Genomic DNA, 57671 nt, shown 5'->3' with positions numbered 1-57671 from the left:
GTAACCGTAACGATTCCGTCAAACCAGCGGGCCCCGATGGCTTCCACCCCTTCGACTGCCTTGGCGACAAACAGGCGGACCCACGGCTTGATCCAGTGTTTGCTCAGGATTTGCCTCGGCACATCCTCATGTACATCGTAGATGACCTTTTTCCCGTGCAGCTTGAGCAGCAGTCCCACGAAAATCAGTTCCGGATCGTGGAAATGATACAGTTCGGCGTCTTCCTTTCTCGCCTGCAGGTAGACATCCCGGACCGTCCGCGTCATCCGTGACAGGCGGCCTGTACGCAAAGGGACAGCTCGAATAGAGATGTCATCGATTTGCTGATCCTGTTCATGCGGGACGACCAGCACCACCTGATACCCATTTTTTGCCAGAGTCTTGCACTGCTTGTGAAAAATTCTCGTGTCATAGGCCCCGTGTACAGACGTCAGATGAACCACTTTTCTGCTCATACTTCCTCCCTTTACCCGATCAGCATGAGAAACGGAAGGCCCTTTTGTAAAAGCAGCTCATCTGCGAACACTTGCAAGGTCAAGCCCCCGGGCAGCAGGGAATACGATGACGTTTTGCGGAGCTGGTAACAAATCTCTTCCCAGAGACGCTTTCCGTCATCCAGCAGATTTCCGGGCACATCTGCCTGCCAGTGCCGGGGATGGGTTAGCACATAAACCACCGGCTCCTCTTTCTGCAAGGCAGCTAACGGATCATCCGGCTTCCAAAAGTGCGGGGCAAGTGTATCAGAGTGGCGGCTGGTTACATACCGCATCATGTTTTCATCGTAAGTCTCCAGTTCAATCCCCAGTTGCTGGCGGACCTCCTCGCAGGCCAAAATTTCGCTGTTTGCGATCCCGACCCGCCGGTTGAAAAAGTCCCCATGGGAAGCGACTGTATGCAGCGGCAAGCCCGTTTGCTCACGCAGGGCCAGGTAATTTTTGATAAACAATTGGCGGATTTGCTCCATCGAAAGATACACCTGCTCTTTGCTGTCGAAGCCTTGCTGCTTGCCGATGGCAGCAATCTCTTCGTAGTGATAGCTGGCCTCTGCCCCTGCCAGGTGGATCTCCTTCATAAAAGCAACGTCGATGGTCGACAGCCGGAAATAGTAAGAGGCTCTCCCTCCCAGCTTGTTTTCAATGGAGAACATCGCCTTGGCCGTCTTCACATCGGTATCTACATCATGACGCAAAATCAGATAGCGGGTATGTTTGGCTGGTCCGCCCGCCTTGATCACCTCCCAGAACGAGGCGACTGAATGCAGCTCATATCCCCGGTCGCGTGCTTCTCTCAGCAATTGTTCGTAGAGACTCAACCGGGAAGGCATGATGAAATCAGAATAGAGACGCCACAGGAACCTACGGCTCACAATCATTGACCTCCCTTTTCACTGCGACAGTGAATTCATGTTCTTTCCTTTCTTTTTCCGCATGCTCCTGTGCCTTTCGCGGCGTAAAAACAAGCGCGACCCCTGCTAACGCGAAAAGCAGCTTGTTGTCGTTGATATCGCCACTCACCATGGCATTCAGGAGGAAATACAGCAGCGCAGCGAAGAGAGCCCTCGCTTCAAAGCTGCGCAAATGGCGGTAGAGCCTGCTGAATCCTGCATAAAACAACGCAAGCAATGCCAATCCAGCCAGCCACCCTCCCTCCAGAGTGATCTCCAGCCAGATGTTGTGCGGATATTGTCTGGTTTCACCCTGCCACAAATTAATCTCGTGAGCGAAGCCTCCCCAGCCGATTCCAAACGGGTGGGCAGCGATTGTCTCCCAGGAACGCTCAAAGGCCGTCAATCTGGACAGCTCTGAAGCGCCCAAATCGCCTTCCAAAAAGCTTTGGATGCGATTCGTGGCAGACTGTGGAAGAATGGAAAGCGCCGTCGTCATCACGAGGCTGAGGATCAGCAGACCGATGCAGAAGATGCCGATCTGTTTCCCTTTTCTCCCGTAGTACAGTGGACCTGCGACCGCTGCCACTGCCAACAGCGACATCAGCGGTCCGCGCGACCCCGACCCGATCAGGACGAGCAAGAAAAAGGCCAGCAGCCCAATCGCCAGAGCGGCATTCATCCGGCTTTCCACGGCAAGCAGGAAAATCCATAGAAAAGCCAGCCCCGTCGTCCGACCCAGAGCGATCGTACTCGAGCCAAACGCCGTCATCCCCGTTGAATTCGCATGGGCTCCCCCTTGGCCTGCCAACAGCCACGATGTGAAGCTGTCGACGCCCATAATAATGGCTAGGCACGTCATTATCTGAAACACGTTGCGGATTTCTGACTCCCCTTTGCAGAGAAACAACGGGGCGATCGCAGCAAGCAGGGTGAAGCTGAACAGCTTCCATACTTTTTCCGTCCCGTACGCAGTCCACTCGATCCAGTACAGCGGCAGGAGAAACAGGAAAAACAATCCCCACATCCAGAAGAGCGGCAGCGGGAGGCGGTATTGATTTTTGTGCAAGGCAATAGCCAGATAAGCGATGGTGAGCAAAGCAAGCAGCAAGGTGAGATCAACGGGCAGCCAGGAGAGACGGGGATCGGCTTTAAAATTGCCTGCGAGTAAGAAGCCTCCAAACACCATTGTTTTTCCATCTAACTCAATCGGTAGCCATCGCGTTTTCATCCCAGTGTCCTCGCTGTTTCTCTTTGACGTGGAAATATTAAGGGGAACCCGTTTCAGTAGCAAGCAGCCTGCGGAGACAGACGGCAACCTCGGACTGTAGCTGGGCTGAGAGGTGAGGCCAGAGCGGCAGGGAAAATACTTCGCGGGCACATGCTTCGGCCACCGGCAAAGTGATCCCCAGATGTTTGTACACGGGCAACTGGTGAACTGGAATCGGGTAATAGATCATCGTGCCGATGCCATGCTGGCGGAGTCCCTTCGTTACAGCATCTCGCCGGTCTTCAGGAAGACGCACCGTGTATTGGTGAAAGACATGCTTGCCGCATTCCCGCTCGCTTGGCACGATGAGCCCGCCGATCGTACTCAGCAGTTCATGATAGCGATGGGCAGCCTCCCGTCTCAGGTCGTTCCACTCATCAATCCGCTTCAGTTTCACCCGCAAAATGGCTGCCTGTATTTCGTCCAGCCGGGAGTTATATCCGACACATTCATTTCTGTATTTCTGCCTGGAGCCGTGTACGCGGAGCATCGCAGCCAGCTCTGCAACCCGATCATCATTGGTCACGAGCATGCCGCCATCCCCGTACCCGCCCAAATTTTTGGTGGGGAAAAAGGAGAAGCAGCCGGCCTCTCCGAACGTTCCCAGCTTGACACCCTGATACTCGCCGCCAAAGGACTGGGCTGCATCCTCGACGAGATACAGGCCGTATCGCTGCGCTACTTGCTGGATCGCATCCAGATCCGCCGCTTGTCCGTAAAGATGTACAGGTAAAATGGCTTTTGTCCGCGGCGTGATCACAGCCTCAATGCTTCCTGCATCTATCGTGTAATACCGGTCTTCGATATCGACAAAAACAGGGATTGCGCCCACCTGCTCGATCGCTTCCGCCGTAGCAAAGAACGTGAACGGACTGGTGATCACTTCATCGCCGGGCCCGATGCCAAGTGCACGAAGCGCAATCACCAAAGCGTCTGTCCCGGAATTGACAGCGATAGCATGCTTGACGCCCAAATACGCAGCCGCCTCCCTTTCAAAAGCTGCAACCTGGGTCCCCATAATGAACAGCCCTGATCGAAGGACGCCCTGAATCGCATCGTTTAGCTCTTCCCACAGCAGATCGATTTCCGGCTGCGGGTCAAAGATGGGTATTGCTGACACAGCCAGCCCCCCTTTCCCCTCAATTTTGCAAAATCACTTGAAACAATTCGGCGTCCAAGGGATGAATCAACACATTATTATGCCAGAGTAAGGTAAAATTGCCGTTGTATTTCCGACAGCGCGCCTTCAGCTTTTCAATCTCCTCTCTCGCCTTCTCCCGCGACAGATTCATGTAAATCTTCTCCAAAACTGTGATTTCCATCACAATCAAAGGCTGCTCGACGAGTTGCAAGGCTTGCCGCGTCTGTAGATGATAAACCGGGTAATCATAGCACACTCCACAGCGAAAGCCTGCATGATCCGCATATCCCAGAGTGCTGTCATAGCTGAGCCCGGCCTCTGCCCAAAGTCCCCAGGTAGTCGGATTCTCCCAGCGCAAATAATGCTGCCGTCCACCGATGCGCTGCTGAACGATCCCTTCATCCTCGAGTGTGGCCAGCAGCCTCTGAAACTCGTGATTCAAGGCAGCGGGATCACGATAGGTATGGTAACTGGGATGAAGCCCGATCTCATGCCCCCGTTCATGAACGCGGCGCAGCAGTTTTCGAATCCACTCGTCTTCGAGATGGTAAAGGCCGTCGATCTGTCCTGCGGTATGACCGGCGATAAAGTAAAAGGCAGTTTGCAGGCCTTGGCGTTCGCAGACATTCATGATCCAGTCAAATGTATTGTAGAGATCTGCATCGAGATCTCCCCGTTTTACTTTTATCAAAGACTGTACCCTCCGCATGGCAAGGCCCAGATTGTGACGTCTCCATACGTCTCCCACCGCTTTCCTCAAAACCGCCGTGATCGGGATGTACGCCATGCCCAGTGGCCAATCTACATCGTGGCTGATCCGCATCTGGAAACGATGCTGCTTTCGTTCCAACCCCGGCCACAAAGCCTTCAGGCACCACCAGAGCAGCTCCAGATACTCATTCACAATCGGTCGATCGAGAAAGCCCTCCTGGTAGGCGAGAGAGGCGATGGCCGGAAACCGGTCGTGGCGGTCCCGATCAGGCTTCACTGCCTCCTCGTAGCGGGTCAGCATGAAAAACGAGCTGCCAAAAATATCAACACCGAGTCGGATGCCGGAATCATTCCTGACCAGATACTCGCCGTTTTCCAGCGGGGCCCCCCAGATAATCGGCAACTCTTCCTCCACCAGCAAATCGCGCAGCGGTGCATCGGAACCGAGCGCAGACAGGTCCCATTTTGCCAACGGCTGCGGCGGCAGAGATTGCGGGGTAAGCCAACAGCCGTCGTCCTGCTGAAAAAAGCAGTCAGAGAGAATAAGTTCGCTCTCCTCCTCCCCACCCACAGCAGAGATTCTGATGTCAGTCCGCAGTTCGACCTCTGCCTCGTAGTCGATACCGAGAAAATGGCTCAGCAGTACATCAAAAATATAGGCGCGTTCTCGTCTCCATCCAGGCGGGTGAGCAATTTTCAACAAAGCCATTAACCCCTTCCCGGCGTTTTCGCAAACAACCACCACTCTCTCAGATAATGCAGGAGCGGTTTTACTCCGTATCTGTTCAGCACATAATAGGGAACCAGCCTGGCTCCCCAGCGAATCTTGGAATCGGCTACCCCAGGGTTATTGGCGCCAACAAAGTCAAAGCCCAAAACCTGTTCTTCCTGCAAATCCTCCAGAAGCGTACGAATCAGCAGTTGGGTCACTCCCGCCTGCAAATGGCTGGTAACCGTGCCGACGAGCCAAAATTTTGCCCGCTCTCCCGGATGAAGCAGGATGATCGACGCGCTGGCCGGCTCTCCATTTGGGGCATAGCAGACATAGACGCGGCAGCCTTCATCTCCGATCAAGCGGACTGCCAATTGAAGATCCGACGCAGTCAGATAACGGGTTAGCCCTTTTCGCTCTTGCGTCTCCGCTAAACACTGAAATGCCGCCTCTGCGTCCAGGGTACGCACGCAGCGATAGCCCAGCTTCTCAGCCTTGCGAATATTTCGCCTGACCGACTCATTCGCTTGCTTGATCGAGTAGGGAAAATCAAGATAAAGAGTATATTTGACATAGGCCCGATAACCGGCCCATTGCCAGGGCCTGACGTCTGTGATTTCTGGGGGAAGACTGATGGCATTGGCCGTCCCCCTGCTGCTCATCTCCTGTGCCAGCAGTCCGGCGCTCTCCAGCCACTGGCCGTTGATGCTGGAGAGCGACTGGGCCGGAGTGTGGACGAAGCGGACGGACATGTAGGGAAGCGTGGGCGGATGCCTGATCGCGCCTCGCTTGTTCAGAAAAAAAGAGGATTCGATCATGGGAAGCTCGCCTTCTCCTGAAAAAAGCTGACACTGCTTGTGCGCAAGTCCCCATTTGATTCGGATAAATTCAGCCAAGCCTTCATTGACAAGCATGCTTTGCAGGTTCCTCCTCCCGCTCATTTTTCTGTGAAAGATGGGGGGCGCGTCGGATCGCATACCAGGACAAGTACCCGTGAATGAGATACCCGACCGCCCCGGCTGTACAGAGTGCGGCAATCGTAAGCGTGGAAGAAAAAGAGAGAGTGACGGATAAAACCACCGCCAGCAGCATTAAGGGCAATCGGATCAGCTCGCGTATCGCGTGCAAATCCTGTCGCTCCAGAACGATGATGGTAAAGCCAATGCTGTTGGCGAGGAAGCTAAGCGCAAGCATAGGGGAGCTGATCTGCAGATACAAGCCGGCATCTCTCCATTCTTCGCCAAACACGACAGCAAACAGCCACGGCGCAAACAGGGCGAGCAGCGCGACGAGTGGAATCACAAAGACCAGGTTGCGCAGTGTTTTCCAGAAAAAGATCTCTGCCTGCTCCGGCATCTCCAGCATCAGCTTGCTCATCTCCGCCATATACACATTGGAAACCGCGTTGCTGACCAAGGTGAGCGGCGCACTGACGAGATTGAGAGAAAAAGAGAAATGACCGACGATCTCCGCATGATAGGCGTAACCGAGAAAAAGAATGGGGATTTGCATGCTGATCGTATTGAGCAGCGCGGACCAACTGCTGAAGAGGGGAAACTTCATATAGCGACGTGCTGCTTTTCGTATATTCCCCCAGGAGATCCCCTGCAAGCTGACCCGATCCTGCTTCCAGGATGTAAGTAGGAGGCTGCCTGTGCCGCTTACCCTGCCAACCATATCCCCCAGCGCAAGACCGAGCGGTCCGGCGTGGATCAGCCCGCTTCCCAGTTGAACGACTGACATGCCGATGCTCTGCTTCCACTTGGTCGACATGATCCGCGGATACGCTTGTTTGCGCAGCGCCCAGTAATGAAGACTTTGATAGACGCCCGCTCCGAGAAAGCTGAAGGGCAAGAGCCACAGAACGGATGAAAGCCCCGGGGTATTCAGCATGCTCGACATCTCGCTTCCCCACAGCCACACCGAAAGACCTATCAAAAGAGCGATTGTCCCGGTAATCAGCAGCGACAGCGCCAGCAAATTGGCCGCGCTCTCTTCCTCCTTTGGCAGCGGAATCGCCCATTCGTAGCGAAGAGAGGCCAAGACGACGAAAATCGAGAGCAGGGAGGTAAACACAGCAAAAACGCCAAACTCCTCAGGAAGGTACAACCGACTGAGAAACGGCGTAACCAGAAACGTCAGACCTTGTGCGAGCGCCGTCCCTCCAGCCAGATACCCGACACCGCGTAAAAACTTGCTTGCTGCCATACTGCCGCCTCCATCTGCCACTTCAAGATATTTCCAGCAGCCGTCTTATCGTGCGATGGTCTCGTCGTTGATACTGGCGGCAGCAGCCCAAGCATTGGGTTTCGTCACTGGAAAAGAACAGCCTCTCACCGCATTCACACATCCAGCCAATTTGCTTCGCGGGTACCCCTGCAAAAGCAGCATAGGCCGGGACGTCCCGGGTCACAACCGCCCCGGCAGCAATGAAGGCCCACTCCTCGATCGTCACTCCGCAAACGATGGTGGCATTCGCTCCGATCGTTGCCCCCCGTTTGACCACGGTCGGTGCAAAATCGGTTGCGGGCTCACGAGGAAAGGCCGAGCGCGGATTTTTTACATTGGTGAAAACCATGCTGGGACCGCAAAACACATCATCCTCCAAAAACACGCCTTCATAGACAGAGACATTATTTTGAATTTTCACACGATTACCGATCTGTACATGCCTCCCGACAAACACATTTTGCCCCAGGCTGCAATGGGCACCGATGCTGGCACTCTCCATCACGTGCGAGAAATGCCAGATTTTTGTTCCTTCCCCAACTTTGGCTCCTGGGTCGACGTAAGCCGATTCATGTACAAAATAGTCCGGTTGATTCATCGTCTGCTACCCTCTTTCATCATCCGCGTGGCTTCCTCCAATACCCGGACGACAGCTACTCCCTGTTCTCCATCCGACCAGGGAACCTGTCTCGTCTCTATACACTCCAGAAAATGCAGGGCCTCGCTTTGCAGCGGCTCGCCCGTTCCGCTAAACACAATCTCGCTGCCGTCGTCCAGACAAGCCAGGTCTTCTGAAAATCCCTTGCGGTGCAGCTTTACAGTCTGAGTCAGCTCTTCAAATTCCAGCATCCCCCGGGAACCGATGATTACCATGCGCCTTTCCTTTTGCGGCCATAGCCAGGTTGTGTGCAAATGAGCTTGTTGCCCGCCGGAAAAGGAGAGATGCAGATGCACGTCATCCTCGATCCCTCGCTGAAAGATGCTTTGACTTTCTGACCGAAGCATCGTGGGGGATTTCCCGATCAGGGACAAAATCACCGCGATGTCATGGACCCCTAGACTCCACATTGCATTTTCTACGCTGCGGATGGTCCCCAATTGGGCTCGTCTCAGATGAAGGCTGTAGAGTTCCCCCAATTCGCCGGAGCTGAGGTATGCCTGAATCCATTGCATAGCTGGTTGATAGAGCAACAGATGGCCGACCATTAGGATTCTCCTGTGCGCCTTCGCCAGTCGTACGAGTTCCTGAGCATGCCGGACGGACAGAGTCAGCGGCTTCTCGACCAAGACGTCTTTTCCCGAGAGAATCGCTGCTTTGGCCATCGCGTAATGGGTATGCGCCGGTGTTGCTATCACCACCGCTTCTGCCTTGCTTCCCCAGATTTCCTCATACGATTCGTAGACGGGCAACTGGGGATACGCGGTGACGACTCGTTCACGGATGGACGAAGAGAGGTCTGCAACGGAATCCAACGCTTCCAGCCTATGCAAGGTTCGTACCCAATGCTGCCCCCATCTGCCCGCTCCCAGGACGGCTGCCTTTTTCATAAGGGGGTAATCCTTTCCCTATATTGCACGTCTTTGGTAGCGTTGCGCGTATCCAGCACATGCCTGGCATCACGGACAAGCGTCTCATAGTCAACCTCGCTATGATCCGTAGTAATGATGACCAAATCGCAGGAGGTGACGTTCTCCTCCATCAAGGGCAAGGACTCATGAACGATGCCCAGGCATTCAAAAGAAGGGACAAAGGGATCATGGTAAAGGACCTCCGCACCATCTTCCAGAAGCAGCTTGATCACATCGACGGCAGGAGACTCCCGGTAATCACCCAAATCCTTCTTGTAGGCGATTCCTACCACGAGAATCCGGCTGCCCCAAACAGCCCGGCCCTGATCATTTAAAAGCCGGATTACCTTTTCCTTCACAAAGGATGGCATTTTCCGATTGATTTCTCCGGCAAGCGAAATGAAGCGGGTTTGGAAGTTGAGCTCCTTCGCTTTCCATTCCAGGTAATGGGGGTCGACCGGGATGCAGTGTCCCCCCACGCCCGGCCCCGGGTAAAAAGGGAGGATGCCGAAGGGCTTGGTAAAAGCAGCCTCCAATACCTCCCACACATTCAAGTCCAGACGATCACAGAGCATGAGAAGTTCGTTGACCAAGGCGATATTGACCGCCCGAAACGTATTTTCATACACCTTTACCAATTCCGCCACTTTGGCATTGGAAACGGCAATCACATGCTCCACTGTCTGTTGGTAAAACGTCTTGGCAACCTGTAGGGAGGCCGGTCCAATACCGCCCACGACTTTATTGGTATTTTTCGTCGTATAGCGCTTGTTTCCCGGATCTACGCGCTCGGGTGAGTGCGCCAGGAAAAACTCCTCCTCCACTGCAAGACCGGAAGTGGACAAAATCGGGAGCATGATTTCTTCTGTCGTTCCGGGATAGGTCGTGGACTCCAGGCAAATGAATTGTCCCGGCCGCAGTCGTCCGGCGAGCTCGCGGGTGACACTTTCGACATACTGCAGATCGGGTGTTAAATGCTTGGTGAGCGGCGTCGGTACACAGATAATAATGGCATCCATCTCCGCCACCAGGGAAAAATCGGTCATCGCACGAATGAAGCCTTGTTCGACCAAGTCGGTCAGTACAGCACTGTCTACGTCAGGGATATAGCTTTCTCCCGAGTTGATTTTATCAGCACGGTAGGGGTTTTGCTCCACTCCGATCACATGAAAGCCCATCTTCGCCTTTTCAACGGCGAAAGGCAAACCTACATACCCCATACCGATCACACCTACAACAGCGGAACGGCTTAAAAATTTTTCAATAATTGCAGTTTGATGATAGGATTTTGACATCATCATGCTCATGAATTCCGCCTCTTTTCCAAAGGATCATGGCCAAGGATAAAGAAATCGGGGAACCTGGAAAAACCTGGTTCCAGAGCGCGGTTCCAGGTTTACACACGGTTCTCCTCTTAGAATGGCTTGCGCATTCCACTGAAGGTGGATGGAAACCTCTGAGGACAGGGTCTCGTCCAAGCAGCGGTAGGCAGCTTTCAGCGAAGGCTTTCGTTTTCTCGTATCGTGACCGTCGCTGGCCAGTACATGAACCAGCCCGTGTCGCAGCAGCTGGTACGCATATCCCTGCGCCTTTCTACCCAGTTGCCCCAGGAGGCTTCCTGCATTGATCTGAAACAAGACTTTCTGTTCCCGCCATCTCATCAGGTGGTGAAGCGAGTTTCTCAGCATCTCGTTACGCTCCGGATGGGCAATGACGGGCGTGATGCCCGCTTTGAGCAGGTCCTGCAATACCCTTTCGATAAAAGAAAACGGGCAGTAAACAGGCAGTTCGAGCAAGAGATGCTGCTTCTGGTCCCCGATCGTCAGGACCATGTCGTTGGTCACATGATTCAGCAGCTGATGGTGCAAATGCACTTCGGACCCGGGATGGATCACGAGCGGAATTCCCGCGCAATCGATTTGCTGCTGCAGTATTTGCACCGCTGCGATTACTTGATGAGGGCGGTTTTCGTATAGACCGTTGTGGGTGTGCGGGCTTGCCACAATGTCAGTGATCCCTTCAGATGCAGCCATTCTGGCCATTTCCAATGATGTCGCCGCATCTCTAGGGCCATCGTCAACACTTGGTAGTATATGGCAGTGCAAATCAATCATAGTAGTAGCTCTTCGTCGTCATTCTTTTGTGGTTCAGGAGCGTACCGACGAGATTGGCTCCCGCGTGCTGCAATAAACCCTGCGCCTTTTTCACATGATTCACCAGCACTTTTCCACTGCGTACGACGAGCAGCACACCATCCGCATGACGAGCGAGAATTTGTGCATCTGTTACGGGCAGGATTGGGGGAGCATCCAGCAGGATCACATCATAATGAGTTCGGACGCTGAGCAAAAGCTCCCTCATCTGTCCGGTATGAAGCAGTTCTGAAGGATTGGGGGGAAGGGTGCCTGATGTCATCACATGAATATTTTCCTGATCCACTCGCTGGATCACTTCCGCGAAGGGGCGTTCTCCGCTCAAAACTTCGGACAATCCCCTCAGATTCGTCACCGGAAAGCGAAAATGCAGGGCAGGTCTTCGCAGGTCTGCATCGATGACGAGAACACGCTTGCCCGTCTGCGCCATGACTACTGCCAGATTGGTCACCGTGGTCGTCTTTCCTTCGCCTGGATCCGCACTGGTAATCAAGAGGCTTTTCAAATCCTGTTCAAAGCCGGCAAACTGCAAATTGGTTCTGAGTGTCCGGTACGCTTCTGCGATAGGTGACCGCGGTTCTTCCAAACAGACCAGAGACATCCCCCGATCGCCTGCCCTCATCGTTTCCTCTCCTTTTTTTTCCTGCTTTCCATCCATGTCACTCCCCTATTCCCAGTTTTTACCATAAGGCCTGTCCCTTCCCTGAATGCTGGCCTGTTTGCTTCCCACAATGCTACCCCGCTTTGCGTATAAACTTTTTTGACCGCTTCATCACGGGTACGATTCCCAGGACAGGCATGCCAAGCAGGGCTTCCAGTTCTTCCTCTGTCTCGACCGTTTTATGGAGAAATTCCCGGAGAAAAGCAAAAGCGATTCCCGCCATCAGAGAAAGCACAAAGGAGAGCAGCATGTTTAGATAGGGACGGGGTTGAACGGGCTTTTGCGAGTCCTCCTGCTCGGCCGGATCGATCAGAATCACACTGTCCATTTCCATTAATTGATTCCATTTCACCATCGAGATGCGCGCCAATTCGTTCGCAATCCGGACGGCTCTGACCGGATCGGTATCCCTTACCACGACTGCGGTCATCAGTGATTCATTGTCTGTCTTTACCTCAACTCGCTTTAGCAGATTGGTTACCGACTCGTTCACCTTCAGCTTGGCGATGACATCTTCTACAACCAAGCGGCTTTTCATGATTTCGCCGTAGGTTTTCACCAGCTTCTCACTGGTCATCAGATCCTCATACGCCAGCTGACCTCCCGATTGCTGTTTTTTGACAAGCAGCGTCGCTTTGGCTTCGTATACTGGTTTTAGTACAAAAAAACTAATCAACCCCGCTACCACGACGCAGACAACCACTACCAACAGAATCATTCCTGCATTCCGCCGCAGTATCCGTCGTACATCTGCCAGCTCCATCTCCATGACGAATACCTCCTTGGACATTTCATCGACATAAAGTGTACGTATCGGCGCATCTTATCCGTTTGGCTTCCATCCAGCTCCCCGGTAGCCATAAGCCTCCACCGAGTTTGTGCCGTTCAAGCTGGTGAGCTCTATCGTCGCTCTGCCTTCGCACGTTCTGCCTGATAGGCGGGAGTACCTACTGGACAGAACTGAAATATGGAGTTAGTAAAATGGTATGGCGACCCGGATAAAAACTTGACCATTTCTTTTGTCATGTCCTATTTCTTTTGTCGTGAACAGAAAAACCCCCTTCGCAGCATGTCTAACGCTGCAAAGGGGGTTCCCCAATCCTATTTTTCTGATCTCATGCGTTCAAAGTGATTGCCATATCTCCTGCTTGTGTGGTTGTCTTGGAAAAGAACTCATCATACAGAGCAATGACGGCCCGGTCCGCGTCGACTTCCTTCACCCCAAACATCATGCTTACCTCAGACGATCCCTGATTGATCATCTCCAGATTGACCTTGGCATTGGCCAGCGCGGAAGTCGCTCTGGCGGACGTGCCTACCGATCGGCGCATGCCTTCTCCTACGATCATGACGAGAGCAAGACCCCGCTCGACGATAATATCCTCCGCATGAAGCTCCAGCCGGAGCCTGTCGACCACGCGCCGTTCGATTCCCGGCGTAAAATCTTTTTCTCGCAGAATCACCGAGATATTATCAATTCCCGAAGGAGTATGCTCGTAGGAAAGCCCCTCCTCCTCCAGGATTTGCAGGAGACGCCGCCCAAACCCAATCTCTTTGTTTAACAGATACTTGCTGACATAAACGCTGCAGAACCCTTTGTCCGACGCGATACCAGCTACCTGATTCTCATGAATCGCCCGTTCGGATACAATCATCGTCCCGGGTGCTTGCGGATTATTGGTATTTTTGATGCAGACGGGAATGCCCGCCTGATAGGCCGGGTACAGCGCTTCCTCATGAAACACGGAAAAGCCCGAATACGAGAGCTCCCTCATTTCCCGATAGGTAATCACACTGATTTCCTTTGGCTGGGCGATCAGATTGGGATTGACGGCGTACACAGAGTCTACATCCGTGAAGTTTTCATAAAGCTCTGCCTGGATCGCTGCAGCCAGGATCGAGCCGGTTACATCCGAGCCGCCGCGGGAGAATGTCACCAGCTCTCCTTCGGGCGTATACCCGAAAAATCCGGGAAAGACCACAATGTCCTTTTGCTGTTTCAGACTCTGCAATTTTTCGTAAGCCTCTGGCAGCACATGGGCATTGCCAGGCTCCCCTGTCACAAGCAGTCCAGCCTCCTTGGGATTTACGTAGACGGCCTCTTTGCCCACGCTTTGCAGATAGAGCGCAACCAGCTTGGCACTGGTATCCTCGCCTGCAGCCTTCACCCTGTCCATGAAGCGGCCTGGAGCCTCTCCCTGCTCGTATTGAAGCGACTGGTTCAGATGCGCGGCGATACGATCCGCAGCCTCTCTTGACAACCCCAGTTCTTCCGCAATTTCCGCGTATCTGCCATGAATTCGTGCCTGTGCTTCTTCACCAGATTGCCCCGCAAGCCGCTCCTCGGCATACTGGATGAGCAAATCCGTTACTTTGGTATCTTCCTTGTGCCGTTTCCCTGGTGCGGAAACGACGATAATCCGCCGCTGCTCATCGGCTTTGACAATTTTACAAACTTTCTTTATCTGTGCGGCGCTTGCCAGTGAGGTCCCACCAAATTTGGCTACTTTCATAATCCGACTCCTCCATCTATTTCAACGATCAAAACTATATGAGTATAGGTTAAATTATTTGCTCCATAAAGACAAGTGTCTTTTAGGAAAGGACATCGCGGAATTTTCTGCTCAGCTTGCTCGCACAAATGTGAAAAAGAATGGCCCGAAGCTTCGTGCCGGGCCATGTAGGACAGCTTATGCCGTCACATCCAGATTGGGATTGTATCGTTTGATATAGTGGTATAATGCATCCCCGGACAACAGGTGGACGGCCTGTGCTGCTGATTGATGTGAGAGATGCTCCCCGATTTGTTTCTCGCCGCGTGTCAGTCGCTTGTCAGCTGTCTGAGGCAGAGTGAGTACGTGAGGGACCAGAAGCTGCAGATACCAATGTCCCTGTTCTTCTTCAGAAATATCAATCTCCAGCTCGATGTCCGCACTTTCAAACGAATAGAGATGGGTAAACAAATCCTCTTTCGCCGCTGCATCCAGACCGTCTACCTGGAGGCGTGTGACGCGAAGGTAGTACTCCTCGTTAAATAATACGGTACGATCATCCATCTGTTGGTATTTCTTCGTGACAAAATCCATGCGTACTCCCCCTTTCTTTCTTCACACTTTTCAGAATACACGGAACTATGTGATCCGGCAACCGAGCGCGCCTTCTTTCCACGTGGGCGTTTACCGGATTAGAAAACTTGGCTACGCCAAGCATTTTGGCGTGGCCTTAGTTGCACTTATACTTTCACCCTCTATCGCGTTAGCGAAATTACACCTTCTGAAAGTACAAAAAAAAGAAAGGCCCCGGGTTCGAGAATCCTTTCTTTTGAAAAGATCACTTTCTTATATGAAGCTTTCTATCATTGTGGTCATTTGCTTGCGCTGTTTTCCGGGATAATCATATCGCCATTTTGAAAGCTGGCAGTTAAAACAGAGAAGTCCCTTCCGTCAGCGCTTGTGCATCCTCCAAAGTGATGAGCACAGCGCGAGGCTTTCCACCGCTCTGTCCTGCGACGTACCCGTCTGCTTCCATCATCTCGATCAGGCGGGCAGCCCGGTTGTAGCCCACGCGGAACCGACGCTGGAGGCCAGATGCTGAGGCCTGTCCTTGTTCGGCGACGAAGAGCAGTGCCTCATGGTAGAGCGCATCGTCTCCGTGGTCAAAGGACTGTACCTGTTGTTCCAAATCTTCCTTGCTAAACAGATAGGCCGGCTTCCGCTGCTTTTTGATCGACTGCGTAACTGCCTCGATCTCATCATCGGAAACGTAGTTGCCTTGCAAGCGAATCGGAGTTGTCCCGCTTTCCAAAAAGAGCATGTCCCCGCGTCCCAGCAAACGCTCTGCGCCGGACTGATCGAGAATGGTCCGGGAGTCAACCTGAGAAAATACGGCAAAGGCAAGACGCGTAGGTACGTTGGCCTTGATATTCCCTGTGATCACATCAACCGATGGGCGCTGGGTAGCGAGCAGCAGATGAATGCCGCAAGCACGGGCTTTCTGTGCAATGCGGATAATGCAATCCTCCACATCCTGCGGCGAGACCATCATCAGGTCGGCCAGCTCATCAATCACGATGACGATAAAGGGAAGCGGTTCATCTGTCGTTTGGTTGTAGCGGTCAATATCCCGCACCCCCGCATCGACGAACAGGGCATAGCGCTTTTCCATCTCCTCTACCGCCCACTTCAGGGCCGCCGTAGCTTGTTTGGCATCTGTCACCACCGGCGTCACCAGATGCGGCAAATGATTGTAAGGGGCAAGCTCTACCATTTTCGGGTCAATCAGAAGCAGCCTCACCTGCTCTGGATTGGCCTTGTACAGCAGACTGACGATAATCGAGTTGATACAGACACTTTTTCCGGAACCGGTGGAGCCGGCGATCAACCCATGCGGCATTTTTTTGATGTCCGCCACGATCGGCTCTCCGCCGATATCGATGCCCAAAGCGACAGCCAGCGGCGACGGATGGGCTTGAAATTTTTCAGACTCGAGAATGCGGCTGATCAGGACCGGCTGGCTGGTCAGATTGGGCACCTCGATCCCCACCGCGTTTCGTCCCGGTATCGGAGCTTCGATGCGAATATCCTTCGCTGCCAGATTCAGTTTAATATCGTCGATCAGCCCGGTAATCTTGTTCACCTTGACTCCCGGGGCAGGCTGGATCTCAAAGCGCGTGACCGACGGACCCTTTACGATGCCGACCACCTGCGCGTTGACGTTGAAATTGGTCAAGGTTTCTTCCAGCAGCAGTTTTTGCAGTTGGGTATGCTCGTCGTCATCCTCGCTCAGCGTCGGAGAGGGGGCAAGCAAATCCAGCGACGGACGGGTGTATACCGGCTCTTCACCCGATTGTTCGGCTGAAGTCTGCGGATCGGCGATTCCCGGTGTCGAAGTTTGCCCCCCTCCAAATCCCACTTGTGAAGCGTTCTCCCTATCGAATCCCCTCGCCGCGGCCTGCTCCATTTTTTCCTTCAGCTTTGCTGTCTGAAGCTCAGCAAAGGACAGCACGGAAGGCGGATTTGCTGATGCCAAGACAGCGGGTATCTGCTCCGAAGAATTGATAACAGGATCTTTCCCCTGGTCCGTGCTAGTATCTTCCTGGGCATACGCTGCCAATGCAGCTGCGATTTCGGCAGCCGAAGGCCGTTCTTCTGAAGTGACTTCCACCTCAATCCGAATGGGAACAACAACATCTTGTTCACCATCTGGTAAATTGTCTGGTTCTTCCACAGCAGTATCGTCATCAAAATCGCTTGAGCTGTCTCGGTTGATCATCTCGTCTGAATCAATCGAATCGTCTGCGTTGATCATTTCCTCTGTCTCGCCAGATTCGTTTGTGCCGATCCTTTCATTTGTGCCAAGTAATTCTTCTGTATCAAACGTTTCACTTCTGTCGAGCCTCACATCCGACTGAACGGATTCCTCCAGAGCGCTTTGCTCATCTGGAAAGCCTGGCTCGTCCCGATCTGGCAAAGCGGAAACCATTTCCGTTTCTGTCTCCAGTTCCCCTGGTTGTTCGTGGAGTAACAGGTAGGCTTCTTCTGCGCTTTTCTCTCCCTCCTCCGCTTCCGCTAATGAGGAAAGGGAAACATCGCTGGCCGCCTGTTTCGCTTGGCTGGCAAGCAGCCTGTTTTGTTCGTCCTGCTTGAGCCTCGACTGCTGCTCATTCACCAGCTCCAATGCCGACAGCACCCCTGCCGTCGTATGAATCCGGTGGTCGGCCCCTGACTCCGGAGTTATTTTCCCAAAGACCGGCGAAATCACTTCAGAAGGGATGTATGTACGTTTGCCGGCTGCTGGTTTTCCCATCCCGAGGGAAGGCTGCGACTCTTCATTGACAAGAGTGCTTCTTCGCCCTGGAGAGGTGCGCGGCACATCCATTTGAGGCTGCATTTCCGCTTCGCGCGGCTTCACCGTATTGTCCGGCTTCTCTTGATTGCGCAGCTTGTCCGCATTTCGACCTGTCCTCGTATTCCGCGAGCCTGCCGAAGGCGCAGAATCGTCCGAACTTCTTTTGTATGCAAAGGGGCTACTCTCCCGTTCCCGGCTTGCTTCAACCACAGGAGGGGTCTGTGCACGAGTATCCGGCTTTTTCTCGTCAGGGATGACGGGAAATTTAAATGCCCGCCGTTTTTGCCGATTAAACGACTCCGGCGTTGGGGCAGCTTCCCGTTCTTTCGGGTAAATGCTTTTGGTTCTCGCCTGAAGCGAACCGCCAGGCACACTCGAAGAAGGCCGGACATATGTTTCTGTCTGCCCTGTCTGCCCTCTCTCCTGTTCGCTTTCTTCCCCGCGAATAAAACGCATCAAACTGTGAAGCCACGACCACATGTTGCAACGTCCTTTCCTGCATAACCTTCTCTACCCTTTTATCTTACCATGAAATAGCACTTTGTTTTTGTCCTCTTGTGTTTTTTTTGGATATGGAGAAACCTTTTGGCATCTCATGCGTAGTACAAGATGTGGGCAAAGATTAGATTCGAAGGGGAGGAACATGTTCATGTGGAAAAAAGGTAGTGCCGTGCTGCTTGCTTTGACTCTTGTTTTGACAGGATGTTCAGGCCAAGCTGCATTGGTACGTGATTCGGTGGTTGCATCGTTGGAAAAACCCAACTATGACTATCAAGGATCACTCAAACTGGTTGGAGATGTTGACAAACTGCCAGAAGCCCTTGGTGAAAAAGCAGACGCTGAAGGCATCGCTGTATTGAATGCCTTGAAAGCAGGAGTATCTGTAAAAGGCTCTCAGCTTGATCTGAACAACACAAAGCTGCAATTGGAAGTAAATGATGACAAGCTGCTCCGCGACAACGGCCTGTGGACCGGCGACAAAAAGGCTGGTATTGAGCTGATTGTTGGCGGGAATGACTTATATGTAAAATCTCCGCTGGATAAGAAATACCTGAAGCTGGACGCTAACAATCCGGGCAACATGATGATGGGTGCACCGGAAGAAAGTGCTCTTGATCCTGCCAAATTGAAATCTTATCAAGAGAAAATCAACAAATTGACGATGGACTTCACCAAGAAGTACATTGCCAAGTACGGCTACAAGCTGTCCAATGTGAAGAACGCTGGCACAGAAACGGTTGAACTGCCGAACGGTGAAAAGGTAAAAGCAACGCATATCACCATCAACCTGGACACCAAAGAACTGATCCAAATGTTCTTCTATACGGCAAATGATGCTGTGGCAAACCAAGACGTAAAAGCATTCGCGATCGATCTGCTGGTACTGACGAAGCAACTGGAAGAAGATCTGACTCCGGACGCGAAGAAAACCACCGATGCTGAGAAGAAAGCTTACGCCGAAACAACCGTTACAGCAAGTCTGACTGCTGCAAAAGCATGGCTCGACAAAGAAGGCAAGACCTACACGCCAGAAAAAATCATCGAGATGGGTAAAGAACAAGGCTTCCACGGTGTAAACTGGACCTTGGATTACTACATCGACGAAGCAAAAATGCCAATCCGTCAAAAGAGCACCCTGAACGTTTCTTTCGTAACAGATCCAACGAAGAAAGACCAAAAGCCGATTACACTGGGTCTGGAAGGCGATACCCTGTCCTACAATTTCGGCAAAGCAACCAAGTATGAAGTGCCTGCCAAAGACGCATTCGTAACAGTCGAACAACTGAAAAAAGACGAAAAAGCGAAAGAAGCATTCGATCAAAAAGGCTTTTTCCGCTCTTTCGTTGAAACCCTTACTTTCGAACCTGACTGGGACGAAGAATGGGATGCAGTAGAAGACGCAGCCACAGCTGTAGGTCAATAAGATGTATCAAAAAGGCATGACGCTCTGTGCGTCATGCCTTTTGCTTATCTGCACGCCCCAGCGGTCAAACTGCTGTAGCGTCCCCTTTTTCTACTGCGAGACCAAAGAACCCGTGACTTGCTGCAAAAACAGCTCGCCTTTGGTGGAGATCGTCGTTCCCGCTCTCCCTTGCCGCACGAGCAGCAATTTCAAGTGATTCAAAATTTCCAGACGCAAACGCAGCTGTTGGTCTGTGAGTTGAATCCCCTTCCCCTCCAGCAGCGTTTTCAGTCTGCTCCTCCCGTAAGAGAGCTGCTGTTCCTTTCCGTCTTTTAAGATTTCCAGGATGCCGATACTCTCGCTGAGAAAGCCATGCTCTTCGATTTTGGCGACGATACTGTCCACATCGAGTTCGCTTGCCCGCTGCTCATCTAATGCATCATGTCCACGGAAATAGAGCGGCAGCGAACGCAGCTCGATTTGGGTCGTATCCATACACGCGCAGTAGGAGACGACATTGAACAGCTCCCGGACATTGCCCGGCCAACTGTACGTAGAGAAAACCGCCAAGACCTCTTTGGAAAAATGGAGCTCTTCTTTTTTCAACTGCCGTTTAAACGTCTCGATCAGCAGCTCCAAGTCCTCTTTTCTCTCGGACAACGTCGGCAGCCTGACGATGTAGGAAGAAATATACGAGTACAGATCAATCCGCACTTTTCCTGCTTCCAGCAGCTTTGACAGCCGCTTGGAGGTCGAGGTGATCAACCGGAGCTGAACCGGTACGGCTCCTTCGCCATGCACCCGCTGAATTTCCTTGGACTCCAGCAAATGCAGAAGTCTCGCCTGCAGCGAGTTGGACAGACAATCCATATTTTGCAGGAACAAGGTTCCGCCGTTTGTCGCTTCCACAATCCCTTGCACGCTGATACCCTCTTCTTCCTTGCCAAAGAGCTCGACAGCGAGCTGCTCCTCACTTTTTTCCGCACAATTGTACGTGAAAAACGGTCCTTTGCGAAAATAAGATTGATTGTGGATCGCTTCCGCCATCAGCCTTTTGCCGGTTCCGGTTTCCCCTTCGATATGAATTGGATACGGTGTGATGGCAATCTTTCCGGCGATCTCTACCGTTTCCTGCATCAGTGGGCTATGGGTGACAAACTGCGCAATGGTCCTTTTTTGATTCTGATCCTCAAAATTGGAGGTTCCTCGTTTGGTCGAATCCCTGGAAATAGAAACGAGTGATTTGATGTAGCGGTTCATGATCAGAGAGTGACTGACCTCAATTGAAAAGAGCGTGACGATTTGCTCCAGTGTGCTGAATGATATGACACGAGGCCCGATGTCAATGACGGTCTGGAGCGCTTTAGGGACAATATCCTTTTCGCCCGGCGTTACCACAAAGTCGATTTTCTTTGGCAACGGTTGGTTGAGAAAATAGGGATAGTACCTGTGTTCCGGCAAAATGGTCTCCAGGGATGAAACGGTTTGAAGTGTATCGGAATAGTAGTCATTCACCACGAGAATATGTTGTCCGGCCGGCAACCCCATCAGCTCTTTCAGGTTGACGATATTGACCTCCCTGTTAGCGACCATACAGATGCACTCCTCGTGAAGAAAGGGCTGAACGATTTCTCTCAACACTTCACCCGAAAGCAGCACAACGTCGTTTCTGCCGATCAAACCGTAATAGACATCCTTGATCGTAACAGGTTTGATTTTGATAAAATCACCGATAATGTGCTTGATCTGCTCGGTAATGATCATCAAGTTCTCTTCCTGAATACCGATCATAATCAATCGTTTGTCCATGGTTCACTTCCTGCCTTATCCGTATATCCACCTATTTTACATGACTGGATGAGAAACCTCTATCGAAATCATCCCTTTTTCCTCAACATGCCCAGAAAAGGAAAGAGCTGTTGATCACCAACAGCCCCATCCCGCCCTCGAGCCTATCCGTTTATCTGTTGTTTCAACTGCGCCAGCGTGCTTGCGGCTTCCTTTTCCGCTTCCCGCAGCGCGTAGTTCACTTTGTTTGTGTTTCGGGTCAGCTCGGTAATCAGCATGTAGGAAAGGTCGCTTCCCGGCTCTGCTTTCGCCAGCTGATTGATTTTCTCCAACAGCGGAATGCAGACCGGTTTGATCGGCGGATCATGGTGGAAGCAGTCCCCGCTGAGGTAGTTGAGCGGCACGAGAATCCGGGAAAGACGCATAATTCCGCTGTTTACGATCACCGCTGCTTCGTCTGGAAGGCTTGCGGATGACACCAGCTCGTACAGCTCCACCAGCCGCTCCTGAAGCTCTCTGGCCCGGTTGACCGACAAAGCCAGGGGCAATGCTCCGCCTGCCTTTTGCTGATACGCTTCGAGTGCATGCCTGATCTCTTTGACCGCCTCGATCTGGTTGATCGGCACAACCGCAGCTGTGCAAGCCTGATAGACGATGTCGGCGTAAATCCTGCAGTCTCGGGCGAGATTCGCCGGATCGATTTTATCGATCGTATCTTCCGTCGTATGCCACCACCAGCCGTAGCCGCCTGTTTTTCCGCCGCCGAACAACTGGGCAAAGGCCTGCGCTTCCGGAGCATCGCTTGGCGGTTGTTCTGACAAGCCCATCAGCAGAGACGGAATCCCCGTTCCCCAGAAGGATTGGTCGCCGGCCCGGCTGAACCGGGAGCCTTCAAAGACTTGTCCGGCAATATCGCGGATGGATACGCCGGCCAAATCCTTGGTCTCGGCCATGCAGTTGTTTTCCGTCAAAATATCCGAACCGATCGCGCCGACAGAATCGATGTTGATGTGCAAAACGCCGTTGTCATGCAGGTCTTCCCAATTTTGATCGCAATACCAGGCAGAACCGGCATAGCGTCCGTGGGAGTGACCGGACCAGAAGGCGATCCGCAGCGTTCTTTTGAGCTGGCTTTTCCGCTTGGACATGAGGCGGGCGACCTCCAGCATGGTCGCGTTCGCCGTACCGTTGTCCATCGCGCCATAGTGCCAGGAATCGATGTGTCCGCTGAACAACACAAATTTGTCCGGCTCCACCGTTCCCTTCAGCTCTCCGGTGAGTACAGGTATCTTGCGCCAGCCGGTATCCACCTCGGCGCGAATCCACGCCCGCACGGGATCGCTGTTTCTTGCCATGAGGTGTTTGATTTGCTCGCCGTCTTTGTAGTTGCAGGAGACGACCGTCAGCTTCGGCAGCCGCTCAATCGTCTCCGTCGTTGGGCTTCCCCACACGGAGGAGACGATCATTTCATTCGTATAGGCACCGTTGATAAAGATCGCGGCCAGAGCGCCGGCAGCCTGCGCCCGGTCCACAGACGGTCCTGTAGCAATTCCGTCCAGCAGCACAATTTTTCCGGAAACATCCTGGGCCCGGAAATCGTCGGGTGTTCCCTTGCCCACATAGAGCAGTTCCCCGCTGATACCGGCGTCGCCTGTGGAGACGCCCATCGCATGCGTGATGCAAGAATAGGAAATCCCGTCGATGGTCATGGCGGCACTTACTGGCAAGCTGATATACGCATCAGAAAAATGCAGCTCGGGCGAAAAGCCGAACTCCTCCAGCTTTTCTTTCGCATACTGAAAAGCGCGAAGCTCTTCCGGGGAACCGGAGGAACGGACTTCCCTGGCTATATTTCGGGTAAATTCCATCAGGCTATCCGGACTGACTTCGCCCCACAATTGCTTTCTCTCCTCGTTCATCTGCCTCACTCCTATTCCTTAGCGATTTCGTCTTTATGCGCCCAATTCTTTGATCAACAGGGCGAGAAGGGCGCTGCGGACAGGGAGCTGTGAAATGATCACATGTTCATGAGCGGCGTGAGCGCCATCTCCCACAGGTCCCAATCCGTCCAGCGTAGGGGCATACGGAGCGGCAAAGTTTCCGTCGCTGCCCCCGCCGCTTTCCATCTCTTGCAAATCGAAGTGCAGATAGGTCTTCGCCAGACTTTTGGCCAAGCGGTACATCTGACCAACCTGCTCCGTCCGCTCAAGCGGAGGACGGTTGATTCCTCCTGTCACCTCGATAGACGCTCCTGCTTGTTTCGGCGTCAGATTTTTGATCAATGGCACGACGCGCTCCGCTTCTTCGCGGGAGCGGACCCGCAGATCCACTTCGGCCTCTGCTTCGGCTGCAATGACGTTTGATGCAGAACCGCCTTTGATAACGCCGACATTGACCGTGGTGCCTTTGTCCATCTCCGTCAGCCGATGCAAATACGCGATCTGCTCCGCCAGCTCCCCGATCGCACTCACACCTTTTTCCGGTTCGATACCAGCGTGCGCAGCTACCCCTTTCACCTTCAGCTGAAAAAGGCCGACACCTTTCCGGGAGGTTTTCATTGCACCCGCTGTCCCGGCAGACGACTCCAAGACGAGAACGCTGCTGCTTTTCTTCGCTTCTGCTTCGATATGCGCGCGCGAAGTTCCGCTGCCGATCTCCTCATCCGATGTAACCAGCAGGACGACCTTCTTTTTCAACGGTACCTCCAGTTGGGTCAAAGCATGCAGGGCAAACAGCCCCTGGACGAAGCCGCCCTTCATATCGAAGGTCCCTGGACCGTACGCCCTGTCGCCTTCGATCCGAAACGGCATGGACGCAAGCGTTCCCTTCGGCCAGACGGTATCCATATGGGCCAGCAGCAGAATCTGCTCGTCCCCCTGGCCCCATTCCCAGCGCAGGTGATTGCCGAATCCTTCGTTCGGGATGACTTCGCCTTTTCCTCCTATATACGATGCAAGCAGTCCAGCTATTACTTTCCCCAGCTCATCCACCAATTCCTTGTCGCGGGATGGCGATTCCATCTCGACGAGCTGCTTCAGCACATCTACCATTTGCGTTTGTTGCTTTTGTAAAAAGGCTACGATTTTTTCCACAGCGTTCACCAACTTTTTCTTTGATCATTTCGGCAATTGCCAACGAGACACCGTCTCCAGACAGATCCGGTGTCTCGACCTCATCCGCCTCCTATGCTGTTTGCAGATAAGCGGCGTTCCCTACTTTTGGAAAAACGGAGCAAGCGATTCTTCCGGCACCGGCTTCGTTACAAAACTGCAAGCGATCAGCAGGACCGTAGAGACGATCACACCCGGAATCACCTCGTTGACGCCAAACGGCTTGCCGAGTACATACCAGAGAAGCACAGTCGCAAGTCCCCCCAGCATGGAAATCAGCGCCGCTGTTCCGGTCGCCCGCTTCCAGTTCAGTCCGATCACCACTGTGGCAAAGAAGAAGCTGGCCACCATGGAGGATTGGACAATCACGATAAACTGTACCATGTCAAATGGATGGAGTGCAAAGTACAGCGGGAGTATGGACAAAATCACAATCGCGATCTTGTTCACCCGAAGCTTTTGCTTATCGGTCGCTTTCGGATTGATCAGGCCGTAGATATCATGAGAGATCGCAGAGGCAGAGACCAGCATGACCCCGGAAACGGTACTCATAATGGCGGCCAAAATAGCGACAACGATCAGGGCACCTACGAGCGGCGGAAGCACGTTGACCGCCATAATGGACGACGCAGCGTCTGCATTGTTCATCACTGGGTAGAGCGAGCGCATCGCAAGTCCCACCAGACAGACGGAGACGGCAATCACAGCCTGGAAGATAAAGGAGAAGCCGATTGCCATACGGACGGCCTTCTGGCTTTTCATCGTATACATCCGTGCCAGCTCGTACGGAGCGATCGCCACGGACAAGCCAAAAGCCATCGCAAAGCCGAGAATATCTTTAAAGCTCCAGTGCCAGCCAGTCAAGGAAGGCTGAAGCTCGGTAACGAATCGGCCGACGAAATCAAAGCCGCCTGCCTGCGAGTACAAAATAGGAACGGCGGCAAAAAAACAGCCGGCCATGATGATAGCCTGGATGAAGTCGCTGTAGGTGGTAGCCTTCATGCCGCCCTTCATCGTGTAAATCATCGTAATCCCAATGGTGATGATGGCTCCCCAGATTTTTGGCAGGCCGAAGATGGTTTCCATCAAAATGCCGCCCGCCACGTATTGCGCGATCAGATAGACGGTGTAGGCGATGACGATCAATCCTGCGGCAATCGCCTTCGCCAGCTTGCTGTTGTACCGCTTTTCGATGTAATCCGGTACCGTCACGCCCTTAAACTTTTGAAATTTGGGAGCGACCCAGATGGCAGACACTAGCCAGCCGGCAAACATTCCCGGCCAGTACCACATATAGCTGGCACCCGTCATATACAGGACACCTACGGTTCCGACAAACGTCCCTGCACTCAGCTGCGTGGCAGCCAGGGCGGCTCCCCCGATCACCGGTCCGATCGAACGTCCGGCGACGAGGTGATCCTCGCTGGTCTTGTTTCCTCGACCGGCCAAAAACCCGATCACCACAATCATCAAAAAATAGCCGGCAATCACGTAATAAAAAACTGGACTGACTTCAAACATGGCGTTCCCCCCTGTGAATTATTCCTGCTCTTCCATTCTTGACGCCCAGACGAAATAGCCGGCGATAAAAACGATGAAAAATACGATGATTCCCCAGAAACTGAAACCCATGCATTACGCCCCCTTCCGGGCATTTTTTCGTTCAACTGCACCCCATCCTAGCAGGATGCCGAGCAGTACGAGCAAAGTGATGGCCGAGATCAGATTGTGCGAGTGAAAGACCGTCTCCTCTGTCCCAAATATGTAGCTGACATGAGACGGAACATTGACCATATTGCTTGTCACGTGATTCTCTCCGCTGTGATTGACGACCGGAAACGAATTCGCCTGGATCACATTGCCTTCAGGTGCCTGAAAGGAAATCTGAACGTGGTTTTCGCTTTTCTCCACTTTGTACATCGGCACGACCAGCGGAAGGGCGTATTGCCCCTGAGGCACTTCAGCCTGATATTGGATGGTGTATTCGAGGACCTCAGGACTGTCGGCAGGCAACTGTATAAATATTCTGTCCATTGCCTCGCCACCCTGAACCTCTGTCCCAAGCTCCTGTCCCCCTGCCAAAAACTTAATGTTGCCACTTTTCACACCATTGATGTGAGAAAATGTGTGCTCCAGCTTGCCATCCGGTACTGCTGAAGGGTTTTGCAGTGTAACGTGCTCCTGGACAGCGTAAACGCCGTCTTTCACCTCAATTTTTACATCTACGTGATCCAGTGAAGCCTTTGGTGCATCTGCGTAGACGGCTGCGCAAGGCATTGTCAACAAGAAAACAAATAAGAATGCCAAACCACGTCGTTTCATAAGTTCCCTCCCCATTCGAAATTTTAAAAAAATATTACAACATGAAACAACCTATTTCAACCTATTTTTTCCGAAAATTAATTTTACTGAAAGGAACTGCGCGCTGCGCTTGTTTTTTACGACAAAAAGCCTGCAAAGGTTCGATCTCCTTTGCAGGCTTTTCCATGTTCCCAGTGCGCTACTCCACGATCATCTCCCGCACCTTCTCATGCAGCACACCATTGCTTGCGACCAGCGATGGAAGATGCTCTGTGCTAAAGGCTTCATGCTGATAGGGCTCGCCTCGCCAATCCGTGATCCGCGCACCTGCCTCTTGTGCGATCAGAATCCCTGCTGCCACGTCCATGATGCCCGATCGCTGCATGACGATGTAATCCAGCCACCCGTTCGCGAGCAGACACCAGTCCAGCGCAGGAGCGACGTTGCGCAAAAGCCGCTTGGTGCCTAGCATGAATGGACGAGTGAATGCGAGCTCCTGCTCCCGGGTGACCGAGTTGCGTCCACGAATGTACGTCCCCACTGCTCGGGACAAATCGTCCCGCTTGTTCACTGTCAGCCGCTTCCCGTTGAGGAAAGCCCCCTTGCCTTTTTCCGCCCAAAACATCTGGCCCGCCACCGGGTTGTAGACGACGCCCAAAATGACATCCCCTTTGTGCTGCAAGGCAAGCGAGATAGAAAAGTACGGAAAGCCGATAAAGTAATTGTTTGTGCCGTCCAGAGGGTCCACGATCCAGAGATAGTCCTCATTTCGCTCAACCATTCCGATCTCCTCTGAGAAGATCGTGTGCTCTGGAAAGTGCCTGTGCAAGACCTCGATGATCCGTCTTTCGCTCTCTTTGTCCTCCGGAAGCTTTACATCATTGTGAAGCTCTTCATCGGGGATGAGCTGCTCCAGAAAGCGTTCCTGTAAAAAGGCACCGGCATATCGTGCTGCTTCTTTGGCTATTTCAATCATGGGGGTCTCTCCTTTTTTTGTAAATTCATGGTTTTCCCTTGCATCCTGACCCGATTCATCCCTATGATAGGGAGACACCCGTGTTTTGAAGGGGCTGCCTGGTCTTTGCAAACGGCATATCTGGGCAAATGCTTCCGCCAAAGGAGGGGAAAAACATGAACAGCGATTTTATTCGCCTGAAGAACCTGGAAGGCGAACTGATGCTCACCCAGTTGAACAAAAATCTGGGTTGCTCCGTAACCAGCAAGGAACTTGTGTTTCTCAAACCTCATATGACGTATCATCTGTTCCTGCGTGACATCGTCAGCATGGTTCCGATAAAACTTGAGAACGCGCCAATTACATTCCGCCACAAAAACGAGTTGATCCGCTCGGAATTCGGTTCGGACTATTACAAGCTTACCGTGAAGTGGGCGCGAATCGTGACTCGCTCCGGAATTGCCGAACGGGAGAACATGGAGTTCATCGTTCCACTCTCCCGCAAGATGCTGACTTATATTGCCCAATACAGCGGTCTTGTCGCCATTGGGTAACAGCGAAAACCTCTATCCGCTACTTGCGTTTAGAGGTTTTTTTTTTACGTTCCGCCAACCTATCCCTTTCTCTTGAGGACGATAAACGTCCCTGTCCCATGGGCGAGCAGACGATCGCGTTCATCATACACCCTGCCCTCGAGGACAACCAGCGTCCGACCGCGGTGGATGAAGCTGGCTTCTGCACGCAGCTTATCGCCTTTCCCCGGGCGCAGGTAATTGATCTTCAGTTCTGTCGTCACAGCGTATTGGTCTGGCGGCAGGGACCGGTTGACGAGCGATCCCATCGCCGAATCGATGAGCGTCGCCAAAATTCCGCCGTGCGCAACCCGGAGCGAGTTGTGCATAAACACGGTCAACGGCAGTTCAAAGCGATAGGTGTTCTCGTCGACGAACTCCCCCTTCAATCCGAGAAAGCCGGACAGAAACGAACTATTCCGCTCTCTGCGCTGCCGGATGGCCTGTACGGCAAGCTCCAGTATTTGCCGTTCCTCTTCATTGCCCTGCTCGCAGATCGATTTTAGTTCTTCCCACATCCTGTTCACTCCAGCTCTATTTATTTCATGTATTTTATTTTAGAACAAAGTCATCTCTTTTTCACCAGTTCCCTTGGCTGCTCTTGCACTCAGCTTCGCAGTTTCTTGGCTTATCCTTGGTGTTCTACAGCGATCGGGATTTTCATTTCTTTCTAAAGAAAAGCACTCTCCTGAGCAAATGTTCAGACTTTTACGGTTGTTTCTATGAATAAAAAAGTGATAAGATAGTTCAAAATAAAGCGACAGTGCTAAACTTGGAGAGGAGTTTTCAAAGTGGCCAGACAGAGAAGTGACATGATCAAAAAAGGCTTCGACCGCGCACCGCACCGCAGCCTGCTGCGTGCAGCCGGAGTAAAGGACGAGGATTTCGATAAACCGTTTATTGCGATTTGCAACTCATACATTGATATCATTCCCGGTCACGTTCACCTGCAGGAATTCGGGAAAGTCGTAAAGGAAGCGGTTCGTGCAGCAGGCATGGTGCCGTTTGAGTTCAACACGATCGGGGTCGACGATGGCATCGCGATGGGACATATCGGGATGCGCTATTCCCTGCCGAGTCGCGAGCTGATTGCCGACAGCCTGGAAACGGTTGTGGCTGCTCACTGGTTCGACGGCATGATCTGTATTCCCAACTGCGATAAAATCACCCCTGGCATGATCATGGGTGCGCTGCGTGTCAACATTCCTACAGTGTTTGTGACTGGCGGCCCGATGAAAGCAGGAAAAACAAGCGATGGTCGTTCCATCTCTCTCTCCTCTGTTTTTGAGGGAGTCGGTGCGTATCAAGCAGGCCTGATCGATGACAAGCAGTTGGACGAGCTGGAACAGTTCGGCTGTCCTACTTGCGGTTCCTGTTCCGGCATGTTCACCGCCAACTCCATGAACTGCCTGGCCGAAGCGATCGGACTGGCTCTGCCTGGCAATGGAACCATTCTGGCTGTCTCCCCAGAGCGCAAAGAGCTGGTGAAGGCTTCTGCCGAAAAGTTGAAAGAACTGATCGCCCGCGACATCAAGCCGCGTGATATTGTTACGCTGGAAGCGATTGACGATGCCTTTGCCCTCGACATGGCGATGGGCGGCTCGACCAATACCGTTCTGCACACACTGGCGATCGCACAGGAAGCTGGCATCGACTATCCACTGGAGCGCATTAATGAAGTGGCCAAGCGTGTTCCATACCTGTGCAAGCTGGCACCCGCCTCCGATTACCATATCGAAGATTGCCACAATGCAGGCGGCGTATCCGCGATCCTGAATGAGCTGACCAAAAAAGCAGGCGCTCTCCATCCAGACCGCATCACCGTAACTGGAAAAACGCTGGCGGAGAACATCGCCGACGCAAAAATCACGGACACACAAGTGATTCGCTCCCTGGACAACCCGTACAGCCATACAGGCGGGCTCTCCGTTCTTTTCGGCAATCTGGCTCCACAGGGTTCCATCATCAAAACGGGCGGTGTCGATCCATCCATCAAACGGCATGAAGGTCCAGCCATCTGCTTTGATTCCCAGGAAGAAGCGCTGGCGGGCATCGCGGAAGGCAAAATCAAATCCGGCCATGTCGTCGTGATCCGCTACGAGGGGCCAAAAGGCGGTCCTGGCATGCCAGAAATGCTCGCTCCTACCTCGCAAATCGTGGGAATGGGACTGGGCAAAGAAGTTGCGCTGGTAACAGACGGCCGATTCTCCGGCGCCTCCCGCGGCATCAGCATCGGGCATATCTCACCTGAAGCTGCAGAGGGTGGTCCAATCGCTTTCGTACAGGATGGCGACATCATCAGCATCGATCTGGAAGAGCGCTCCATCGAGCTGCACATCTCTCCAGACGAGCTTGCTCGCCGCCAGGCTAACTGGACCGAGTTTGAGCCGAAAGTAAAGACTGGTTATCTGGCCCGTTACTCGAAGATGGTAACCAATGCGAGCAACGGTGCAACTTTGAAAATCTAACCTATAGACAAGATTTAACAGGCTGGAACGCTCCGAAGCGCCCAGCCTGTTTTTTTGTTTGCCTTCACCCATCAGGCAGGCTTATTTTCAGCAGCGGGTTCTTTTGCCTGAATGTCTGCTTTTCGTTTTCCAGAAATATACAATTTGAATACATTAATGACTACTTTCGTGCTGCGGGGCCGTGGTGAGAAGAATCATGTCTCCCTGCTTGGCTCCGTACTCCGCCCACAAGGATGGTTGCACTGTCCGCTCCACAGCGGCTGGCGGGGGTCCGCAAAAGCCGTGTCGCTCCGCAGTGCATCAGGGTTGCGTCCCTTTTTCCCGCCATCCGCTGTTCCGCTAAGTGGGGCTACGCAGTCGCACCGCAGGAAAACATGATTCTTCTCCGTACATACTGCATCTTTCAGGCTGTAAAGCAATTGGAAAATTAAAAGAATTAAACATATTAAAAAGGTCAATTCAAAGAAAAAGTATGCAAATCTCATTTTTGAGTGACGCCGGAGGCAAAACTGATCGTTAATGCTTCCCAAATACGTCATCAAGATTTATCTAATGTTCCTCGTTGTTTTCATCATTTGATTCCACCCACGCTTTTTTAACAGCGACGGTTCGCGAAGAAGCATGTTTCCCGGGAATCCCCCTGGAGCGGACCGTCCATCTTCCGTGCGGGCGGAGCCCGGAGCTGAGCAGGGAAACATGCTTCTTCCACTACGACCCCGTTCACACAGTCAAAAAAGGACGCCCGATGTTCGGGACGTCCCGTTTCTTGCCGTTACTAATCTTTGCATTCTACGTCCACTACTGATGAAGATGACAAGCAACCAGATGACCATCCCCGTCCAAAGCGCCCAGCTCCGGCCTGGTACTCTTGCATTTGTCCATGACAAACGGACAACGCGTATGAAACGCACACCCGCTGGGAGGATTGGCCGGATTCGGAACATCTCCGGTCAGTATGATCCGCTGCGGCTTGGCATCCGGATTGGCCACAGGAGCGGCCGAGAGCAGCGCCTGAGTATACGGGTGGGCCGGGGCAGCGTACAGCTTTTCTTTTGGTGCAAACTCCACCAGCCTGCCCAGGTACATCACCCCGACACGGTCGCTGATATGCTTCACCACGCTCAGATCATGCGAAATAAACAGATAGGTGAGATCAAACTGTTCCTGCAGATCCTGAAGCAGGTTGAGAATCTGGGACTGAATGGACACGTCCAGGGCCGACACCGGCTCGTCGGCGACGATCAACGACGGTCGCAGGATCAATGAGCGCGCAATCCCGATGCGCTGCCTCTGTCCTCCGCTGAATTCATGCGGATAGCGGTTTGCATAGTGTCCGCCCAGCCCGACAATGTCGAGGATCTCTTCCACCATGCGCAGGCGCTCCTGGTTGCTTCCAATGCGGTGAATCTCCAAAGGCTCCAGGAGCACATCGCGAATCTTCATCCGCGGATCGAGTGAAGCACACGGGTCCTGAAAGACGATTTGCAGCTCTTTGCGGAGCAAGCGAAGCTCATTTGTCGTGAGCGTCGTCAAATTCTTTCCTTTATATATAACTTCGCCTCCGGTCGGCGGGAGCAGATGCAGGAGCGCACGGCCGGTTGTCGACTTGCCGCAGCCGCTCTCCCCGACGAGCCCGACGGTCTCCCCTTTTTGTATGGTAAAAGAAACGCCGTCTACCGCCTTGACGTAGGTCGGCGGCTGAAACATTTTTCCCTTGATCGGAAAGTACTTTTTTAGATCACGTACCTGCAGCAACGCTTCCGCCATGATCGGCTCCTCCTTTCTCCGCCAGCCAGCAACGTACCTGGTGGGCATCACTTACTCCCATGAGCGGCGGATTCTCTCTGCATGCCTCCTGCACAAAATCGCAGCGCGGGGCAAACCTGCATCCGGTCGGCATCGCAGATGGATGCGGCACGGTTCCCCGGATCGAGTACAGCCGCCGCTGTTGCTGATCCAATGAAGGAATCGAGGCAATCAAGCCTTTTGTGTAGGGATGCTGCGGGTTACGAAACAGCTCCCGCACAGGTGCTTCTTCGATCACTTGCCCGGCGTACATCACCACGACACGGTCGCACATTTCTGCCACGACGCCCAGGTCATGCGTAATAAAAATAATGGAAGTCCCCTGCTCTTCCTTCAGGCTTCGCATCAGATCGAGAATTTGTGCCTGGATGGTCACGTCCAGGGCAGTCGTCGGCTCGTCTGCGATCAGCACTTTGGGATCACAAGACATGGCCATAGCGATCATGACGCGCTGACGCATCCCGCCGGAGAGCTGGTGCGGGTACTCTTTCACGATTTCTTCCGCACGCGGGATACCAACCGTCCGCAGCATCTCAATCGCTTTATCCCGCGCCTCCCGTTTGCCCAGGCCCAGATGCAGACGAATTTGCTCGCCCAACTGCTCGCCCACCGTATAGACGGGATTCAGAGAAGTCATCGGTTCCTGAAAGATCATCGCGATTTCATTGCCGCGAATTTTTTGCAATTCTGTCTGCGTCATGTCTGTGATGTTTTTATCTTGAAACAGGATCTGTCCTTTGCTGATCCGACCGATCCCTTTGGGCAACAATCCCATGATCGACAAGGAGGTGACACTTTTTCCGCAGCCCGACTCTCCGACGATCCCCAATGTCTCTCCGGGATGAACGCGAAAATCAATGCCTCTGACCGGATGAATCTCCCCGTCTTCCCCCCGAAAGGAGATGTGCAAATCCTTTACCTGAAGGATCGGTTCCATGGTTACACGTCCTTTCCTGATGCAGCGTAAAGCAGGGCTGTCGCCAGAATCTGTGCGCCTGCAGTTAATGCTTTCGTGTCAAAGGACATCTCCGGATGGTGCAAGCCGGGCGCCAGTCCGCAGCCGAGCCCCAGCATCGTCCCGGCCAGCTCTGGCTTGTGATACGTGTAAAAGTGGAAATCCTCTCCGCCCGGTGAGACACAAGGCTGCTCCACATTCTCCGCTCCCAGTACCTGTGCGATAGCTTCACGCATCAGCCCTTCCGCCTGCTCGTTTAGGATGGCGGCCGGAACCTCACCGGGGATTTTCCACTCGATTGGCGTTCCCATCAAGGTCGATACATGGTCGATCACGTGCCCCAGCTTCTCCTGCAGCTCCTTCATGCCCTCGTTGGACTGGGCGCGCAGATCCAGCTTGAAGGTGGCCTTGTCCGGGATGACATTGGAGGTTTCACCGCCGGCTGTCAATTGTGTCATTTTCACGGAGAAGGAGCAGCCTGCCTGCAAACGGATGTTTTGCAGAGACTGAACCAGAACGGCAGCCGTCTCGATGACGTTCCTCCCTCTCTCCGGCCGCGACGCATGCGCCTGCAAACCGGAGATCGAGCCGTGGACAGAAGCGCTCGCACCGTGGATGATGGCGGGAGCTGCGGTGCCGTTGGCCAGCTCCATCACGGGACGCACATGAACACCAAACAGCATGCTCACACCATCTAAAGCACCATCCTTGAGCATTTGCAGGGCACCGCCGACCTTTTCCTCTGCAGGCTGGAACAAAAAGCGGACGCTCTTTTTCGGACGTATGCCTGTGGCGGCAAAAGCCAATGCGGCATACAGCACCATCGTGCTATGTCCGTCGTGCCCGCAGGAGTGGTTTGGTTTCACCACGCCGTTTACTTCCTGCACCAGGGCATCCATATCAGCTCGCAGGCCGACGATCTCTTTCTCTTCTCCCTCGATATCCACTGTCAACCCAAAATGGTCGGGATATGTCTTCACGGTAAGACCGGCTTCTTTGAGCCGGTTGGCCAAATACTGCGAAGTTTTCTCCTCCTGCCAGCTCGGTTCAGCCAACAGGTGGAGTTCTTCGTAGGTTCGGATGATTTCATCCTGGCGCTCTTTCAGATAGTCACAAACCGCTTTTACACTCATGTGCCCTACCCTCTCGTCACAACCTTGACGGCTGTGGTGTATTTTTCAATCAACTCCGGTACGGGTGTGTAGCCAATGCCCGGAGCTTGCGGTACAGTAATGGTTCCGTCTGCCGCCACTTCCACCTCAGGGGAGATGATATCCTCCTGCCAGTAGCGGGAAGAGCCTGCCGTATCCCCAGGGAGTACGAAATTCGGCAGTGTCGTAATCGCCACATTATGTGCGCGGCCGATCCCGGACTCCAGCATGCCTCCGCACCACAGCGGAACTCCTTTTTCCTGGCACAGGTCGTGGATGCGCCGTGCTTCCGACAGACCGCCTACGCGTCCGACCTTCATGTTGATTATGCGCGTGCTGCCCAGTTCAATCGCCTTGCGTGCATCCTCGTAGGAGTGAATGCTTTCATCCAGACAGATCGGCGTCTTCAACTGCTTCTGCAGGGTCGCATGGTCAATAATGTCATCATGGGCCAGCGGCTGCTCGATCATCATCAGGTCAAACTCGTCGAGCTGCTTCAAAATATCTACGTCTTTTAAGGTGTAGGCCGAATTGGCATCAGCCATCATCGGGATATTGCCAAAACGTTCACGCAGCGCGCGAATGACCTGCACATCTTTGCCCGGCGCAATCTTGATTTTCATCCGGCGATAGCCCTGCTCCAGATACTTTTCAACATTGCGGAAAAGATCGTTGATATCTGCTTCAATCCCCAGACTGATGCCGACTTCAATCTTCTCTTTGGTACCGCCAAGCGCTTTGGCAAGAGAGATTCCTTGCTGCTTCGCATACAAATCCCAGTAGGCGCCCTCGATCGAAGACTTTGCCATATTATTGCGACGAATTGGCGCGAAGAGCTCGCCTACTTCATCCGGATGGCTGATCTCTCCTTTTTCCATGATCATCGGAATCAGGAAGTCCTCTAGGATATGCCAAGCCGTTCCCACCGTCTCTTCGCTGTACAGCGGTTCACCGGAGACGACCCCCTCCCCGTAGCCGATAAAGTCCTTGGTATGGACCTCTACCAGGTAAAAATCTCGGACGGTCTGTGTCCCAAAACTGGTTTGGAACGGCGCTTTCAATGTCATGCTCATTTTCCGGAGGACGATTTTTTCTGCTTTCATAGGTAGAACCCTTCCTTTCCATAATTGCAAGGTTATTAGTCAACTTTCGGATCAAGCATGTCACGGATTCGGTCCCCGGCCAGATTGATGCCGAGAACAGTAATCAGGATGGCGATACCCGGCAAGGTCGCCAGCCACCATGCTGTGGCGATGTACGGCCTGCCCGTGCTCATCATGAAGCCCCAGCTCGGAGTGGGAGAGCTGACCCCCAGCCCGAGAAAGCTGAGTGAAGATTCCATCAGGATCGCCCGAGCCATCGCCAGCGTCGCAAGGACGATGACAGACGGCAGACAGTTCGGCAGCAGATGTCGCCAAATGATGCGCCAATGCCTGCTCCCCAGTGCATACCCTGCCTGCACGAACTCCTGCTCCCGAAGACCGATCACTTCTCCGCGAACCAGCCGTGCATACTGTGTCCAGTCTGTCAGGCCAAGCACGAGAATCATATTGAGCAGACTGGGCCCCATCACGGCGATCGTCGCCAGTGCCAGGAGAATAAAGGGAAAGGCCATCATGATGTCAATCACCGTGGAGATGGCAAAGTCAGTCTTTCCGCGAAAATAGCCGGCCAGTATCCCTACGGCTGTGCCCAGGGTAAGAGAGATGACGACGGCGAAAAATCCAACCGACAGGGAGACACGAGACCCGTATACGAGTCGCGCCCAGACATCCCTTCCGACGTCATCTGTTCCCAGCCAGTGCTCCCACGAGCCATTTTCCTGCCAGACTGGCGGCAGCAGCTTCTTCTCCAAGTTTACCTCAATGGGATTATGGCTGGTCAATAGGGGGGCTGCGATCGAGATCAGCGTGATCAGCAGAACCATCGCCAGGCCGATGATACCAATCGGGTTTTTGACAAATTTGCGGTACTTGCGCTTCCATTCGGGAACGGCCGGTTTCGGAGTTTCCGCCACCGGTGGTGCAGCGGTTTGCAGCCCTGCATTACTCATATGGGATCACCTCGCTTAGCCAGATTTGATTTTCGGATTGAGGTAGCGATACATGGAATCCACGCTAAAATTCATCGTGGCGACAATCAGGGCCAGAACAACGACACAAGCCTGGACCAACGGATAGTCTGCCGTATAGATCGCTTTGACGACCAACTGGCCCACGCCTGGCCAAGCGAAAACGGTTTCCGTTACGACAGCTCCGCCAAGCAGCTTTCCGATTTGAAAGCCGACAACCGTAATAATCGGGATCGCCGCGTTTTTCAAAGCGTGCTTGTAGATGACGACTTTCTCCGCCAGTCCTTTGGAACGTGCGGTGCGAATATAATCCTGCTGCAACACCTCCAGCATGCTGGAGCGGACAATCCGCAGCGTCGTGGGGGCCACCCAGACCGCCAGTGTAAAGGCAGGCATGATCAGATGTGCCCAGGTTCCTCTACCGGATACGGGAAGCCAATGGAGCTTTACCCCGAACAGGAGCATCAGCATGATCCCGGTCCAGAAGATCGGCATCGATTGCCCCAGAAAAACAGTGATCGTCACGAGGTTCTCCGATAGAGAGTTGCGGTTCACCGCCGAGTAGATTCCCAGAGGGATCGCGATGATAATACTCAGCAGCGTCGCGTAAAAGGTCAGCTCCAATGTAGCTGGTATGCGTTCCAGGACAACATCGAGCGAAGGCTGATTGAATTTGAGCGAGTGGCCAAAATCGCCTTGAACCGCTTGTGCCAAAAAGTGAACGTACTGTTCAGAAAGCGGCCGGTCAAACCCCATCTGATGGCGAAACGCATCAATTTCTTCCTGTGTCGCCTCTGGCGGCAGCATGAGAAGAACCGGGTCACCCGATAGATGGATCAGAAAAAAAGCAATGGTCGAGATCCCGAACAATACCAGAACGATACGCAAGCATTGCTTCAAAAATGCTCCCACGCAGGTTCCCTCCTTTCTGATGAAAAATTTTGCTGCTCCCGGCTTGCCCTGAAGCGATAAGCCTTGCAAGCCAAATACAGGGGATGGGGGCAGGGGAGAAATGACTCTCCCCCCTTTTCAGCCCTTCTGCCCCAAACCTTCCGGCGGATCGCCAGACGCACGGTTTTCTTACTTCAGCCCAATCTCATAGGCGTAGATGCGTTCATCCGCCCGGGCATCAAACTGCAGTTTGTTGTTGTACGCCTGGTTGTCCATCGGCGAGAACAGGAAAATCCACGGCGCTTCCTTGTGAAGCAGTTGCTGCGCTTGGCTGTAGAGCTCTTTGCGCTTATCCTGATCGACGGACGAACGCGCTTCATTGATCAGGGCGTCCAGCTCCGGCGTGTTGAAGTATTTGCCGTATACCCCTTTGCTGTCAAACATCGGCTGGAGAATCGCGTCGGCATCGTACACGGAATAACTGCCCCAGTGTCCGAGGCGGAAAGGCAGATCGCCTGCACGTTGTTTTTCTACAAATGAACTGGATTCCGGATAAAATTTTGCTTTTGCCTTAATGCCAACTTTACTCAAGTCAGAGATGACTGCATCCGTAATCTGTTGGCCGATTCCTGGTGTGAAGTAGTGAAGCTCGGTTTCAAAACCATCTGCGTAGCCGGCCTCAGCCAAGAGAGACTTGGCCTTTTCTGGATCAAAGCTGTACGGCTGGATGCCGGCATCAAAGCCGTAGTGGTTCGGGTTGACACCCGCTGGCGTACGGACAGCCTTTCCTCCCAGGATTTTGTCCATGATCTTCTCGATATCGACTGCATGGTTCATGGCCTGTCTCACACGTACATCGTCAAACGGTTTTTTCGTGGTATCAAACGCGATGTAGTAGACGCGCAGCAGCGGCGTTGAAGCGACAGAGATCTGCGGGTTGCCCTCCAACTGCGCCAGCATGTCTGGCGGCACCATGCGGATGATGTCTACTCCCCCGCTTTGCAGCTCGGCGATTTGCGTCGCCACCTCCGGGATGACGCGGAAGGTCACTTTGCTGATCTTGGGAGCGCCTTTGAAATACTGCTCGTTGGCTTCCAGGACGATCTTGTCCCCCTTCACCCATTCCGCCAGCTTGTAGGGGCCTGTACCGACCGGCTTTTCAGCGAATACCTGATCGCCTACTTCCTTCACGTATTTCGGCGGAACGATACTGAGATAGAACAGGCGGTGGGGGAGCAGATTGTACGGCTCCTGGGTCTTGATTTCAACCGTGTACGGATCGAGGATGTTCACAGCCGAAATCGCGCTGATGTTTCCGCGTTGCGAGCTTTTCTGTTTTTCATCCAGGACGCGCTCCAGGGAAAACTTCACAGCCTCAGCGTTGAATTCCTCACCGTTGTGGAAAGTGACGCCCTGACGCAGCTTGAAGATCCATGTCAGATCATCCTTGCGTTCGTAGCTTTCAGCCAATCCCGGCTCGATTTTCAAATCGCGGGACAGAAAGAGCAGCGAATCAAAGATATGCCAGTTGGTTGTAATGGCATTCGGTTCGTTGTGCATATGCGGGTCCATAGTAGGCACATCCGCATCAAAAGCAACTACCAATTCGCTTTTACCTCCTGAAGGTGCGGAGGAAGATTGAGAACAGCCCGTCAAACCAACAGCGACGGTAAGAAGAGCCGCAAACAGGCCAGACAACCATTTTTTCTTCATGACAAACCCCTCTTCTCTTTTTGAGTCTTTTGAATAAACAGTCTATTTACACCAAATATATAACGGCTCGATCACCGTCCTTTCCGTCCCCGTATCTTATTCTTCGAAAATGTTCCAGTAGGAATAGAGCTGCTCCAACTGTTTCATTCTCGTTTGGGTATGCATGTTGTGTCTTGCTTCAATACCGGCGAGCAGCAGATACAGCAGATTGATCACGGAAGCGATCGAATAGTGCCCGGATTCGATATTGATCTCAGTGGTAAAGGTGATATCTGAAATGCGGCTGACGGGCGAGAGGAGCCTGTCCGTCGCGGAGATGATCTTCGCCCCTGCCCGCTTGCAGGTTTCTGCCACTCGTATCGTCTCTTTGGTATAGCGGGGAAAAGAAATGACCACGACGACAGACTTGTCTGTCAGACTGACGATTCTCTCTTCCGTTTCTCCGCTAAACGGGACGATCAGCACATTTTTTCGGACCATGCTGAGCATAAAGCTGAACCAATGAGCGGCGGCATAGGAAGCTCGGTAGCCAACGATCAAGACCTGATCTGCCTCCAAAAGCCAATCTACGGCTTTCCACACATCCTGCTGATTGAGCTGATGCAGCGTTTGCCGGAGAATCATGATATCCCGCTCGATCGCCCTGGTAAAAATATTGGCCTCCTCCCCGGTTTCAGGGGACGGGTCAGCAAAGCGGGAGGAATTGCTCTCCAGAACGTACCGCTGAATAGCGGCCTGCATTTCAGAGAAACCCCTGAATCCCAGTGCGTAGGCAAAACGGATTACCGTCGTCTCACTGACATCTGCTTCACGTCCGATTTGCACGGCCGTATAAAACGCCACCTTTTCGATGTTCTCCAGCAAATACTCAGCTACTTTCTTTTGGCCTGAGGACAATTGGGAAAAGGAATCTTTCACAAGTTGTTCAAACGACATGAATCTACTCCTATCTGCTTATTTGCAGAAGTAATTCCTTCATAATTTATTTCAGATGCAGAAACTCCTTCATATGCGATATTCTATTTATATCACGCAAGCAAGTTTTGGAAAAGAGTAAATTATAAATTTTCCGAAAAATTATTTTTACACATTCCTGCTCTCACCTGAAAACAAGAAACGGAAGGCTCTCTTTTCTTTACTGAGAGAGCCTTCCGTTTACCAGATTTTGCGTCATGAGTCACGCGCAACCTTTTGCTATGCAGGACGTATCACTATATAAGTTTATCTTGTTTAGAGCACGCGTTTGGCTGTAACGACTCTTTTCTCCCACGATGTTCCTTTGAAGGTCGAAAACGTTACTCCCGGTTTCCCGTAGGTATGCAGCAATTTGTTATTTCCTGCGTAAATCGCTACGTGTGTGATGCGTTTAGACTTCGTGGTCGGACTCGCTTTGAAAAAGATCAGGTCACCCTTTTTCAAGTTGCTTTTGGAAACGGTTTGCCCGACCGTGGCTTGAGCACGGGACGTTCTCGGCAGTGATTTGTTGACGGCTACCTTGTAGACGCGCTGCACAAACGAAGAACAGTCAAACGTGCGAGTCGTGCTACTCGGGGAACCAAATTTATACGGAGTACCGAGGTATCTTTTACCAACACTGATGACGTGATCGGCACGGGATTGACTCCACTTGGCTTGTGCTACTTCATGGTTGCCGGGCAGCGGGGCGACAATTCCCGTTATTGCGAGTGCTCCCCCAAGTAAAATTCCTGCCAGTACATTGCGAAGTTTCATGCTGTTTCATCCTCCTATCGACCAACGAACATTGGCTGACTTATTTGGCTTGTCCTTAACTCTAACACCCCCCTACTGCTCGTTAAATTCCCAAAATATTACCAATCGGTGCATCCCTCTCTGACCAGCAATTTCCTATTGACGCTGTCATTCCCATGAGAACAGGAATTCCCTCAAATTTTCAGTCTATTCGCTCTCCAACTATTACCAAGAATTCCGTCCAATTCTTCCCTCTCATTTTCACCGTTTCCCCATACCAAACGGGACTTTTGACCTACTAAATCTCATAGACTTTTCCAAATGGGTTCCGTACAGGCAGGTCAAAAATGGAACACTCCCATTTGATGATCATTTGTCTGCTTGCAACCTGAGCTGGCACGACGTAAAGTAGATAGGAGCTATGTTTGAAGGAGGTTCCTATGCGACTGCGTAACATTCCAGGTGCAGAACAAGCACTGCGCGAATATCCCACTTTTGTGGACAACCCTACAGAGTATAAAGGAAGATGGTCAGAACGGTTCGGAAACAACAATCCGATTTATATTGAGATTGGCTGTGGAAAGGGTCGTTTTATCAATACACTGGCAGACCGGCATCCCGATGTGAATTTCATCGCCATTGAACTGAAGGCGGAGGTCGTGCTCCGTGCTGCTCAGCGGACGGAGAAACAAACCATCCCCAATCTTGCTTTTATTCAGTACAATGCCGCTCTTCTGCCTGATCTGTTCGGTGCAGAAGAAGTCTCCCGCATCTACCTGAATTTCAGTGATCCCTGGCCGAAAAGTCGTCATGCCAAACGACGTCTGACCTACGCCAGCTTCCTGCAAACGTATAAACAGGTATTGAAAAAGCACGGGGAGATTCACATCAAGACAGACAATGAGAATTTGTTTGAATTCTCTTTGAACCAGTTATCCAACGAGCGCTTCCAATTGCGCCATATCACCTTTGACCTGCACCATTCGCCGCTTGCGGAGGAGAATGTGATGACGGAGTACGAAGAGCGCTTCTCCTCTCGCGGTCAACGGATTTATCGAACAGAAGCGATTTATCAGGAGTAATAAAGAGGCAGCCTGGCTACGGGGGCAATCCCTCGCGGCCAAGCTGCCTTTTTTTTGATGGCGATGCCCGTCCCAACCGGGTGTCCGGCATTCCCACAAGATCGATAGAAAGGTGGGACTTCCTGATTCACCATGCTATAATGGAGTAGATTCCATTTTTCCCCAAAGAAGGAGCGATACATCGATGATGAAGTTTATGGATATAGGCTTTGGCCCCTCCCTGATGATGATAATGTACTTTCTCGTGATCGTGGCTTTTTACGGGTTTATCCTGTATTTTTTGATCAGTGTTCTCCGCTTTATGAAAAACAAAACCGAAAATGATCGTGCCCAAAACCAGAAGCTGGACAGCTTGATCCAGATGCTGAAAGAACGGTCAGAAAAAGAATAGCTCTTATTCTCCCCTCGCTTTTGGCCGATATTTCCAATAGGGAGGGTTTTTTGTGACCAAGGTTCAGTTTCTTCAGGAAAAAAGTTCATACCACATCACCTATCCAGATCGAACCGACCTTTCCTTTTACCGCTGGTTTACGGAGAACCATCCTGATCTGGCTGTCGGTTGGTATCATCTCGGCGCGGAATGGGAACGGCAGGGCAAAGAAGAGCAGGCGCTCCAGGCATACCGTAAAGCTCTGCACCTCCCCGCAGATGAATTCGCCGAGAAGACGCGAGATGCTTACCAAGAGCTGTTGCGCAAGCGAAGGAAACAGACGTGGAGAAAAGCAAGTCGGCTGTTGCTGGCTTCCCTGCTTTTTCTGTACAGTCTTGTTTTCTCACCCAGCCCGCTAAGCGAACCTGAGGGAGCAGCACCCCAGGCGATTGCGCCCGAATCGTTGCAGCGGCCTCATGTAGAAGTCATTGCGGTGCCTGGGAACCTGGACAGTCAGCAGCTGCGACGGCAGGTGGAAGCCTACGCGGCGTCCAGACGTCCCTCGCTGCAGCAGCCCTATACGGTGGTGGTCGTGCCGGAGGTATCAGGTGCACCGTTGTTTGCCCCGCTCCTCTTTTATCGACCTGTTGAATTGCGCGGCCTTCTGCGCTACGATCCCGTAAGCCGTACCGTGCTTAGTGATCTCTGGTTTGAGCAGCCCTGCGCCTGTCAGGACAAGCCAGCCGTCCAAACAGCCTTGGCCGCCTTGGCAGAGGAGCAGCAGACGCTGGAACAGGTTCTCACCCTGCGCAACGCCTTGTACCGAACACATCAGCGCATCGGCTATCTGCCGGATTCGCTTGCGCAGTTAGCCGGTCCCTATCCAGTCAACACGCTGGCAGAGATTCCGGTGCCGCCCCCTGAGAGCGGACTGGCAAGCTGGGCATACTATCCTGCCTTCTTCCGTCCCGAATCGGCATGGGAGAGCCTGAAAGAGGTTGTCCCGCTCCAGGGGTATCCAGAGCCTTTTGTCCCGCTCCAACCTTTGCAGGTTCATGTTCACAAAGCGACACATACGATGACGCTTACCAGCGGTCCTCATATCGTCAGACGATATCCCATTGGAATCGGGCGGAACGGCAGCACCCCGGAAGGCTACTTTTCTATCGAGAAAAAGATCAATCAGCCCCAGGGCCATGACAATATCTACGGAACACGCGGACTCGTCTTTCAAGCGGACGGCTACGCCATACATGGTACCAATCAGCCCGAGAGCATCGGAGAGTCCATGTCTCTTGGCTGTATTCGCTTGCACAATCCGGATGTCGAAGAGCTGTACTCTTTCGCCGCAACAGGGACAGAAGTCGTGATCTCCAATAAAACGCCGCCTGTTCCCCAATGGGTCAATCCGGCCGCCAATGTGCTGCCTGCCCGACCGGATGAGGAAACTCCGGGGATTACCTATCGCTGGCTTCACTGAGCTGGACAAGCACGTAACCGGAATTTGCTGTCCAAACAATTCGGCATGTTTTCTAACAGAGCAGGATCGGATAGTTCTTTTATGGCGTTATTTCCGAAGGAGTTTGAGAGGATAGAGCTATTGGAGGTTCTCCAGTAGCTCTTTCTTGTATTTGCGTATTTTCATGCCTTCTGTTCTTGGATTCCGAGCGATTTCAACCTTTCGAACTTCGTTGTCACTCGTTTCTACTGTTTCCAGTAGATCATGCGAATCCGTAAAGGATCGTGCGTAACGAAATTGAAAAAATTGGTTTAAATTCAATCAAAAACCAATTAAGATGAATATATGACAATTAGATGTGGTCTTATAAAAAAGCAAGGAGGGGAAATGTGAGAAAACGAAAAATTAGTTTAGCCGCAGTAGTGCTGTCTCTCGGAATGACTGGAATCGTAAGTACGGAAGAAGTAAAACCACTTTCAGACCCGGATAACATTTACAAAGATGATCGTGTGGAAGAAACGATTAACCCAGTTTATTTTTGGCCGAAATTTCCTTCATCCTTCGCCCTTTCGTCAAGTAACGATGTAGAAGAAAATGAAAATGTACATGTACATGTGTGTATAGACTATGATAATCCTGATTTCTTCTTCGATCAAATTCTTATCGATTATGTTGGCGAAAAAGAGTTTGATAAGTGGTTCTATTCCCTTGATATATCGGAACGAACAGTAACGAAATTGAAAAGTGATTTTAATATTTCCGATGAGGAAGTTGAGAAAATCTTCGAAATAGCAGAGGAAAAAGCAAAGGAAAAAGCTAAGAGAAGGAAAAAATCCTAATAACTTTGTGATGGCGAGCCGAATGAGGTTCGCTATTCCTATTCCTATTCCAGGGAGGTTGATTATTATGAACGTGCGCAAACTGTTTCTAGTAATTACCCTTGTCGCTGGCTTAACGGCGTGTTCTGCCGAGACTGTTGAAACCTCCAGCGACTTGGGGGATAAGAAACCTAACCTGACAGCTTCGAAGGTTGACTACAATAAAAAGTTCGAAATTATAGAACGCATAAAATCTCCTGAAACAGCATTATCCATTTTAATCCAAAAAATGGAATTCGAATGGCCAACCCTCTTTACCATGAAAACAGAAGAAGATTTATTACAGAGATACTCTTTTATCACTTGGCATATCGATTCAGAAGCTAAAAACTATTTGCAGGAGAATCTTTCAACACTTCATCCAGAATACCAGGAGTATCTCAAGTTATTGAAAGAAGGTGTGCTGCCTGCACAGGAATACACGGTAACAAATATCTCAGTTGATGAATACAATAGTGAAAATGTAACGGTAACAGCTCAGTATGAACTTTTACTATCAAACGGACAGAAAAAGAATATGAAAGTTTCCATGACGGCTGACACGAACTTTAGAAATTTTAACCAGCGTTTTAACACTTCTGAGGGGGAACTACTACCCGATCCTGTTAATAAAGAGCAGGATAATTTCCAAGATTTCATTTTTTCTGTTCTAACAACTGATGAAATAAGAAAATTAACGCTAGAAGAGCTTTTTACGTTATTTGAGCATTAGATTGCGCATCGCCTGGTTAATCGCCATGCGGGTGTGAATGTCAATCAAAATGTTGACCACCGTGCTCATCAAAAAATTGACCACCATGGCAAAATTATTACCACCCGACGGGTGGGTAACTTTTTCATGATCACGATTGCTTCAAGCTTTGCTTAAACCGGTAACTGTCGCCATTCATCGCAAAGATGTGTGCCCGGTGGGTAAGTCGATCCACTAATGCAGCTGTCATTTGTTCATCCTTGAACACCTGAGTCCAGTTAGCGAAGTCTAAATTGCTCGTAAGGATCATGCTTCCCTTTTCATATCGGGCAGCGCAGAACTGAAAGAGTAGCTCTGCTCCCGACTTACTTAGAGGAACAAACCCTACCTCATCAAGAATGGCTAGATCGACTTTTAACCACTGTTTCTCCAATTGAAGCAAGCGCTTCTCTGATTGAGCTTCCATCAGTTCATTACACAGCTTAGCTGCTGTCCAGAATTGAACGGTGTAACCGTGACGGCAAGCCTCCATCCCAAGGGAAATCGATAAATGTGTTTTCCCAGTACCTGAATTCCCAATAAAGATTACATTCTCAGCTTTCTCGATATACTCGCAACGAGAAAGCTGGAGAACCTTCGGTTTATTTAGGGCTGGCATGACTGAAAAGTCATATTGGTCCATGGTTTTAATCGTAGGGAACTTTGCCTGCTTGGTGCGGGATGCAATTTGATTTGCATCTCTTTGCATAAGCTCCTGCTTCAAAAGAGCCAAGAGAAAGTCTTCGTAAGGTATTTGACGCTCCATCGCATCATGAGCCATTTCTGTCAGCCATGTCCCCCTTATCCGAGTAAAGTCCCCCAATCTTACTCAATACAATGACTTGCTGCAAAAAAGGAGTGTGGTTCATTGAGTACAACATTTTTACTTGAAGCCTATGCAAAACGTCTACGCTTGCCCGCAATCAAGAAATTCTATAAAGAATATCCTGTCTCTCTGGAAATTTGGCGAATCGACTTTCCTAGCACGAAGTGCTGTTTCCTGATAAACTCATAATTAGCCATCTGAAGCATTTCCTTTCCCCCCATATCTTGTTGTCTCGTCAACATTCAAGATATCGGAAAGAGTTGCTCAGGTGGTCAACTTTTTTATGAGCGTCATGATGCTAGGTGGTCAATAATTAGGTTAGCATTCACATGTTCTTGGATTCCGAGCGATTTCAACCTTTCGAACTTCGTTGTCACTCGTTTCTACTGTTTCCAGTAGATCATGCGAATCCGTAAAAGATTGCGCGTAATAAAATTGAAAAAAATGGTTATTTTTCAATTGACAACCAATTATGATGAATATATGATATTAGTAATGTTCTAATATGAAGGGGAGGAAAATGTGAGAAAATTAAAAATTGGTTTAGCCGCAGTAGTGCTGTCTCTTGGAATGACTGGAATTGTAAGTGCAGAAGAACTAAAACCACTTGGAGATCCAGATAACATTTACAAAAATTATGGATGGACCTGGCCAACAAGTGGAACTGGATCTCGTACTATCAGCAGTAAATACGGGGTACCGAGGAAAGGTGAAAGGAATCCCTATCATGTAGGAATAGATATTAGTGTGAAACAGAAGCCAGTGTATGCTGTAGCAGATGGTAAAGTTGTTAAGTCGGGTGAATTTAGGGATGGGACACAAGTGATTATAATTGCACATGATGATACTGCTATAGACGGTACACCACTTTATACACGTTATCTCCATTTAGAAGAAAATTCCTTATTGGTAAGAAAAAACGATACTGTGTATGAAGGAGATAAAATTGCAACCTCCGGAAACACTGGTGGTGTCCCGTACCATTTGCATTTTGATATAAATGAAGCGGAGAGTGAATATCCTATTTTTAATGATCGTAAGGAAGAAACGATAAACCCTGCTTATTTTTGGCCGAGATTTATTGATTCCTTCACCCTTTCATCAAGTAACGATGTAGAAGAAAATGAAATTTGTCATGAGCCTGAAGACTTTGATAACCCTGATTTCTTCTTCGATCAAATTCTTATCGATTATGTTGGCGAAAAAGAGTTTGATAATTGGTTCGATTCCCTCGATGTCTCGGATCGAACAGTAACGAAATTGAAAAGTGATTTTAATATTTCCGATGATGAAGTTGAGAAAATCTTCGAAATAGCAGAGGAAAAAGCTAAGGAAAAAGCTAAGAAGAAGAAAAAATCCCAATAACTTTGTGATGGCGAGCCGTATGAGGTTCGCTATTCCTATTCCAGGGAGGTTGATTATTATGAACGTGCGCAAACTGTTTCTAGTAATTACCCTTGTCGTTGGCTTAACGGCTTGTTCTGCCGAGACTGTTGAAACCTCCAGCGACTTGGGGGAAAAGAAACTTAACCTGACAGCTCCGAAGGTTGACTACAATAAAAAGTACAAAATTATAAAACGCATAAAATCTCCTGAATCAGTATTGTCCATTTTAATCCAAAAGCTGGAATCTGAATGGCCAACACTCTTTACTATGAAAACAGAAGAAGATTTATTACAGAGATACTCTTTTATCACTTGGCACATCGATTCAGAAGCTAAAAACCGTTTGCAGGAGAATCTTTCAACACTTCATCCAGAATACCAGGAGTATCTCAAGTTATTGAAAGAAGGTGTGCTGCCTGCACAGGAATACACGGTAACAAATATCTCAGTTGATGAATACAATAGTGAAAATGTAACGGTAACAGCTCAGTATGAACTTTTACTACCAAACGGACAGAAAAAGAATATGAAAGTCTCCATGACGGCTGACACGAACTTTGAAAACTTTAACCAGCGTTTTAACACTTCTGAGGGGGAGCTATTACCCGATACTGCTACTAAAGAGGAGCAAGATGTCCGAAATTTCATCTTTACTGTCCTAACAACGGATGAAATAAGAAAATTAACGTTAGATGATCTTTTTACGTTATTTGAGCATTAGATTGCGTACCGCCTGGTTAATCGCCATGCGAGTATGGTAGAAACCATTAATCCAGTTTATTTTTGGCCGAAATTTCTTTCTTCCTTCGACTTTGCGTCAAGTAACGATGTAGAAGAAAATGAAAATGGACAAGTGTGTAGAGACTATGATAATGAAGTTGAGAAAATCTTCGAAATAGCAGAGAAAAAAGCTAAGAAGAAGAAAAAATCCTAATAACTTTGTGATGGCGAGCCGTATGAGGTTCGCTATTCCTATTCCAGGGAGGTTGATTATTATGAACGTTCGCAAACTGTTTCTAGTAATTACCCTTGTTGTTGGCTTAACGGCTTGTTCTGCCGAGACTGTTGAAACCTCCAGCGACTTGGGGGAAAAGAAACCTAACCTGACAGCTCCGAAGGTTGACTACAATAAAAAGTACAAAATTATAAAACGCATAAAATCTCCTGAATCAGTATTGTCCATTTTAATCCAAAAGCTGGAATTAGAATGGCCAACCCTCTTTACTATGAAAACAGAAGAAGATTTATTACAGAGATACTCTTTTATCACTTGGCATATCTATTCAGAAGACAAAAACTATTTGCAAGAGAATCTTTCAACACTTCATCCAGAATACCAGGAGTATCTCAAGTTATTGAAAGAAGGTGTGCTGCCTGCACAGGAATACACGGTAACAAATATCTCAGTTGATGAATACAATAGTGAAAATGTAACGGTAACAGCTCAGTATGAACTTTTACTATCAAACGGACAGAAAAAGAATATGAAAGTCTCCATGACGGCTGACACGAACTTTGAGAAATTTAACGAGCGTTTTAACACTTCTGAGGGGAAACCATTACCCGATCCTGATAACAAGGAGCAGGAAGATGTCGAAAACTTTATCTTTTCTGTTCTAACAACGGATGAAATAAGAAAATTAACGCTTGAAGAGCTTTTTACGTTATTTGAGCATTAGATTGCGCACCGCCTGGTTAATCGCCATGCGGGTGTGGAAGAAACGATTAACCCAGTTTATTTTTGGCCGAAATTTCTTTCTTTGCCCTTACGTCAAGTAACGATGTAGAAGAAAATGAAAAATGGACATGTGTGTAGACTATGATAATGAAGTTGAGAAAATCTTCGAAATAGCAGAGGAAAAAGCAAAGGAAAAAGCTAAGAGAAGGAAAAAATCCTAATAACTTTGTGATGGCGAGCCGTATGAGGTTCGCTATTCCTATTCCAGGGAGGTTGATTATTATGAACGTGCGCAAACTGTTTCTAGTAATTCCCCTTGTCGTTGGCTTAACGGCGTGTTCTGCCGAGACTGTTGAAACCTCCAGCGACCTGGGGGAAAAGAAACCTAACCTGACAGCTCCGAAGGTTGACTACAATAAAAAGTTCGAAATTATAAAACGCATAAAATCTCCTGAATCAGTATTATCCATTTTAATCCAAAAGTTGGAATCCGAATGGCCAACCCTCTTTACTATGAAAACAGAAGAAGATTTATTACAGAGATACTCTTTTATCACTTGGCATATCGATTCAGAAGACAAAAACTATTTGCAAGAGAATCTTTCAACACTTCATCCAGAATACCAGGAGTATCTCAAGTTATTGAAAGAAGGTGTGCTGCCTGCACAGGAATACACGGTAACAAATATCTCAGTTGATGAATACAATAGTGAAAATGTAACGGTAACAGCTCAGTATGAACTTTTACTACCAAACGGACAGAAAAAGAACATGAAAGTCTCCATGACGGCTCACACGAACTTTGAAAAATTTAACCAGCGTTTTAACACTTCTGAGGGGGAACTATTACCCGATACTACTACTAAAGAGGAGCAAGATGTCCGAAATTTCATCTTTACTGTTCTAACAACGGATGAAGTAAGAAAGTTAACGCTAGAAGAGCTTTTTACGTTATTTGAGCATTAGATTGCGCACCACGCCATGCGTGGCGCACTCAAAAAAACGCGCTCCCCAAAATGAAGTGACCCCAAAAAGTTAGACAGTTTTTATTAAGCAGTGCGTAAGGTTTGAGTTCGGTATTGCACTGGACTCAGACCTTTTAATTTTGTCTTGATTCGCTTGTTGTTATAGTAATCGATGTATTTTACTAACTCTCGTTTAAATTGTTCCACACTTTCAAACTCTTGCGTATATAAGAATTCCGATTTTAAAGTTCCAAAGAAACTCTCCATCACAGCGTTGTCATAACAGTTTCCTTTTCGCGACATGCTCTGGGTGATGTTATTGTCTTTCAATACCTGTCGGTATTGGTTCATCTGGTAATGCCAACCTTGATCCGAGTGAATCATCAATCTGTCTGTAGCGGTTAGTCGTCGACATGCTTGTTCCAACATTTTAGACACAAGAGAATATCTTGGTCTTGTATCAACTGTATAAGCGATAATTTCTCCGTTATACAAATCTAACATTGGTGATAAATAGAGCTTTTCACCAAATAACTTAAACTCAGTTATATCTGTTACCCACTTCTCGTTTGGCTTTTCTGCATGGAAATCTCGGTTCAATAGATTCGGTGCTGTCTTGCCAACTTTCCCTTTATACGAGCGATATTTTTTCATCCGAACTATGCTTTTTAAACCTAACTTGTTCATTAATCTCTGAACTTTTTTATGATTTACCAGATACCCCAGAATCCTCAGTTCATGCGTAATACGGCGGTACCCGTAGCGCCCTTTATGTTCATGGTAAATGACCTGAATCACTGCTTTTAATTCAGCATGTTTATCTGGACGACTGTTCATTTTCACATAGTAATAGTAGGTACTGCGTGGAATGCCAGCGAGTTTCAGTAAAGCTTTTACAGGGAATTCTGTCCTTAGCTCAAATACTACTTGTGCTTTGTCTTGCTTTGTAATTTTTCCTTGCTTTGAACTAAGGCATTCAACTTTTTTAGGTAAGCATTCTCCATGCGTAAACGCTCTACTTCTTCCCGTAATGCCTCGACTGAGCCCTCAACAGGTATTCCCTTTTTAGTTTCTTTTTTCATGGTTGGACGCCCCTTTTTCTTCGATTGTAGGGCGTCTATTCCGAGTGAATGAAATTGTATTCTCCATTTCCGGATTAAAGCAGGAGAGGTGATTTGGAAAATGGCAGCAGTTTCATTCGGAGACGTCCCAAAATGATTCATATAATTGAGTACGTCTAGTTTAAATTGGGCGGAGTAGCTTGTATAGGATTTTCTAAATGCTTCTACACCATTGTGCTCGTATTGCTTCACCCAATTTCGAACGACGCTTTCTGTTGTACCCAGGGTCGTAGCAATCGATTCATAACTCTCTGTACCATCTAAATAGCGTAGAGCCGCCGACAATTTATCGTCAGCTGTAAATTTGGCCATAGAAAAACTGCACCTCCAATTGTTAGATATGTCTAACAAATGGGGTGCAGTTCAAAAGAGAGCGCGTTTTGCATGTCATCTGTTTATTCTTCGAGATTGCTGACGGTTTCTTCCTGTTCGGTCTCAGGATGCCATTGATCGAGCACTTTTCCCTGAAGAACCTTTCCCTGGATAAATTCCACCTGCAATTCGTTAAACTCACGTATCCAGTCAATCCCCAGTTCCTCTGCCAACCGGACAACGGTCAGCAGCTCCGACCAGGCGACATAGCGTTTGTACCAGAAGAACTGTGGCTGTTCATTCATGTATGGGTACAGGTCGTCAAAATCGGTGTGTTTACAGTCGAGAGCACGTTCAAAGTTTACCTTGGCACGCCGTAGTTTCTCCGTGAAAAATTCTTGTAAATTCTCTTGTGTAAAGTCTTTCATGGACAGTCCCTCCTGTCTCCCGATTTACAAGTATTGTACCATGTGTAACATGAAGTGAAAATAGCTGGCCGATTGTCAATTCTCTGGAAAGCTCTGCAGATTATCCATGGCCGCCAGCCGGATCAGGCTGCTGGCCGCCGAAATCTGGAGGCGGAGGCGGCAGTTCGATACCTGGCGGCGGTGTTTGTGAATCATTCCCGCCGGGGGGCACGATGTCAGGCGGTGCTACCGGTGGTTGGCCGCCATTGCCATTGCCATTGCCATTGCCATTTCCGTTCCAGCTTCCATGTCCATTGCCATTACTGTTGCCGTTGTTGCCATTCCAGTTTCCGTTTCCATTGTTGCCGTTCCCGCCATCCCAATTGCCATTTCCATTACTTCCATTGTCACCGTTCCAGTTGCCATTTCCCTGTCCAGGCCAAGGGTTTTGCCCTGTGCCGCCATCAATGGGAATATCCCCTTCCTGCATTTGTCCGTCATCGTGCTGGTCTCCCTCCTGCAAGAGGTTATCCAACTGGCTCGTATTAATCTCGGCGATATTGGACGGCGTTTTCTCTTCCCCGTTCGCATCTCGCGGAATCACGATATATTTGTACATCGTTGGACCGTTGAGCGTATCTACATGGATCATCTCTTTCAATCCCGATGCAATCTTCTCGCGATTCTCCGGATTGTCGGTAAAGCGATAGACATCGTAGGTGTAGTCCTGATTTCCGCCCATCCAGCTCAGTACGACCTTCAGCTTGTTTTCATCCAGAGTCAAATCCGCGAAAAGCTGCACAGAAGGAGTTTCCTCTTTTTCTTCCTGCTGCTTGTGCATGCCGGCTGGCGGTTCAAAATCACGGGCTTTGACTCCCTTCAATCCTTCGCCGAGAACGGTCGCAAACATCTTGGCTGTCAAACTGCTGCCTTGTCTCATCAAATGCTGCTTGTCTTCAGGATCGAAGCCCATCCAAACAGCCCCGACATACTCGGGCGTATAGCCGACGAACCAGGCATCCTTGTTGACGTCTCCGCCCCCGACCATCGATTGGGTCGTACCGGTCTTCCCGGCTACATGGCGTCCGGAGATACGCGCAGATCGGCCTGTACCCTCGTTGACGGCCCGCTCCAGCATCGTGTGGACTTCCCAAGCCGTTTCCGGTTTCACTACCTGCTTTTCAACCGGTTTGTATTTATACTCGACACCCTTTTGCTGATTTTCCATCCGGTCGATGACATGGGCTTCCGCCATCTTGCCACCGTTCACAAAAGTCGTGTACGCCTGGGCCATCTTCATCGGGGATGTCCCTTTGCTCAATCCCCCGAGCGCGATCGCCAGGTTACGGTCTTCCGGTGACAGCTCGATACCGAATTTCTCGATATAATCCATCCCATTATTCACGCCGATCTCATTGAGCAACCAGACAGCCGGCACGTTATCCGAATTGATCACAGCCCTCATCATACTGGTCGTTTCGCTGTATTTTCCGCTGGCATTGCGCGGCTCGTAGCCATTGAAGCTCTGACGCTTGTTGGACAGAATCGAGCTGGAATTCCATTTGGAGAAATTGATATCGATCGCCGGTGCATACACAGCGATTGGTTTAAACGAAGAACCTGGCTGACGCGCCATGTCTGTCGCAAGGTTGAAGCCTTTGGCCTGGTAGTCGCGTCCGCCCATCATCGCAGCGATCCCGCCGTTTTTAGCGTCGACTACGATCATGGCAGATTGAACGGCCCGTGTTGCACCCGGTTTCGGGAAATTCTTCTCGTCGGCATACGCTTTGACCATCGCGTTCTGCATATTAGGGTCAAAGGAGGTATAAACGGACCAGCCTCCGCGATACAAATCTTCCTCGGTGACACCGTACTTGTCTTTTGCCTCACGCACGACGTAATCAAAAAACGCACGGTCTCCTTTTTTCACCACGCCGCCATTGTCAGAGGCATCTTCCCTTGGCTCGGGCAGCGGTTCTGCCTGCGCCTGCTCTTTTTGCTCCATGGTGATAAAGCCTTGCTCCTGCATCAAACGCAAGATGGTATCCCTGCGCTCTTTGGCTTTCTCCGGATTGTTGAACGGAGAGTAATGGGTCGGCGCCTTGGGGATGGCCGCCAGCGTGGCTGCTTTGGCCAGGGTGAAATTCTTATCGGTTACCGACATGCCAAAGTAATGCTGGGCAGCATCCTCAACACCAAACGCTCCTTTTCCCAAATAGACCTGGTTTAAATACATTTCCAGAATCTGATCCTTGGAAAATCTGCGTTCCATCCCGATTGCGATACTCACTTCCTTGGTTTTCCGCCAAAAGGTTTTATCCAGGGAAAGGAATACATTTCGGGCCAACTGCTGCGTGATCGTGCTGCCCCCTTCGGCCAGGGAGCCTTTGCGAATGTCATTGATAATCGCGCCGCCGATCCGGATCATATCCACACCCTTGTGATCGAAAAAGCGTCTGTCCTCTACCGAGATGAACGCATTGATCAGGTAATCAGGCATTTTTGAAATCTGCATGTATTCGCGATTTTTTTGGTAGATCAAACTGGTCATTTCCTTGCCGTTTTTATCGTAAATGACAGTTGGTTCTGTTTTCAAAGCCTCTAGCTTCTGAATCTCTGTATCGATCATCTTTTCTCCGGCATACAGCAGTGCCATATAGCCGCCGATGATGCTCAAGAGCAGAAAGATCGTAAAAGAAACAGTAAACATCAGCAGGTGGCTTTTTTTCTTTCTGACTGTTTTCTTGGCCTTTGTTGCCATGACTGACCTCCTGGTTTCTTTCTTTACTCCCCCACTTGTTATAGACGGACGCTTTCTGAAAAAGTTTCTTTAACTGCCGTCTATGATTTCATAAACAGGCCTTTTTGTCACTGGAAAAAGCCTATCTCCCTCGGGAAATAGGCTTTTTCGAAAAAACGGCAAGCATTTATTTGAGAAGTTTTTCTGCCTCTGCAACTACGTTTTCCACGCTGAATCCATATTCCTTCATAATGCGTTCGCCTGGAGCAGATGCACCGAACTGCTGAATGCCAATCACTTTGCCGCCATCACCGGTATAGCGCTCCCACCCAAGCGGAGAGCCCATTTCGACGGCCATACGCGCTTTGACAGCCGGCGGGATGACCTCGCTTCGATACTCCTGAGGTTGACGCTCAAACAGCTCCCAGCTTGGCATCGAGACGACTCTCGCCTGGATGCCGCGTTCAGCCAGCTCAGCACGTGCCTGCATCACCAGCGATACCTCGGACCCGGAAGCGAGCAACAGCAGGTCCGGTTGACCATTTGGAGCATCCGCCAATACATAAGCGCCTTTGCTCAGCCCGTCTGCCGCTTTCTCCAGTGTTTCTGCGTGGACCGGCAGGTTTTGGCGGGTCAGCACCAGAACAACGGGTTCATCCGTGCGAGATACTGCGTATTTCCACGCCTCGTTGGTCTCGGCTGCATCAGCTGGACGAAGCACGGTCAGATCCGGAATCGCACGCAGCGATGCCAATTGCTCAATCGGTTCGTGGGTAGGACCGTCCTCCCCGACGGCGATGGAGTCGTGGGTGAAGACATAGACAACCGGTTGTTTCATCAAGGCAGAGAGACGAATCGCCGGACGCAGATAGTCGGAGAAGACGAAGAACGTAGCCCCGTATACCTTCAGACCGCCATGAAGCGCCATTCCATTCAGCGCCGCGCCCATCGCAAATTCACGGACGCCAAACCAGATATTGCGCCCTTCGTAAGAGCCTGGCAGGAAATTGCCGGCCTCTTTGATCAGGGTATTGTTGGAAGAAGCCAGGTCGGCCGAGCCTCCAAACAGGAACGGAACCGTTTTGGCCAATGCGTTGATCGCGTTGCCGGATGCAGCGCGAGTGGCAAGCTTTGCTCCTGCTTCATATACAGGCATTTGGCTGTCCCAGCCTGCGGGCAGTTGCGCCTGCGCAGCTGTCTGGAATTGCTGGGCCAAATCCGGGTAAGCTTTCGCGTATTCCGCAAAACGAGCCTGCCACTCGGCTTCCGCCTGTTTTCCGGCTTCTGCCAGGTTGGCGTAGAAGTCCGCAACCTCTGCCGGTACGTGGAATTCTTCCTCGTAGCCCCATTGGTACTGCTCTTTGGTCAGCTTGACTTCGTCTTTGCCAAGCGGTGCGCCGTGCGATTTGCTGGAACCGCCTTTGTTCGGACTTCCGTAACCGATCACGGTTTTCACTTCGATCAGCGTTGGACGATTCACATCCTGTTTGGCCTCTGCGATCGCCGCCTCGATTGCGGCCAAATCATTGCCGTCCTCGACGCGCAGATACTGCCAGCCATACGCCTGATAACGCTGCGCCACATTTTCAGAGAAAGAAAGGGAGAGCTCCCCATCGAGAGAGATATCATTGGAATCGTAGAGTACAATCATCTTGCCCAGCTTGAGATGGGCAGCCAGTGAAGAGGCTTCGCTGGACACGCCTTCCATCAGGTCACCGTCACCGCAGATTGCGTAGGTGTAGTGGTCGACGATTGCAAAATTATCACGGTTGTAAACAGCAGCCAGATGCTTTTCAGCCATCGCCATACCCACAGCCATAGCGATCCCTTGTCCCAAAGGACCAGTCGTCGCATCAACACCCGGAGTATGCCCAAACTCGGGGTGACCGGGCGTTTTGCTTCCCCATTGGCGGAAGTTGTGCAAGTCTTCCAGGGAAACATCGTATTTCATCAGGTGCAACATCGCGTATAATAGCATTGAGCCATGTCCGGCCGACAGGACAAAACGGTCTCTGTCTACCCAACCAGGATTTTTCGGATTTACCTTCATAAAGCGGCTGTACAGAACATGGGCCATCGGGGCAGAACCCATGGGCATTCCCGGGTGACCGGAGTTGGCCTTTTCAATAGCGTCGATAGCCAACGTACGGATGGTGTTGATTGCCAATTGATCAACAGACGTGTGCTGAGTCATCGAGTGGAGCCTCCCTGCGTTATTTTCTTGCCACATTGCAACTCAGCAAATTATACCACAGTTCGAGGAGACTAACATGCCTGGGGCTGAAAAAAGGAGGGGTATGAAATGCATATGGGATATCTGATTATCGGAATTATCTGCGGGCTCGCCGGAATCGGCATGCTGCTTTACGCGATGGTTACCTCGCCAGCTATCCGCAATCGGGACAAGCTGCTGAAGAAAAAAGCTGCCGAGCATCATCGGCCCAACCATGATTCTCACGAGTAATCGGAAGGAGGAACTTGTTTCATGACCAAACAGCGGCATACCATGCCTGTCGCCGTCCATCTGTTCCTTTTGCGCGGCGAGGAAATCCTGCTGCTGCGCCGCTTTCGAACAGGCTATGAGGATGGCAACTACAGCGTGCCAGCCGGTCATCTCGATGGCGGCGAAGAGGTAAAAGCAGCGGC

The 57671-nt window shown here is 50.8% G+C and carries 51 protein-coding genes (2 of these 51 cut by a window edge); 14 read left to right on the top strand and 37 right to left on the bottom strand.

Going from position 1 to position 57671, the window contains the following annotated elements; translation table 11 throughout:
• From NDK47_RS07560 to NDK47_RS07485, 16 genes are all read right to left on the bottom strand, one after another.
• Window positions 1-455: the 5' portion of a glycosyltransferase family 4 protein gene (locus NDK47_RS07560; RefSeq protein WP_251874242.1), read on the bottom strand. The gene continues 691 nt to the left of window position 1, outside the view; only the first 455 of its 1146 coding nucleotides appear in the window; it begins with the start codon at window positions 453-455; its stop codon lies beyond the left edge, outside the window.
• A gap of 11 nt (window positions 456-466) precedes the next feature.
• Window positions 467-1366, bottom strand: a complete 900-nt coding sequence (locus tag NDK47_RS07555) for a hypothetical protein (RefSeq protein ID WP_251874241.1) — start codon at window positions 1364-1366, stop codon at window positions 467-469.
• Window positions 1356-2615 (bottom strand): O-antigen ligase family protein, encoded by a 1260-nt coding sequence (locus NDK47_RS07550; protein WP_251874240.1) that lies wholly within the window; start codon window positions 2613-2615, stop codon window positions 1356-1358. Before NDK47_RS07550 ends, NDK47_RS07555 begins: the two co-directional genes overlap by 11 nt.
• Before the next feature lie 37 nt (window positions 2616-2652).
• Window positions 2653-3774: a DegT/DnrJ/EryC1/StrS family aminotransferase gene (locus NDK47_RS07545; protein WP_251874239.1), complete on the bottom strand. Its 1122-nt coding sequence runs from the start codon at window positions 3772-3774 to the stop codon at window positions 2653-2655.
• A gap of 19 nt (window positions 3775-3793) precedes the next feature.
• On the bottom strand, window positions 3794-5215 hold the full coding sequence (locus tag NDK47_RS07540; RefSeq protein WP_251874238.1) for a polysaccharide deacetylase family protein: 1422 nt from the start codon (window positions 5213-5215) through the stop codon (window positions 3794-3796).
• Window positions 5215-6132 (bottom strand): GNAT family N-acetyltransferase, encoded by a 918-nt coding sequence (locus NDK47_RS07535; protein ID WP_251874237.1) that lies wholly within the window; start codon window positions 6130-6132, stop codon window positions 5215-5217. The genes NDK47_RS07540 and NDK47_RS07535 overlap by 1 nt, the downstream gene beginning before the upstream one ends.
• Complete coding sequence (locus NDK47_RS07530) at window positions 6119-7426, bottom strand: oligosaccharide flippase family protein (RefSeq protein ID WP_251874236.1); 1308 nt, start codon at window positions 7424-7426, stop codon at window positions 6119-6121. The genes NDK47_RS07535 and NDK47_RS07530 overlap by 14 nt, the downstream gene beginning before the upstream one ends.
• A gap of 22 nt (window positions 7427-7448) precedes the next feature.
• Window positions 7449-8045, bottom strand: coding sequence for an acyltransferase (locus tag NDK47_RS07525; RefSeq protein WP_305883378.1), 597 nt, complete (start codon window positions 8043-8045; stop codon window positions 7449-7451).
• Entirely contained in the window at window positions 8042-8995 is a 954-nt protein-coding gene (locus NDK47_RS07520; RefSeq protein WP_251874235.1) for a Gfo/Idh/MocA family protein, read from the bottom strand. The genes NDK47_RS07525 and NDK47_RS07520 overlap by 4 nt, the downstream gene beginning before the upstream one ends.
• On the bottom strand, window positions 8992-10323 hold the full coding sequence (locus NDK47_RS07515) for a nucleotide sugar dehydrogenase (RefSeq protein ID WP_251874234.1): 1332 nt from the start codon (window positions 10321-10323) through the stop codon (window positions 8992-8994). The genes NDK47_RS07520 and NDK47_RS07515 overlap by 4 nt, the downstream gene beginning before the upstream one ends.
• Window positions 10324-10347: 24 nt before the next feature.
• Window positions 10348-11130: a tyrosine-protein phosphatase gene (locus tag NDK47_RS07510; protein ID WP_251874233.1), complete on the bottom strand. Its 783-nt coding sequence runs from the start codon at window positions 11128-11130 to the stop codon at window positions 10348-10350.
• Window positions 11123-11827, bottom strand: a complete 705-nt coding sequence (locus tag NDK47_RS07505; RefSeq protein ID WP_251874232.1) for a CpsD/CapB family tyrosine-protein kinase — start codon at window positions 11825-11827, stop codon at window positions 11123-11125. The genes NDK47_RS07510 and NDK47_RS07505 overlap by 8 nt, the downstream gene beginning before the upstream one ends.
• Window positions 11828-11903: 76 nt before the next feature.
• Window positions 11904-12599 (bottom strand): YveK family protein, encoded by a 696-nt coding sequence (locus NDK47_RS07500; protein WP_251874231.1) that lies wholly within the window; start codon window positions 12597-12599, stop codon window positions 11904-11906.
• A 346-nt stretch (window positions 12600-12945) separates the two neighbouring features.
• Window positions 12946-14343 (bottom strand): aspartate kinase, encoded by a 1398-nt coding sequence (locus tag NDK47_RS07495; RefSeq protein WP_251874230.1) that lies wholly within the window; start codon window positions 14341-14343, stop codon window positions 12946-12948.
• A gap of 177 nt (window positions 14344-14520) precedes the next feature.
• The gene (locus NDK47_RS07490) at window positions 14521-14916 is read right to left on the bottom strand and encodes a hypothetical protein (RefSeq protein WP_251874229.1); all 396 of its coding nucleotides are present in this window, start codon (window positions 14914-14916) and stop codon (window positions 14521-14523) included.
• Between the two features lie 334 nt (window positions 14917-15250).
• The gene (locus NDK47_RS07485) at window positions 15251-18157 is read right to left on the bottom strand and encodes a DNA translocase FtsK (protein WP_251874228.1); all 2907 of its coding nucleotides are present in this window, start codon (window positions 18155-18157) and stop codon (window positions 15251-15253) included.
• 169 nt (window positions 18158-18326) lie between these two features.
• Here NDK47_RS07485 and NDK47_RS07480 point away from each other — a divergent pair, with 169 nt between their 5' ends.
• A complete protein-coding gene (locus NDK47_RS07480; protein ID WP_251874227.1) occupies window positions 18327-19601 on the top strand; it encodes a hypothetical protein in 1275 nt (424 codons plus the stop codon).
• A 90-nt stretch (window positions 19602-19691) separates the two neighbouring features.
• Here the strand turns inward: NDK47_RS07480 and NDK47_RS07475 are convergent, their stop codons facing one another.
• The 6 genes from NDK47_RS07475 to NDK47_RS07450 form a co-directional block, all read right to left on the bottom strand.
• Window positions 19692-21389: a sigma 54-interacting transcriptional regulator gene (locus NDK47_RS07475; protein WP_251874226.1), complete on the bottom strand. Its 1698-nt coding sequence runs from the start codon at window positions 21387-21389 to the stop codon at window positions 19692-19694.
• Between the two features lie 143 nt (window positions 21390-21532).
• Entirely contained in the window at window positions 21533-23287 is a 1755-nt protein-coding gene (locus NDK47_RS07470) for a M28 family peptidase (protein WP_251874225.1), read from the bottom strand.
• 33 nt (window positions 23288-23320) lie between these two features.
• Window positions 23321-24460 (bottom strand): M20 family metallopeptidase, encoded by a 1140-nt coding sequence (locus NDK47_RS07465; protein ID WP_251874224.1) that lies wholly within the window; start codon window positions 24458-24460, stop codon window positions 23321-23323.
• Window positions 24461-24580: 120 nt separating this feature from the next.
• The gene (locus NDK47_RS07460) at window positions 24581-25999 is read right to left on the bottom strand and encodes a sodium:solute symporter family protein (RefSeq protein ID WP_251874223.1); all 1419 of its coding nucleotides are present in this window, start codon (window positions 25997-25999) and stop codon (window positions 24581-24583) included.
• A gap of 114 nt (window positions 26000-26113) precedes the next feature.
• A complete protein-coding gene (locus NDK47_RS07455; protein ID WP_251874222.1) occupies window positions 26114-26800 on the bottom strand; it encodes a hypothetical protein in 687 nt (228 codons plus the stop codon).
• Between the two features lie 178 nt (window positions 26801-26978).
• A complete protein-coding gene (locus NDK47_RS07450) occupies window positions 26979-27755 on the bottom strand; it encodes an inositol monophosphatase family protein (protein WP_251874221.1) in 777 nt (258 codons plus the stop codon).
• Between the two features lie 155 nt (window positions 27756-27910).
• Between NDK47_RS07450 and NDK47_RS07445 the strand changes: the two genes are divergently transcribed.
• The gene (locus NDK47_RS07445; RefSeq protein ID WP_251874220.1) at window positions 27911-28288 is read left to right on the top strand and encodes a hypothetical protein; all 378 of its coding nucleotides are present in this window, start codon (window positions 27911-27913) and stop codon (window positions 28286-28288) included.
• Window positions 28289-28347: 59 nt separating this feature from the next.
• Here NDK47_RS07445 and NDK47_RS07440 read toward each other — a convergent pair whose 3' ends face one another.
• Window positions 28348-28824, bottom strand: coding sequence for a PaaI family thioesterase (locus NDK47_RS07440; RefSeq protein ID WP_251874219.1), 477 nt, complete (start codon window positions 28822-28824; stop codon window positions 28348-28350).
• A 294-nt stretch (window positions 28825-29118) separates the two neighbouring features.
• Between NDK47_RS07440 and ilvD the strand changes: the two genes are divergently transcribed.
• Window positions 29119-30774, top strand: coding sequence for a dihydroxy-acid dehydratase (gene ilvD / locus NDK47_RS07435; RefSeq protein ID WP_251876045.1), 1656 nt, complete (start codon window positions 29119-29121; stop codon window positions 30772-30774).
• A gap of 798 nt (window positions 30775-31572) precedes the next feature.
• Here ilvD and NDK47_RS07430 read toward each other — a convergent pair.
• The 9 genes from NDK47_RS07430 to NDK47_RS07390 all read right to left on the bottom strand — a co-directional run bounded on the left by NDK47_RS07430 (window position 31573) and on the right by NDK47_RS07390 (window position 41092).
• Entirely contained in the window at window positions 31573-32541 is a 969-nt protein-coding gene (locus NDK47_RS07430) for an ABC transporter ATP-binding protein (protein ID WP_251874218.1), read from the bottom strand.
• Window positions 32513-33517, bottom strand: coding sequence for an ABC transporter ATP-binding protein (locus tag NDK47_RS07425; protein WP_251874217.1), 1005 nt, complete (start codon window positions 33515-33517; stop codon window positions 32513-32515). Before NDK47_RS07425 ends, NDK47_RS07430 begins: the two co-directional genes overlap by 29 nt.
• A gap of 2 nt (window positions 33518-33519) precedes the next feature.
• Complete coding sequence (locus NDK47_RS07420; RefSeq protein WP_251874216.1) at window positions 33520-34668, bottom strand: M20 peptidase aminoacylase family protein; 1149 nt, start codon at window positions 34666-34668, stop codon at window positions 33520-33522.
• A 5-nt stretch (window positions 34669-34673) separates the two neighbouring features.
• Window positions 34674-35789 carry an o-succinylbenzoate synthase gene (gene menC, locus NDK47_RS07415; RefSeq protein ID WP_251874215.1) on the bottom strand — a complete coding sequence of 372 codons (1116 nt, stop codon included), beginning with the start codon at window positions 35787-35789 and terminating at the stop codon, window positions 34674-34676.
• 35 nt (window positions 35790-35824) lie between these two features.
• Window positions 35825-36739, bottom strand: coding sequence for an ABC transporter permease (locus tag NDK47_RS07410; protein WP_251874214.1), 915 nt, complete (start codon window positions 36737-36739; stop codon window positions 35825-35827).
• A 15-nt stretch (window positions 36740-36754) separates the two neighbouring features.
• The gene (locus NDK47_RS07405; RefSeq protein WP_251874213.1) at window positions 36755-37669 is read right to left on the bottom strand and encodes an ABC transporter permease; all 915 of its coding nucleotides are present in this window, start codon (window positions 37667-37669) and stop codon (window positions 36755-36757) included.
• 168 nt (window positions 37670-37837) lie between these two features.
• On the bottom strand, window positions 37838-39361 hold the full coding sequence (locus tag NDK47_RS07400) for an ABC transporter substrate-binding protein (protein WP_251874212.1): 1524 nt from the start codon (window positions 39359-39361) through the stop codon (window positions 37838-37840).
• Between the two features lie 96 nt (window positions 39362-39457).
• Window positions 39458-40297, bottom strand: coding sequence for a MurR/RpiR family transcriptional regulator (locus NDK47_RS07395; protein ID WP_251874211.1), 840 nt, complete (start codon window positions 40295-40297; stop codon window positions 39458-39460).
• A gap of 294 nt (window positions 40298-40591) precedes the next feature.
• The gene (locus NDK47_RS07390; protein ID WP_251874210.1) at window positions 40592-41092 is read right to left on the bottom strand and encodes a C40 family peptidase; all 501 of its coding nucleotides are present in this window, start codon (window positions 41090-41092) and stop codon (window positions 40592-40594) included.
• 419 nt (window positions 41093-41511) lie between these two features.
• Here NDK47_RS07390 and trmB point away from each other — a divergent pair, with 419 nt between their 5' ends.
• The 5 genes from trmB (at window position 41512) to NDK47_RS07365 (ending at window position 45572) form a co-directional block, all read left to right on the top strand.
• Window positions 41512-42153, top strand: coding sequence for a tRNA (guanosine(46)-N7)-methyltransferase TrmB (gene trmB / locus NDK47_RS07385; RefSeq protein ID WP_251874209.1), 642 nt, complete (start codon window positions 41512-41514; stop codon window positions 42151-42153).
• A gap of 184 nt (window positions 42154-42337) precedes the next feature.
• The gene (locus tag NDK47_RS07380; protein WP_251874208.1) at window positions 42338-42544 is read left to right on the top strand and encodes a hypothetical protein; all 207 of its coding nucleotides are present in this window, start codon (window positions 42338-42340) and stop codon (window positions 42542-42544) included.
• Between the two features lie 52 nt (window positions 42545-42596).
• Window positions 42597-44003: a L,D-transpeptidase family protein gene (locus tag NDK47_RS07375; protein ID WP_251874207.1), complete on the top strand. Its 1407-nt coding sequence runs from the start codon at window positions 42597-42599 to the stop codon at window positions 44001-44003.
• A gap of 368 nt (window positions 44004-44371) precedes the next feature.
• The gene (locus NDK47_RS07370) at window positions 44372-44821 is read left to right on the top strand and encodes a hypothetical protein (protein ID WP_251874206.1); all 450 of its coding nucleotides are present in this window, start codon (window positions 44372-44374) and stop codon (window positions 44819-44821) included.
• A gap of 67 nt (window positions 44822-44888) precedes the next feature.
• Window positions 44889-45572 carry a hypothetical protein gene (locus NDK47_RS07365; RefSeq protein WP_251874205.1) on the top strand — a complete coding sequence of 228 codons (684 nt, stop codon included), beginning with the start codon at window positions 44889-44891 and terminating at the stop codon, window positions 45570-45572.
• 130 nt (window positions 45573-45702) lie between these two features.
• Here the strand turns inward: NDK47_RS07365 and istB are convergent, their stop codons facing one another.
• Window positions 45703-46371, bottom strand: coding sequence for an IS21-like element helper ATPase IstB (gene istB / locus NDK47_RS07360; protein WP_251874204.1), 669 nt, complete (start codon window positions 46369-46371; stop codon window positions 45703-45705).
• A 567-nt stretch (window positions 46372-46938) separates the two neighbouring features.
• On the opposite strand from istB, the gene NDK47_RS07355 reads away from it, so the two are divergent.
• From NDK47_RS07355 to NDK47_RS07340, 4 genes are all read left to right on the top strand, one after another.
• A complete protein-coding gene (locus NDK47_RS07355; RefSeq protein WP_251874203.1) occupies window positions 46939-47781 on the top strand; it encodes a M23 family metallopeptidase in 843 nt (280 codons plus the stop codon).
• Between the two features lie 58 nt (window positions 47782-47839).
• Window positions 47840-48523, top strand: coding sequence for a hypothetical protein (locus NDK47_RS07350; protein WP_251874202.1), 684 nt, complete (start codon window positions 47840-47842; stop codon window positions 48521-48523).
• Between the two features lie 274 nt (window positions 48524-48797).
• The gene (locus NDK47_RS07345; protein ID WP_251874201.1) at window positions 48798-49481 is read left to right on the top strand and encodes a hypothetical protein; all 684 of its coding nucleotides are present in this window, start codon (window positions 48798-48800) and stop codon (window positions 49479-49481) included.
• A gap of 281 nt (window positions 49482-49762) precedes the next feature.
• A complete protein-coding gene (locus tag NDK47_RS07340) occupies window positions 49763-50446 on the top strand; it encodes a hypothetical protein (protein ID WP_251874200.1) in 684 nt (227 codons plus the stop codon).
• Window positions 50447-50529: 83 nt separating this feature from the next.
• Here NDK47_RS07340 and NDK47_RS07335 read toward each other — a convergent pair.
• The 4 genes from NDK47_RS07335 to tkt all read right to left on the bottom strand — a co-directional run bounded on the left by NDK47_RS07335 (window position 50530) and on the right by tkt (window position 57219).
• Window positions 50530-51878, bottom strand: a protein-coding gene (locus NDK47_RS07335; RefSeq protein WP_251874199.1) for an IS3 family transposase whose coding sequence is annotated in 2 segments (ribosomal slippage) — window positions 50530-51434 and window positions 51434-51878 — 1350 coding nt in all. Because the reading frame shifts where the segments join, the coding sequence is not laid out codon by codon here.
• A gap of 83 nt (window positions 51879-51961) precedes the next feature.
• Window positions 51962-52306 (bottom strand): hypothetical protein, encoded by a 345-nt coding sequence (locus tag NDK47_RS07330; protein WP_251874198.1) that lies wholly within the window; start codon window positions 52304-52306, stop codon window positions 51962-51964.
• A 100-nt stretch (window positions 52307-52406) separates the two neighbouring features.
• Window positions 52407-55046: a transglycosylase domain-containing protein gene (locus NDK47_RS07325; protein ID WP_251874197.1), complete on the bottom strand. Its 2640-nt coding sequence runs from the start codon at window positions 55044-55046 to the stop codon at window positions 52407-52409.
• A 166-nt stretch (window positions 55047-55212) separates the two neighbouring features.
• A complete protein-coding gene (gene tkt, locus NDK47_RS07320; RefSeq protein WP_251874196.1) occupies window positions 55213-57219 on the bottom strand; it encodes a transketolase in 2007 nt (668 codons plus the stop codon).
• A gap of 108 nt (window positions 57220-57327) precedes the next feature.
• Between tkt and NDK47_RS07315 the strand changes: the two genes are divergently transcribed.
• Both NDK47_RS07315 and NDK47_RS07310 read left to right on the top strand, forming a co-directional pair.
• The gene (locus tag NDK47_RS07315) at window positions 57328-57489 is read left to right on the top strand and encodes a hypothetical protein (RefSeq protein ID WP_251874195.1); all 162 of its coding nucleotides are present in this window, start codon (window positions 57328-57330) and stop codon (window positions 57487-57489) included.
• Between the two features lie 21 nt (window positions 57490-57510).
• Window positions 57511-57671 carry the beginning of an NUDIX hydrolase gene (locus NDK47_RS07310; protein ID WP_251874194.1) on the top strand. The gene runs 283 nt beyond the window's last position, so the window shows 161 of its 444 coding nt (coding positions 1-161); it begins with the start codon at window positions 57511-57513; its stop codon lies beyond the right edge, outside the window.

Origin of the sequence: Brevibacillus ruminantium, assembly GCF_023746555.1 — a bacterium.
Lineage (GTDB): Bacteria > Bacillota > Bacilli > Brevibacillales > Brevibacillaceae > Brevibacillus > Brevibacillus ruminantium.
This window is presented reverse-complemented; position numbering and strand designations above follow the sequence as displayed.

Coding starts and splice junctions, on each gene's coding strand:
- NDK47_RS07550 (WP_251874240.1), bottom strand. CDS start 2,615: ATGAAAACGCGATGGCTACCGATTGAGTTAGATGGAAAAACAATGGTG.
- NDK47_RS07540 (WP_251874238.1), bottom strand. CDS start 5,215: ATGGCTTTGTTGAAAATTGCTCACCCGCCTGGATGGAGACGAGAACGC.
- NDK47_RS07535 (WP_251874237.1), bottom strand. CDS start 6,132: ATGCTTGTCAATGAAGGCTTGGCTGAATTTATCCGAATCAAATGGGGA.
- NDK47_RS07530 (WP_251874236.1), bottom strand. CDS start 7,426: ATGGCAGCAAGCAAGTTTTTACGCGGTGTCGGGTATCTGGCTGGAGGG.
- NDK47_RS07525 (WP_305883378.1), bottom strand. CDS start 8,045: ATGAATCAACCGGACTATTTTGTACATGAATCGGCTTACGTCGACCCA.
- NDK47_RS07520 (WP_251874235.1), bottom strand. CDS start 8,995: ATGAAAAAGGCAGCCGTCCTGGGAGCGGGCAGATGGGGGCAGCATTGG.
- NDK47_RS07515 (WP_251874234.1), bottom strand. CDS start 10,323: ATGAGCATGATGATGTCAAAATCCTATCATCAAACTGCAATTATTGAA.
- NDK47_RS07510 (WP_251874233.1), bottom strand. CDS start 11,130: ATGATTGATTTGCACTGCCATATACTACCAAGTGTTGACGATGGCCCT.
- NDK47_RS07505 (WP_251874232.1), bottom strand. CDS start 11,827: ATGGATGGAAAGCAGGAAAAAAAAGGAGAGGAAACGATGAGGGCAGGC.
- NDK47_RS07500 (WP_251874231.1), bottom strand. CDS start 12,599: ATGGAGATGGAGCTGGCAGATGTACGACGGATACTGCGGCGGAATGCA.
- NDK47_RS07495 (WP_251874230.1), bottom strand. CDS start 14,343: ATGAAAGTAGCCAAATTTGGTGGGACCTCACTGGCAAGCGCCGCACAG.
- NDK47_RS07490 (WP_251874229.1), bottom strand. CDS start 14,916: ATGGATTTTGTCACGAAGAAATACCAACAGATGGATGATCGTACCGTA.
- NDK47_RS07485 (WP_251874228.1), bottom strand. CDS start 18,157: ATGTGGTCGTGGCTTCACAGTTTGATGCGTTTTATTCGCGGGGAAGAA.
- NDK47_RS07480 (WP_251874227.1), top strand. CDS start 18,327: ATGTGGAAAAAAGGTAGTGCCGTGCTGCTTGCTTTGACTCTTGTTTTG.
- NDK47_RS07475 (WP_251874226.1), bottom strand. CDS start 21,389: ATGGACAAACGATTGATTATGATCGGTATTCAGGAAGAGAACTTGATG.
- NDK47_RS07470 (WP_251874225.1), bottom strand. CDS start 23,287: ATGAACGAGGAGAGAAAGCAATTGTGGGGCGAAGTCAGTCCGGATAGC.
- NDK47_RS07460 (WP_251874223.1), bottom strand. CDS start 25,999: ATGTTTGAAGTCAGTCCAGTTTTTTATTACGTGATTGCCGGCTATTTT.
- NDK47_RS07455 (WP_251874222.1), bottom strand. CDS start 26,800: ATGAAACGACGTGGTTTGGCATTCTTATTTGTTTTCTTGTTGACAATG.
- NDK47_RS07450 (WP_251874221.1), bottom strand. CDS start 27,755: ATGATTGAAATAGCCAAAGAAGCAGCACGATATGCCGGTGCCTTTTTA.
- NDK47_RS07445 (WP_251874220.1), top strand. CDS start 27,911: ATGAACAGCGATTTTATTCGCCTGAAGAACCTGGAAGGCGAACTGATG.
- NDK47_RS07440 (WP_251874219.1), bottom strand. CDS start 28,824: ATGTGGGAAGAACTAAAATCGATCTGCGAGCAGGGCAATGAAGAGGAA.
- ilvD (WP_251876045.1), top strand. CDS start 29,119: ATGATCAAAAAAGGCTTCGACCGCGCACCGCACCGCAGCCTGCTGCGT.
- NDK47_RS07430 (WP_251874218.1), bottom strand. CDS start 32,541: ATGGCGGAAGCGTTGCTGCAGGTACGTGATCTAAAAAAGTACTTTCCG.
- NDK47_RS07425 (WP_251874217.1), bottom strand. CDS start 33,517: ATGGAACCGATCCTTCAGGTAAAGGATTTGCACATCTCCTTTCGGGGG.
- NDK47_RS07420 (WP_251874216.1), bottom strand. CDS start 34,668: ATGAGTGTAAAAGCGGTTTGTGACTATCTGAAAGAGCGCCAGGATGAA.
- menC (WP_251874215.1), bottom strand. CDS start 35,789: ATGAAAGCAGAAAAAATCGTCCTCCGGAAAATGAGCATGACATTGAAA.
- NDK47_RS07410 (WP_251874214.1), bottom strand. CDS start 36,739: ATGAGTAATGCAGGGCTGCAAACCGCTGCACCACCGGTGGCGGAAACT.
- NDK47_RS07400 (WP_251874212.1), bottom strand. CDS start 39,361: ATGAAGAAAAAATGGTTGTCTGGCCTGTTTGCGGCTCTTCTTACCGTC.
- NDK47_RS07395 (WP_251874211.1), bottom strand. CDS start 40,297: ATGTCGTTTGAACAACTTGTGAAAGATTCCTTTTCCCAATTGTCCTCA.
- NDK47_RS07390 (WP_251874210.1), bottom strand. CDS start 41,092: ATGAAACTTCGCAATGTACTGGCAGGAATTTTACTTGGGGGAGCACTC.
- trmB (WP_251874209.1), top strand. CDS start 41,512: ATGCGACTGCGTAACATTCCAGGTGCAGAACAAGCACTGCGCGAATAT.
- NDK47_RS07380 (WP_251874208.1), top strand. CDS start 42,338: ATGATGAAGTTTATGGATATAGGCTTTGGCCCCTCCCTGATGATGATA.
- NDK47_RS07365 (WP_251874205.1), top strand. CDS start 44,889: ATGAACGTGCGCAAACTGTTTCTAGTAATTACCCTTGTCGCTGGCTTA.
- istB (WP_251874204.1), bottom strand. CDS start 46,371: ATGGCTCATGATGCGATGGAGCGTCAAATACCTTACGAAGACTTTCTC.
- NDK47_RS07350 (WP_251874202.1), top strand. CDS start 47,840: ATGAACGTGCGCAAACTGTTTCTAGTAATTACCCTTGTCGTTGGCTTA.
- NDK47_RS07345 (WP_251874201.1), top strand. CDS start 48,798: ATGAACGTTCGCAAACTGTTTCTAGTAATTACCCTTGTTGTTGGCTTA.
- NDK47_RS07340 (WP_251874200.1), top strand. CDS start 49,763: ATGAACGTGCGCAAACTGTTTCTAGTAATTCCCCTTGTCGTTGGCTTA.
- NDK47_RS07330 (WP_251874198.1), bottom strand. CDS start 52,306: ATGAAAGACTTTACACAAGAGAATTTACAAGAATTTTTCACGGAGAAA.
- NDK47_RS07325 (WP_251874197.1), bottom strand. CDS start 55,046: ATGGCAACAAAGGCCAAGAAAACAGTCAGAAAGAAAAAAAGCCACCTG.
- tkt (WP_251874196.1), bottom strand. CDS start 57,219: ATGACTCAGCACACGTCTGTTGATCAATTGGCAATCAACACCATCCGT.
- NDK47_RS07315 (WP_251874195.1), top strand. CDS start 57,328: ATGCATATGGGATATCTGATTATCGGAATTATCTGCGGGCTCGCCGGA.